Source organism: Bacillus cereus group sp. MYBKT111-2, from assembly GCF_051915205.1.
GTDB lineage: Bacteria > Bacillota > Bacilli > Bacillales > Bacillaceae_G > Bacillus_A > Bacillus_A paranthracis.
This window is the reverse complement of sequence record NZ_JBQAEG010000012.1, coordinates 56,477-113,445: the sequence shown is the minus strand read 5'-3', so window position 1 is coordinate 113,445 and position 56,969 is coordinate 56,477. Positions and strand designations below refer to the sequence as shown.

Sequence of the window (56,969 nt, the reverse complement as noted above, 5' to 3'; positions counted from 1 at the left end):
CTGGATTGATTTGCACGTTCATGCTTTTCCAGAGTTTGATCCGTATGGCGATGAGGTGGATGAAATTGGCGTTAAGCAAGGGGTAACGACAATTGTTGATGCGGGTAGCTGCGGAGCTGATCGTATTGCAGATTTAGTAAAAAGTAGAGAGCAGGCGAAAACGAATTTATTTGCCTTTTTAAATATTTCTCGCATCGGTTTGAAACGAATTGATGAATTATCCAATATGGAATGGATCGATAAAGAGAAAGTAATAGAAGCAGTAGAAAAGTATAAAGATGTAATCGTTGGGTTAAAGGCGAGAATGAGTAAAAGCGTCGTTTGTGATAGTGGAATTGAACCGCTGCATGTAGCGCGCTCTTTATCCCGTGAAACATCATTACCGATTATGGTACATATCGGTTCAGCGCCTCCTCGCATTGAGGAAGTTGTACCTCTTTTAGAAAAAGATGATGTTATTACACATTACTTAAACGGGAAAGAAAATAATTTGTTTGATGAAGAAGGTAAACCGTTACCTGTGTTACTAGATGCAGTGAATCGCGGCGTTCATTTAGATGTTGGGCATGGTAATGCTAGTTTTTCTTTTAAAGTAGCAGAGGCAGCAAAGCGTCACGATATTGCCTTTAATACAATTAGTACAGATATTTACCGGAAGAATCGCGTGCACGGTCCAGTGTATAGTATGGCTCATGTTCTTTCAAAATTCCTTTACTTAGGTTATCCGCTAGAAGAAGTGATTGATGCGGTGACGAAACATGCGGCAGAATGGCTTAAGAAACCTGAGCTTGGCCGTATTCAAGAAGGAGATATTGCAAATTTAACTTTATTTACGGTGAAAGATGAGAAGATTACGTTAATAGATTCAGAAGGGGATCAGCGCATTGCTGAAAGAAGAATTGATACGAAAGGGGTTGTAGTCAATGGGTTATTCATTGAATGCTAAGTACGGATTAAAAAGAGTAATAAATGCGAGTGGTAGAATGAGTATTTTAGGTGTATCCGCTCCGACAGATACAGTTATGGATGCAATGAAACATGGGGGACAAAATTATGTGGAAATTGCTGATTTAGTAGATAAAGCAGGAGATCATATTGCGAGAGTTCTAGATGCAGAGGCAGCGGTCGTTGTGAATTCAGCATCGAGTGGAATTGCGCTTTCTATCGCAGCAATTGTGACAGAAGGAAATCGCCGTAAAAGTGAAAGACTTCATCAAGAGGTCATCGCGAAAAACGAAGTGATTATGTTAAAAGGTCATAACGTTCAATACGGTGCTCCTGTTGAAACGATGATTTACTTAGGCGGAGGAAAACTTGTAGAAGTTGGCTACGCAAATGAAGGGAAAGCAGAGCATATTGAAGATGCAATTGGTGAAAATACAGCAGCAATTCTTTATGTAAAATCACATCATGCCGTGCAAAAAAATATGATTTCTGTTGAAGAAGCATGGGAAGTTGCGCAGCGAAATAATGTACCACTTATCGTCGATGCGGCAGCTGAAGAAGATATTCAAAAATATGTGAAGTATGCAGACCTTGCCATTTATAGCGGTTCAAAAGCAATTGAAGGACCTACTTCTGGTATTGTTGGCGGGAAACGAAAATATATTGAGTGGCTGAAAGTGCAATTACATTGTATCGGAAGAAGCATGAAAGTTGGGAAAGAAACAACTTTTGGTTTACTTCAAGCACTTGATGAGTACGGAGTAAAAGAAGATAAGAGTGAACAAGAAAAAGAGTTGTTACAAGTACTTATGCCGCTAAAAGAATTAAACGGTGTAAATGTAACGATCGTTCAAGATGAAGCGGGAAGAGCAATCTTTAGAGCCCGTATTCATATTAACGAAAAAGAGTTAAATAAATCGGCAAAAGACGTTGTGACAGCATTACGCGAAGGGGAAATCGCGATTTATACACGTGATTACGGAGTAAGACAAGGATTCTTTGATATTGATCCACGTCCACTTCAAGGTGATGACATACATGTGATTGAAGAAAAATTGAGAGAAATTGTAGGGGGAAACTAAAATGACAAACATTCAAAAACGTTTTTATAAAGGCCGCGTAGCATTAAATGTATTAGCGCACAATATCGAAAATGCGAAAGATATTTTTGAAGCAGCAGAAGGTTATGTAGTAGTGGGCGTATTATCAAAAGATTATTCAACAGTAGAAGAAGCTGTTACAGCGATGAAAGCATACGGAAAAGAAATTGATGATGCTGTATCGATCGGACTAGGAGCAGGAGATAATCGCCAAGCAGCAGTTGTAGCTGAAATTGCGAAACATTATCCAGGTAGCCATATTAACCAAGTATTCCCTTCAGTTGGAGCGACACGCGCAAATCTTGGCGGAAAAGATAGCTGGATTAATAGTTTAGTATCGCCAACAGGAAAAGTAGGGTACGTAAATATTTCTACTGGTCCAATTAGTGCAGCTGGAGAAGAAAAAGCAATCGTTCCAATTAAAACAGCGATCGCACTTGTACGTGATATGGGCGGAAATTCATTGAAATACTTCCCGATGAAAGGGCTAGCTCATGAAGAAGAATATCGCGCAGTTGCGAAAGCTTGTGCGGAAGAAGGATTCGCATTAGAGCCAACGGGCGGAATCGATAAAGAAAACTTTGAAACAATTGTACGTATTGCGCTTGAAGCAAACGTAGAGCAAGTGATCCCGCATGTGTACTCTTCTATTATTGATAAAGAAACTGGCAATACGAAAGTAGAAGATGTTCGTGAATTATTAGCAGTCGTGAAGAAGTTAGTTGATCAATATGCGTAAGAAAATTGCAGCATTCGGTGAAGTAATGATGCGCCTGCAAGTACCAGGATATGAATTGTTATCGCAAGCTAATACATTAAAATACTCATTTTCTGGTACAGGTGTGAACGTTGCTGCAGCACTTTCTCATCTCGGGCATGAAGGGCTTCTTATTTCTACTTTACCGGAAAACTCGGTTGGAGATGCTGCATTATCTTACATTCAGAAATTAGGCGTGCAAACCTCGCTTGTTTCAAGAGGCGGTAAATATGTCGGCATGTACTTTTTAGAAAATGGATTTGGCGCACGTGCAAGCCGCGTTACATATTCGAATCGATTAGAAAGTAGCTTCAATACGGCATGTGAAGAAATGTATCAATTTGAAGAAATCGCGAAGGAAATTGATATCGTTCATTTTTGCGGGATTACACTTGCGATGAATGATACGGTGCGTCATCATATGAAATCTTTAGCGAAAGCAGTTAAACAAAACGGAGGCACTGTCGTTTTTGATTGCAATTATCGTCCATCACTTTGGGGAAAAGATGGGTACGAGCAGGCGAAACCACATTATGAAGAAATGTTAGGGCTAGCTGATATTGTAATGATGAACGAAAAAGATGCAATGTTTGTTTTAGGAATGAAAACAGAAGAAACGGAGCGAGAGGCGCAACTTGTTGATCTTATTCCAAAGGTAGCTGAAACGTATAGTATCGCTACAATCGCTGGTACACATCGCTCTATTAATAGCGATAATACACATTCCCTTCGCGGATTTATATGTAAAGATGGTGCGTTCACTTTTGCAAAAACACTTACGTTTTCTGTATATGATAGAATAGGTGCTGGAGATGCTTATACGAGCGGGATTATTCATGGCGAGATAGAAGAGTTTGCACCAGAGAAAGCTGTTTCATTTGCGTCAGCAGCTGGAATGCTTGCACATACAATCGTCGGTGATACGCCAATGTCATCAGAGAAGGATATACTTCGGGCAATGACGGCATCAGTAGGTGATGTAGAAAGGTAGTGGGTGTAACGGTGAACGTAACGAGAAAAAAAGGACCATTATATTTACAAATAAAAAACATTATTCGTGATCGAATATTGCATGGTGTATATGCAATTCATACAAATATTCCTTCCGAACCGCAGTTAGAAGAAGAGTTCAAGGTGAGTAAAATTACAGTACGAAATGCGATTAAAGAACTCGCTCAAGAAGGGTATTTAGAAAAGAAAAGCGGTAAAGGAACGAAAGTCATCCGTAACACTTCTGCGACAAAACTGTCAAAGGGTAAGAAATTTACTGAAGTGTTAGTGGAAGAAGGATATAAAGTACAGAAAAAATTGCTAAAAGCAGAAATTGTTCAGAATGAAGAAGGAACAGTGCCATTTCGATTATTCGGTAAAGAGAGTTTTCGTATTGAACGTTTATATACGTTAAATGATGCACCGTACATTCATTATACGCACTATTTCTCAGCGAAAATGGCAAGTACAGATTTATCGGATTTTGATTTGCAATCGCTTTATGATTTAGTTGAAGACCGAGGCATTCATTTAGAAAACTTTAGAGATGAATTCGCTGTTGGACTTGCGCCTAGTTTCGTTGCAGAAGCGCTAGGTGAAAAAGAGGGCACAGCGCTATTAAAACGTATGCGTTACTCTTACGATGAAGTTGGCGAAGTAATTGAATATAGCGAAGGCTACTACAATACAGAAATGCAGCATTATGTAGTGAATTATGACGTATAAAAAAGAGGGTATTCGCCCTCTTTTTTTATAAAGTAAGGGGAATGAAAAATGGATATATACTTATTAATCGTCACGTTACTTGCAATTGCGATTGTTATTTTAGGGGTATCATGGTGGAAATGGCATGCATTTATTAGTTTAACAGTTGCGAGTTTATTTTTAGCGATTATGTCTGGACTGAACTTAACGAAGATAGTGACTGCCTATGAAACTGGTGTTGGTAGTGTACTAGGGCATTTAGTTGGTATTTTAGCTCTCGGAACAATTTTAGGGAAAATGATGTCCGATTCAGGGGCCGGCATGCAAGTGGCAGATTTCTTTATTCGATTTTTCGGTGTAAAGAAACTACCGTGGGCTATGTTATTTGCAGGGTTTGTTATAGGGATTCCCGTCTTTTTTGAAGTAGGGATTGTCATTTTATTACCACTTGTTATTTCAATTCGAAAAACAACGAAACAAAACATATTATTAATTGCTTTACCTGTTATTGCTGGGTTATCTATTGTTCACGGGCTCGTGCCACCACATCCAGGGGCGATGACAGCAATCGGTATTTATAACGCGAACTTAGGAAAGGTACTTTTATATTCATTACTTATCGCGTTACCAACAGCCATTATCGCAGGACCGATATTTGCAAAGTGGGTACATAAAAGGGTTATACCTGAAAATGAACCAGAGCTTATTCGAGTTACGACTGTCTCAACTGATTTACCGAGTCGTAAAGTTTCATTCTTTATTATTTTATTACCAGTTGTATTGATGATTTTATCGGTCGTTGCACCATATATTTCATTACCGAAAAAGATGACTGAATTTTTTGTGTTTATTGGAAGTCCAGTAATCGCTTTACTTATTTCATGTTTCGCAGCATTTTATTTACTTGGAATAAGACAAGGAATTAATAAAAAGATGATTAAAAAATTAACAGACGAAAGTTTATTACCGGTCGGTTCCATTATTTTAATAATCGGTGCAGGCGGTGGATTTAAACAAATATTAATTGAAAGCGGCGTTGGAACGGCGATTGCGCAAATGGCAGAACATATATCGTTATCACCAATTGTGTTAGCTTTCATGGTAGCTGGATTAATTCGAATCGCAACAGGTTCAGCGACAGTAGCATTAACGACAGCAGCAGGAATTGTTTCACCAGTTATTCAGCACATGTCTGGTGTGAATTTAGAGTTGCTTGTTATTGCAACCGGAGCAGGTTCATTAATGTTTTCTCACGTAAATGATGCAGGGTTCTGGCTTGTAAAAGAGTATTTAGGTTTGACGGTGAAGGAAACATTTAAAACGTGGACGGTACTGGAGACATTGTTATCATTTATCGCATTTGGTTTTGCGCTTTTATTGAATATGTTTATTTAGGAGATACCTTAACAGGTATCTTTTTTTGATCAAGCCCAATTCCTAAAACAAGCCCGTTTTTAAGTAAGCCAAGCTTCCTATTCGCCCTGAAAACATAATATAAATGGAATCCCCTCATTTAGAGCAAGGTGAACTTGTTATGAATGATACTAAAGGAGGAATAGAGTAATGAGCGAAAAGTGTGAACACAGACATGATGATTGTAACCGCAGACATGGGTGCGGAGGCGGTTTTGCGCTTCTAATCGTATTGTTTATTTTATTAATTATCATCGGTGCTAGCTGCTTCGGTGGCGGAGGCGGTTGTGGTTATGGCGGTTACGGCGGCTACGGATATGGTGGCTACGGCGGATATTGCTGCTAATTAAAAACTATTGAAAATGGCCTTGTGCAATACGCACAAGGCCATTTTATTCATATTTTTATGTGTTGCGATAATTTATTAATGTACAGAGATCGGATTAAGAAGAAGAAAATAATCTCGATAATCCCAAAGAAAGTGAGTACAATTAATAGCTCTTTTAGTAAAGAAAAAGCGAGCATGCTTTGTAAAAACTTAACCGCAAATAATGTATGAACACCAGCAACAATGTAAGGGACGAAAAATAAAATTCCTAATTGAATCGTTGCGGAGCGAAACATTTCTGACTCAGTTAATCCGAGCTTTGTAATCGTAATATATTTTTGTTTTTCATTCGTTAAGTCGTTATACATACGGAAGTATAAAACACTAGCTGCACCGATAAAGAAAATAAAGCCGAGAAATGCCCAAATAAAGAATTGAGCAACTGCATTTCCTTTACTATGAACCAGTTCATCCGTAGCTGTATAAATATGAAATGGTTTAATGAAATCTTCTTCACCCTTATGTGCTTCATACAAAGTTTCTTCATCATGATTTAAGCTTTTTAATATATTTTTTGTTGGGACAATTGCATTTTCCCAATTCTCCACGAAGTAGTTATAAACTGTAATTGTTTCAATATGAGGAACCATATTTTCAATTACTTCATCTCGCATCACTATTAAGTGAGGTAATGCAAAGGGGGGCTCAATTCCTCTATTAATAAAACCTTTAATTTGAAATTCCTTTTTATTAGAGCCAAGTGTAATCGTGCCCTGCTTCGCAAATGGGTTAGATACGAGATTTAATAACGCTGGTGAATAGCGAGAAATATTATAAACTTGTGAAGATTCGAGAGTGATTTCTGGCCTGTTTAATTGCTTTGCTATTGCGTTATAATCACTCATTTTCATAATGGCAATTGATTCTTTTGAAGCTGTATCTTTTAAAACGGTAAATTTATATTTGTCATATTGAAAATTAGCATTTGTAAGTTCAGTTTCAATCGTAGTAATATGCTTTTGTTCAAATACATTAATACCTTCTGATGTATAGGTGAATGGTATAGGATATCGTTCTAGTATGGGTGCTTTCGTATGATTGTTTGCAGCAAATAACCCGATAATAATCGTAAATGCAAGTGCAGATAGCATAGAAACGATAAAGAGTACATTAATATTACTGCGGGTACGAGAAACTAAATCTGAAATCCATAACATATTTATTTGTTTCAAATAAAACTTTCTTCGTTTCTTTAAAATATAGATAAAGAGAAGAAATGTTTGTGAAAAAAATAAATACGTCCCAATTACTACAAGCGGTAAAATAGATAACATAATTAAGAATACAGATCCATTTTGGGCATTTTTTTCTGTTATGTAGCCTTGCGGATAACCGGCAATATAATAACATAGTCCTAGACAAGTTAAAGCAAATAGTGAAATGAGTATAGATGGTCTTTTTTCGCTCTTCTCTTTGTTAACTCCCTTAATAAGCTGCGTTGTTTTTCGAGTACGAATAAACATTGGTGTAAACGTAGATACGATGAAAAATAAAATAATAAAAGTTACGGTTGTAACGATAATAGCTTCTGTTGGCCAATATAAATAGAGGCCTTTTGCACTTGTTAATTTAGAAGTAACGAGTAAGAAAAAGTTAGAGAAAACAAGACCGCCTTGAATACCTGCAAAGATAGCAAGCATTCCAATGATCATATTTTCAGTAAACAAAAGACGTTTTAATTGTTTTTGAGATATACCGAGAACAGTTAAAACGCCAAATTGCTGCTTCCGTACATTTAAAAATGTTCCAATTGAATATAAGAGAAAGAAGAACGAGAACATAACGATAACCAACTGCGCTGTACTAGCTAAGTTCATTAGAGGATCACGTTCTTGGAAACTTTGTACACTTTGTAACCGCGGATGATACGCGTATACAGTAAATGAAAAGAAAACCATGATAGAAAACGCACTACTTACAAAGTAGGCGAAATATGCTTTTGAATTACGGGAGACATTTTTAAATGCGAATTGCCAAAATGTCATCCACGTCTTCCTCCTAGTAATGCTAAAACATCTAATATTTCTTGATAAAATTTCTCACGGTACAATCCGCGGTGTAGTTCATTGTAAAGTTCGCCATCTTTAATGAAAATGACGCGGTTACAATAACTTGCTGCGAATGGATCGTGCGTAACCATTAAAATTGTTGCATCTTCTTCTTTGTTCAATTTCGTAAATAGTTCCATCACGTCAATTGCCGCTTTTGAATCTAAATTTCCTGTCGGTTCATCGGCAAGTAAAAGTGAAGGATGATGAATAACAGCACGTGCTACTGCGGTACGCTGTGCTTGTCCTCCTGACACTTCAAAGATACGCTTGTCTAAAATATGATCAATTCCAAGTTTCTTTGAAATGTTATCAAGCTTTTCATCCATTTCTTTTAAAGGAACATTATCTAATGTTAAAGGTAGTACGATATTTTCACCGATTGTTAGTGTATCTAGTAGGTTAAAGTTTTGGAAAACAAATCCTAGCTCTTGGCGGCGGAAAATAGCTAACTTCTCTCTACGAAATGTGTGCGGTTTTTTTCCATTAATCACGACATCACCAGCAGTCGGAGAATCAATGGTAGAAATAACGTTTAAAAATGTAGATTTACCGCTACCAGATGGTCCCATAATCGCAACGAATTCACCTTGATCTACATGTAAATTTATATTTTTTAAAGCTGTATGAGGGACCTTTCCTTCATACACTTTTGAGACATTTTTAATGTGTAATACTTCTTCCATAATAATCACCTTTCTATCCTTTAAAACTTAATATGGTGTGATAATTTTTGCATATAGAAGGAACGAATTAAAAGGAAAAATAAAATTTCAACTGTTCCAAAAATCATCAGTACGACTGTAATCTCGGCGAAGAACGAGAGATGTAAAACTTCTTGCAGCATCTTTGTAGCAAACATCGTATGAATTGATGCCATAATGTACGGGACAAAGAATAGAATCGCAAGTTGAATTGTAGCAGATCGTTTCATTTCGGCTTCTGTTAAACCAATTTTTGTAATCGTTACATACTTTTCTTGTTCATTTGTTAAATCTGTATGCATCCTGAAGTAAAGAACACTGCCAGCACCAATAAAGAAAATAACACCTAAGAAAGTACCAATTAAGAAGAACGAAGCGACATTTTGTTTTGTTGTGTATAGAGAATCGCTCGCTTCACTTGCATGGAAAGGCGGGTGCTCTGCTTGAATGTTGTTCCCGTCGGTATTAATTTTGTTTATGAATACCGCGCCGATGTTATTAGCTTTTTCCCAGTCCTTAACTTTAAAGCTATATACACTCATCTGTTTTGAAACAGTGGATAATGCTTCTACATTTTCATCAGATAGTATGAGCAATTGGTATATTAAGCGATTTGGGAATGGATTATAACTTTTATATTCTTTCACTTGTAGTTGTAAATTGTTTTGCGTAAGTGTAAGAGTATTTTTCTTGTCTTTATTGTGAAGCGTTCCAATAACTTGATCATCTAAGTCTTTCATAAGAATATAAGATTCATTCTTATTTACCGTGAGTGTCTCCCAATTTAAAGCTTTAGCAAGTACATTATAGTCACTTTGCTTAATGGCATAATAGAGCTGCGTGTTATTTTCAGCTGAAGATACTTCATATATATCCGTTTTAAATTTTGTATAAGTAAAGTGCTCTTCATTAAATTTTTGTTCTAACCAGTTTAAATGTTCATCCGCCAACGTATTTTCAGTATGTGATAAATATGTAAAAGGAAAAGGGTTTTCTCTTACTGTATCGAACTTCATAAATTTACCAAATCCATATAAGAATGTAATCATAGTAAAAGCAAGTGTTGATAGCATCGCTACAATAAAGAGCATGTTAATGTTTGTCCGAATGCGCGCTGCCAAATCAGAAATCCAAAGCATATTAATTCGCTTCATATAAAATGTTCTTCGCGTTTTTAATATACGAATGAGTAAAAAACTAATTTGTGAAAAGAAAAAGTATGTTCCAGCTGTAACAAGTGACGGAATGAGAAATATACTGGTGGTGGCGTACAAAAGCCCAACTACGTCGCCGAGCGACATGAAATATAGCGGATTGGCTGCTAGTACGTATCCAGATATTAAACATATCGCACCAAATAGAGAGATGAGCACAGATGCTTTTCTTTCTTTTTGTTTTGTTCCTTCTTTTAAAAGACGTACAGCCTTTCTCGTCCGAATGAGCATTGGCGTAAACGATGAGACGAGAATGAAGAGTCCTAGAAAAATGATCATAGTTAAAATAATGGCAGCTGTTGGCCAATATAAATATAAACCAGGAACATGTGTAATCTTGGCGGTAACTAATAAAAAGAACTGCGAGAAAACAAGTCCAAGTTGAATGCCGAAAAAGATGGAAAGAACACCAATTAGCATGTTTTCTAGAAATACGAGTCTCTTTAATTGTTTTTGGGATATGCCAAGTACTGTTAAAATCCCAAATTGCTTCTTTCGCACTTTTAAGAAAGTACCGATTGAATATAGTAAAAAGAAAAATGAAAAGAATACGATGACAATTTCTGAAATTGTCATTAATATGTTCAGAGCAGCATTCACGCCTGTCATATGCAATTTAGGATGAAATAAATAAACTGCAAACGAGAAAAAAATTGCAATGGAAAATGCACTGCTTACAAAATAGGCGAAATAAGCTCTGGCGTTCCTTGTGACGTTTTTAAATGCAAACTGCCAAAATGTCATTCACCTAAACCTCCTAATATAATGGGCATGAAAAAGGAGGGAAGAGATCCCACCTTTTTCATGTAATAACCTTTTTAATGTGTATCAGTATATTGTGATAACTTCTGCATATAAAGTGAGCGAATGAATAAGAAAAATACAATTTCAACGAATCCAAAAATAATAAGAACGGCTGAAACTTCTTTGAACAAAGATAAGCCAATTACATCTTGTAGCATTTTCGTTGCGAACATTGTATGAATGGATGCCATAATGTACGGAACGAAAAATAAAATACTAAGTTGTATGGTTGCAGATCGTTTCATCTCTGCACCTGTTACACCGATTTTAGAAATCGTTATGTATTTCTCTTGTTCGTTCGTCAAATCTGTATACATTCTAAAGTAAAGAACGCTACCGGCTCCAATGAAGAAAATAACTCCTAAAAATGTTCCAATTAGGAAGTATGCAGCACTACCAGATGTTATTCTGTATAACGATCCTGCTGACTCAAAGGAGCGAATAAGAGGTCCTTCATACTGAAATTTATTTTGATCTTTTTGTACTTTTTCTATAAAATTATCAGCAATTTCATATGTCTGTTCCCAGTTTTGAATTTTGTAATTATATGCTGATATATGCTTTACCGTGTTAGGTAAGTTGTTCACGACAATATCAGGCAAAACTATCGTTTGATATGAAAAATTAGATGGAATTGCATGGATCTGTTCATAGCCTTTTACTTTTAATTTCGTATTTGTACTAGAGAGTGTAATGTAATCTCTTTTGTAGCTTTGCTCAAACTCATTGAATATGGTGATATAAGATGTTCCTGTTAAAACATATGCCTCGTTATCATTTATAAATAGTTGTTTCATTCGTAAAGAATTCGCAAGTTTTTTATAGTCACTTTGCTTAATTGCGTATACGTCATTATAAATAGCTATACCTTTATCTTCTTCTAGCGGTGTTTTATATATATCAGCTGTTATTTTCTCATAAGGAAAATGCTCTTTTTGTAATTGTTGCTCAAGCCAATTTAAATGCTCTGTAACAAAAGGATTCGCATCATAAGAAAAATAAGAAATTGGGAAAGGCGAAGTTCGATTAACGTCTAGCTTAATAAATTTTCCGAACCCATATAGGAACGTAATCATTGTGAAAGCGATAGTAGATAGCATTGCTACAATAAAAAGCATATTAATATTCGTTCGAATACGGTTTGCTAAATCAGAAATCCAAAGCATATTAATCTGTTTCATATAAAACTTTCTTCTTTTCTTTAAAATATAAATAAGTAAGAAACTAATTTGTGAAAAGAAGAAATATGTACCGATTGTAACGAGCGTTGGAATGACGAAAATACTTGAAACCATATATATAACACCTATTTGTGGGCTTACTGATACGAAATATTTAGGATTTCCAGCTAACGCATAGCCACCAAATAAACAAATCGCACCAAATAAAGAAACGAGTATGGATGGTTTTTTTTCTTTTTGTTTTCCGTTCTTTGTTTTTAACAGGTGTACCGCTTTTTTTGTACGAATGAGCATCGGTGTCAACGTAGATACAACGATAAAAAGACTAAGGAAGACGATTGTCGTTAAAATAAACGCGTTAATAGGCAAGTATAAATATATGCCCGGTACGTGCGTAATTTTTGCTGTGACTAATAAGAAAAATTGCGAGAAGACAAGTCCAAACTGCATGCCGAAAAAGATAGATAAAATACCGATTAACATATTTTCCATGAAGACGAGACGGTGTAATTGTTTTCTAGATATTCCTAAAACGGTCAAAACACCGAATTGTTTTTTTCTAACTTTTAAAAAAGTACCAATGGAATATAGTAAAAAGAAGAAAGAGAAAAATACGATTACTACTTCTGAAAATATCATTAATCCTGAAATTTCAGAGACCATGCCAAAGTTTTGTAATTTCGGATGGAATAAGTAAACAGCAAACGAAAAGAAAACAGCAATCGAAAAAGAACTGCTTACGAAATAAGCAAAATAAGCTCTGGAATTACGTGTTACATTTTTAAAGGCAAACTGCCAAAATGTCATAATACGTACCTCCCGCTAGAAGACAAATATGTAGTTTTATTGCAAAAAATGTATGAGAGTGAGTTCTCATACATTTTGCTTGCATATGTCACGATCATGCTTCGGTCACCTTCTCCGTATGTTCTGATTGATTATTTGCAGCGTTGTGGAAGATGATTTTAATCGTCGTTCCTTTTCCAACTTCAGAATCTAGTTTGACAGAGTGACCTAAATAATCACAAATTTTACTTACGATATAAAGTCCCATACCAGTAGATTCTCCGAATGTACGACCATTTTTCCCAGTGTAAAACGGTTCGAATACTCGTCGAATATCTTCTTGCGGAATACCAACACCTTCATCACGAACTTCTAAAATAATATCTTTTCCGTTTCGATAAGCGGATAAGAATACTTTCTTTCCGCGCTCACCAGAGTAACGAACGGCATTTGTCATTAACTGATAGATGATAAATTTTAGCCATTTCGCATCAGAAGCAACCTGTAAATCAGAATGAACTTCTAAAACAGGGAAGACTCCGTTTCGGATAAATAGTTCTTTTAATCCATTAATGTTTTTCGTTACCGTATCTTTTAATGAAATCGTCTCAACATGGAAGTCTTCATGGAAGTTATTTAACCTTGCCATGTATAAAGCCATATCAAGCCCTTGGTTTAGACGTTCTAATTCTTTTTTGAATTTCGGAATTAAATGTTCATCTTCCATTTCGAGTACCATAAGTTGCATAACAGAAACGGGTGTTTTCATTTGATGCACCCAGTGGTTAATGAATAATTGATGTTCTTGTTGTTTTACTTCGTACGATTGTAGTTCTTTTTGGAATAGACGATACTGCGTGCGCACGAGTTCATTTACACCGTGAGGCATCGGAGCAGTTGCTCTTTCAATAAATGCATCTTCCATTTTTTCTGGTTGTTCACTTAATCTATGGTACATTCTACGATTACGAACGTAACGGTAAGCGAGGAAACAAATAAATAAGTATAAGCTTAAAACGACGAAGTAAAATTTATTATTTTGAAATCCATCTACTGCATCATAAAGAACGAAGATGATACCGAAGTTTAATACGTACAGTAGAAAAAATGCAAAATGATCACGTAAAAATAGCTTCATGCTTATTCACTCCAAGTTGCGTTAAAACGATACCCAAGTCCGCGCACTGTTTCAATAGCATTTTCAATACCAAGCTCATTGAACTTTTTACGAAGACGCGTAATGTTTACGTTTAATGTGTTTTCTTCAACGAAGCTCTCGTCATCCCAAAGCGCAGCTAACAAATCTTCACGGCTCGCTGTACGAGGGAATTTAGATAATAACATTTCTGCTAAAATAGCTTCTTTCTTCGTTAAAAGAACTTGTTCAGATCCGAAGTGAATTTCAGGACGTTCAGGGAATAGTTTTAATCCTTCTACTTCAACGATACGTTCAGAAATGTTTGGTGCATAATCACCGTAAATACGGCGTAATTGACCTTTAATTTTCGCCATTACAACGTCGTAGTGGAACGGTTTTGTAATATAATCATCCGCACCGCTTTCAATCGCCATAATTTGTTCCATCTCACCAGCACGCGCTGAAATGAAAATAATTGGACAAGTAGATTCATGACGAATTTGGCGGCACCAGTAGAACCCATCGAATTTTGGTAAGTTTACATCAAGTAAAACAAGATGTGGTTTCACAGCGTTAAACGATTCCATAATATCATCGAAATTCTCTGCAACAACAGCTTCATAGCCATATTTTTGAATGTGAGATTGTAGTAATGATGAAATATTTGGATCGTCTTCAACGATTAAAATTTTATACATATGTATATTCCTCCTAAAAAAACAATTGTAGATATAGTGTATCATGTGTTTCAAGTCTTTTCATTATGTTGAAAGATAAGCTAATAAACAGTATAGGGAAAAAGCGTAAAAAGTAAAAAGGACGCTGGATATAATTGATAAATGATAGTAATTGTTTTAACATTTAGATAAATATCTAAATGTCTAATTAGTGAAAGGAAGAAAGACATTGAATCAAGCATTCAAAGCATTAGCAGATCCAACAAGGCGAAAAATTTTAGACTTATTAAAAGAAGGTGATCTAACCGCTGGTGAGATTGCTGAACATTTCAATATGACAAAACCAAGTATTTCACACCACTTAAACGCACTTAAAAATGCTGAACTTATTCAAGATGAGAAGAAAGGTCAATTCGTTATGTACTCTTTAAACACAACTGTCTTTCAAGATTTGTTAACTTGGGTGTTTACGTTTACGAATAAGGGGGAAGAGGGGAAATGAGGAAGCATATATTTCCGTTATTATTAATTGCTGTAACGATTATTGCATGGTGCGTCGCGTGGCCTTATTTACCAGGAGAGGTTCCGAGCCATATAAATGTCTCGGGTGAAGTAGATGGACATATGTCGAAGATGGGCATGATGATTTTGGATGTTGCAGTTATGTTATTTATATATATTTTAGCAATTGTTTTGCCTAAATTAGATCCGAGATATGCGAATTACGGTAAGTTTTCGAAAGCATATATGATGATGAATGGAGCTATTTTATTATTCTTATTTGCTAATAACATGATGGCACTCGCAAATGCTTTAGGATACAACATTCCAATTGCAATTGTTGTGAACATAATGCTCGGTATACTCTTTATTGTACTCGGCAATTATATGCAACAATGTAAACCAAATTTCTTCATAGGTATTAAAACGCCGTGGACGTTAAGTAATGAAGAAGTATGGAGAAAAACACATAGGTTAGGGGCAAAGATTATGATGATTGGCGGTATTGTAATCATATTTTCCGCGTTTCTTCCGGGAATGTGGAAAGTGATTAGTTTGTTAAGTGTTGTTGCTGTATTGGTTGTTGGTACGATGGTGTATTCCTATGTCGCTTATAAAAAAGAACTAAAAATGTAAAATAAAGCTGCTTTTCCTTAAAAGGAAAAGCAGCTTTATTTTTTATTTCCTCAAAACCGGTATCCAAATTTCACTTTTAAAGTTTGGAGAAGATATATCTTTCTGTTCATTCCACAATATTTCCGGTCCTTCCGCTAGTTCATAGTTTGAGGAAGGAAACCATTCGGAATAAATGCGTCCCCATACATTTTGTAGTGCATCCGGAAATGGACCGACAGCTTCAAATATAGCCCACGTTGAAGCTGCAACTTCAAGTTGCGCAAATTGCTCTGGGCAATCTTTCATTGTGGCTACGCCAATATAGTGATCAAGTTCTCCTTTTTCCTCCATTCTTCCTTCAGAAAAGTTAGTAGAAGCACTAATAATTCCAGTAGGTTCCATATTTGAAAGTGACTTTAAAGTTTGAATGACATCTGGATTTAAACTTTTCCACATAGAAGCAATTTCTTCATTTACACCGTTAAATACAATCGGTACGCGTTTTGTAATACCTATAATTCGAAATGGTTCTTTTTCTTCAATTCGATAATTCATTTCATTTCCTCCTTGGATGGATAATTGGAAGGTCATTGGTGAATAGGCTTTTAGGGAATGACTACTATTTCGGGCCTCTGAAGGTGTTATGCCGTGCAAGTTCTGAAAGGCACGCGCAAAAGAATCTGGTGAGTTGTACCCATATTTGATAGCGACATCAATGACTTTTGCATCGCTATTTTTTAGTTCAAAAGCAGCGAGAGTAAGACGTCTACAACGAATATATTCTGATAGTGATATGCCAGCTAGAAAAGAAAACATTCTTTTGAAATGATATTCCGAGCAGTAAGCTAGCTTCGCAACTTCTTTAAAATTAATTTCATTTGTTAGGTTGTTTTCAATATAGTGCATTGCAGCATTCATATTTTTAAGTGAATCCATATGATGACCTCCTCTGTACATAGAATAGCAGGAACGAAATAGCTTCATCCGACATTTCGTGCACAACTTTGTAGGGTACATTTTGTACCTTACAAAATTGTAATGTTCCTGTAAGGAGAATGAATGGATGGCATGATATCCCAATGTTATAGTAACAAAGTACTTTGATTCATTAGGTTAAATTTTGATTTCTTTGCTTACTGGTCTTACATAACTGTCATGTTTGTGTAAGAAACATCGATAGTGGAAAAAGTAGAGAATGTATATAGTGAAAATAGAGAATAGATGAAATGAGGGATGTCGAGATGAAAACAGTGTTAGAAGCAAAAAATATTGAAAAAGTATATGACACGGGTGGTAATAAATTTGCAGCGTTAAAAGGTATTAACTTACAAGTAAAAGAAGGTGAGTTCGTTGGAATTATGGGACCTTCTGGTTCTGGTAAGACGACTTTACTAAACGTTCTTTCTACAATTGATAATGCGACGAACGGTGAAATTTTAATTGATGGAAAAGATATTGTGAAAATGAATGATGATAAGTTAGCATTATTCCGCCGCGATCATTTAGGTTTCATTTTCCAAGATTATAACTTATTAGATACGTTAACTGTAAAAGAGAATATTGCGTTACCTCTTGCGTTATCAAAGGTGAAAGCGAGTGAGATTGATCGCCGCGTTCTTGAAATCTCAAAGAAATTCGGTATTGATCATATTTTAAGTCAGTTCCCATATCAAGTATCTGGTGGACAGAAGCAAAGATGTGCGGCATCACGTGCAATCGTTACAAATCCAAGTATGATTTTCGGGGACGAGCCAACGGGAGCACTTGATTCGAAATCAGCGACAGATTTACTTGAAAGTATGAAGTCGCTAAATGAATATGATAACTCTACAATTTTAATGGTAACGCACGATGCGTTTGCGGCGAGTTACTGTAAACGAGTTATTTTCATTAAAGATGGTGAGTTATATAAAGAATTGCACCGCGGCGAGTTAACGCGTAAACAGTTCTTCCAACAAGTCGTTGATGTAATGTCTTCTATTTCCGGAGGTATGGCTGATGACCTTATCTAGCATTGCCCTCCGCAACATACAGCGGAACTTTAAAGACTACTTTGTATATTTTGCATCTATGATTTTTAGTATTGTTATTTACTTTACATTTAAAGCACTGCAATATAATTCACAAATGGAAAAAGCAGCGGAAGCTTCTAAAAAAATTAGCGGGGCATTCCAAGTTTCCAGTGTGATGCTTATTATTTTCGTAGCGGTGTTTATTATATATTCGAACGGTTTCTTTACAAGAAAACGTAAAAAAGAAGTTGGACTCTATTCCTTATTAGGTATTCGTAAAAGACAAATTGGTAAAATGCTCTTTTATGAAAATATGTTAATGGGGTTAATGTCTTTAATTATCGGAATTGCGATTGGTAGTGTCCTTTCAAAATTATTCCTTGAGTTATTAGTAAATATGATGGGATTAAATTTAAATGTTCATTTTGAAGTACCGATGGCTGCCATTATTGATACAGCAATTATTTTCTTTGTGATTATTTTGTATACATCACTTCAAGGATATCGTTTAATTTATCGCTTTAAGCTAATTGAACTTTTCCGCGCAGAACGTGAAGGAGAAGCAATGCCAAAAGGATCTGTTATTATGGCATTCATTTCAGTTGTCTTAATCGGTTCAGGTTATTTCTTAGCGCTAATGTACATGAAAGCAGTTATGTATGCAGACTTTATGGTCGTTGCATTATACATTTTATTAGCGACAGTAGCAGGAACTTATTTATTGTTCATGTTCTTCACAGTATTTATATTGAAACGTGCGAGAAATAATAAATCAGCGTTTTATAACGGTATGAATATGGTAACGACATCACAGTTACTCTATCGTATTAAAGGAAATGCGAAATCACTGGCGACAATTGCGATTTTAAGTGCAGTTACATTAACAGCGGTTGGTACGTCAGTTACGATGTATTACAACACATTTACACAATCAAAAGTTGCTGCGCCGTATAGTTATTCCTATGAGAAAAAAGATACAGCATTAGATAAAAAAGTAAATGAAATACTTGCTGGAGAGAAGAAGAATCATCCAGTGACATATGAAGCAGAAGTTGAAATGATTCCTGTGAAAGGAACATTTAAAGGTGAAAGAGCGGATCAAGTTCTGAACACACACTATAATGTGACGAAGCAGTACCAGCTTATTTCTCAATCAAACTTTAATACAATCGCGAAACATTTAGATATAGAACCTGTAAATTTAAGTGCGAATGAAGCTTTTGTATATGATAGCTTATATATTGAAACACTTGATTTTGGTCCCCTTTACACAGGAAATACAGCTGTATTCCCTGTTGGAAATGAATCGAAAGAGTTAAAGATTAAAGGTGTAAATAGTAGAAGTGTTACAAACTTAAATGAACTATTTGTAATCGTTCCAGATCAAACATATGAGCAGGCGAAACAAGTAAACGAAACGCGCACTGTAAAAAATATTGATGTAAAAGGTGAGCGAAATAGTAAAGAGTTAACAGCAAAATTAGCAAGCATTATGCCAGCTGGTGAATCAGAAGTTTTAAAACCATTTAACGATTTCTATACAGGATTCCAAATGGGGCTTGAAACGACAGGCTTAATGATGTTTATTGGGTTATTCTTAGGATTAGTCTTCCTATTAGCGACAGGCTCAATCATTTACTTTAAACAATTAACAGAAGCAAGTGCTGACCGTGATCGTTACATTGTCCTTCATAAAGTTGGTGTAACGAAGCAAGAAATGAAGAAAGCTATCGCAAAACAAGTAAGCTTTATCTTTGCGATTCCGTTAGTAATCGGTATTTTACACAGCTTATTTGCACTAAAAGGTTTATCAAATATATTACCATTTGAAATTATGATTCCGCTTCTAATTAGTATCGGAGTATATGGTGTTATTTATATTGGATATTACTTCATAACAGTTCGTTCTTATTATAAGATTGTAAGTACGAAATAATAAGTGTAGCTGCGAGAAAATAAAAAAGCCATTCACCTCATTTTTTATGAGGTGAATGGCTTTTTTTACAATCTAATTATAATGAAGAGATAATTAACGTGCATCGATTATGTCTATGAAACTAAAAGTATGTTTTCGATCAAAGGCATCTATGCAAATTAAAGAACGTTTCAAAGGATTTAATTCAATTACAGTCATATAGTTTGTAGGGAAATAACCATCTTTATAACAAGTAATCAATATTTCTTTTTCTGAAATGAATGAACGTAATAAAGTATCTTCAATTCTTTCTCTACCATCGTATGGTGATACTTTTCGTGATTCTTTCATGTCAGCAGATTGCTTAGACATAATAGTCATTTGATCCGAATTTGATATATTTGTACTACTCATGCTTTCTATTCTCCTAACAATATATTTTCTATATAGAAAGGTTAATCACTATGGAAGTAGCTGTTACTTATAATTGAGTAAGCAACTTATGTATAGAACGAAATAATGGTGGGTGATTTTGAGCTGAATTTGCTTAATACTAAAAAATTATCAAATTCATTCACTTATTTATAGTAATTTATTTGTCATTTTTGTACTTTTTTGAAGAGGATTAAAACTTTATTTTGGATGAAGGAGAGGAAATCAAATGGAGGAAGGTGAGCAAGTATGACAACTATCTCACCTTCTATTAAGAAAGCGTTTTTATATGACAGTATGATTTTCACGATATTGTCTAGGAGTCATGTTAGTAATTTTTTTGAAGACTCTCGTGAAATAGCTTTGATCATTAAAGTTGAGCCAGGCACAAATATCTGATAGTGGGTAGGTCGTTAATGTTAATAACTTTTTGGCTTCTTCTACTCGTTCCCTCTGGATGTATTCACTTAAAGGAATTCCCACTTCTTTTTTAAATAGCTTTGATAAATAAGTAGGGGAAATATGTAAAAGGTTAGCAAGGTCATTAAGAGTTATTTCATCGTAAATATGTTTGTGAATATGATTTAGGCATGTAGTAATGGCATTAGAATATGCTTGATTATTATATTCTTTTACACGTTCTGCAAACGTACATAATGCATCTTCAATTAATCTATTTACGGAATACATGTTGTCTAGTTTTTCAATGGTTTGAATATATAAAGTACCGAGTGAAAAAGCAATATGTGATGGAAGATTACCATCTATCGCATATCGAATAGCTAGCGTAATGGCGATAATGCCATTATTTTTTTGGTTTCTTAGTTGATCTCCTTTAGATGAAATTGCTGAATCTTCTTGCGGGAAGGAATATGCATATTGTATGACTTTTTCTTTATTGCCTTCTTTAATTGCAGAAAAAAATTTACGTTCCAATGATATGTCATAATGTTGCGGATCATGCCGAAGACGTTTTGAAATGTATAGATCAGGATTTACGATTTTATAAGAAACATCTTCGAGCAATTTATTTTTTTTCCAAACAATATCGCGATCTAATTTTTCATTAAAAATGACGTAATGTAACCAAATACTTATATCAATTAGTGTGCTTTTTTTAATCTCAGGTAGAAATTGATAGTAGTCTATTCCTTGTTGCGTTTTATCATTACAGTTGAAATATTTCATAAGTTTAATCGCCATTTCATCTGATACTTTTGGGTAAGTGGTAGGGCCGATTATAATCGTTCCTTTTATATGTTCATGATTTGTTATATGAATGCTAATAAAATTCTCAAGATATTTATTCCCTTTGAAAATTGGAAAATTACAAGGAGCATTTTCTTGATAAATTTCATTCAGATGTTCTTCTTTAGAAGTATAAAAAGGACTACCAATCGTATGAGAAGTAGATTCATATACAATTTTTTTATTAGTAGCTAAAAATTGAACAGGTACATGAAAAGTACTATGTACAAGGTCGCATAAGTGCTGTATGTCGATATAATTATTCATAATCTTCTCCTGTTAAATCGTTTTGAAATATATTTGAACCTATATTCGTTTCTACAAAATATAAATTTCTTATTATTTGAATTTCTTTGCTCATACAAAATAATTACATATGTTGGATAATAATGAAAGATAATTGACAGATTTATTTCTACAGATGTTGTATGAAAATAGACGTAGTGATGGTACCTTCCATAAAGTTCTTTTTATATCCATTATACCAAATTAATAAATATAAGAGAGGTATTTATATTTGGAACTCAAAAAATTTCGTGTGTAAGAATGAATGATACATTCTTCATAAAATCTTAAGAAATCTCCTCAATTTTTGTTAAGAAACGATAGTTATACTTAGAAACAAGTTAAAAACTATCGAACGAATGGAGAGAGGGTTACATGCAGCTCATAACATTCTTACATGAATTTATAAAACATCCGAAACATACTGGTGCAATTACGCCAAGTTCAAAAATATTAGCAAAGAAAATGGTAGATGTAATTGATTTTAATAAGGCGAAGTGCATCATAGAGTTAGGGCCTGGTACAGGGGTTTTTACGAAAGAGATTATGAAAAGAAAGAAGAAGGAGACAATATTTCTTCTTATTGAAATTAATGAAGTGTTTTGCAAAGAGTTAACAAGAAAGTTTAAAGATGAACAGAACGTCATTGTTGTACATGGTTCAGCTGAAAATATAAAGAAGTATATGGAAGAGTTCCATATAGAATACGTGGATTACGTCTTATCGGGATTACCTTTTACCTCTTTACCAGAAGAAGTTTCAAAACGCATTTTAAATAATGCAATGGAAGCGATACATGAGAATGGTGAATTTATTACATTTCAATATTCACTTGTGAAAAAAGGATTTATACAGCATTTCTTCCCCGAAATTACACTAGAAAAAGTGTGGCTCAATTTCCCGCCAGCCTACGTCTTTAGTTGTAAAAAAGAACTAAGAAGAGCGTATGCATAATGGAATTACATGAATTATTATCTTATATTGAACAATACGGTTATTGGGCTTTATTTTTCTGTTTATGGTTAGGGATTATCGGTATGCCAATTCCAGATGAAATGATCGTTATGAGTGGTGGTTTCGTATCATCAATAGGGATATTAAGTATCATTCCTGCATTTTTATTAACGTATTTAGGAGTTGTATCCGGACTTTCTTTAGGTTATATACTAGGGAAAATATTTGGTACAAAAGTACTTCATAAACTAATGAAAAAGAAAAAGGCAAAATATCTTTTGAAATCTCAACAAATGGTAGAGAAATATGGTCATTATGCGTTAGTTACAAGTTACTTCATACCAGTTGTAAGACATATTGTACCGTATGTAGTTGGAATGAATAACATGTCATTTCGGATATATGCTTTGTATTCCTATACGACAGGATTTGTTTGGACGCTCATTTATTTTGTGCTCGGTTCTTTATTCGGACAACATATTGAAAGAATTGTAGCAGTTGCGATAGAGTATGGTGTGTATTTTGGCGTAATTGTCGTTTTAATTGGCAGTTTGTTTTATGTAAAAAGAAGTGCAGTAGTGAGTAAGTAGCGGAGGCTGTTCCAAAATACATTTTGGAACAGCCTTTTTTGTTGTTTCTACTGTCAGTTTTTGTCGGTAAGTCGATATTCCTTGTCGAAACGTCGATATATTCGAAAAATCGTCGATATATTTTGAGTCGTGTTCGACATATTCGAAAAATCGTCGATATATTTTGAGTTGTGTTCGATATATTTGAAAAATCGTCGATATATTTTGAGTTGTGTTCGATATATTTGAAAAATCGTCGATATAATTTCATGTACCTAGATGTAACGCCACATTTCTTCTACATTAAGAAAAAGTTAAGAAACAGTACGAGTTTTTATTAAGAAATGCGCTCTATACTTAGAAATGTTCTCAAGAAAACATAATAAAAGGCGGAATATAAATGAAAAGATTTATTTTTGGATCATTACTTGTTATCGTCGCAGGAGCGACATATTTATTAAGTGGAAGTGCTACAGTAGATTCCATGAACCCGTTTCTTAAATTAGAATATCGTTATGCCGTAATTGATAACGATGGAAAAGATTTAGGTGGAAATAAAGGCCGTGCATACACAGTGAACACATATGATAAGGATGGAAACGAAAAAGAGATAACAATTGATGGAGTGGATACATTGCAAAAAGGTTCATACTGGCATGTAATTACGAGAGGAAAGTCTGTGCACGATAAGGTACAAATAGAAGAAGAAATAATTCCTGACGGTGCAAAGGCAAAGTTAGGATTGTAAATATAAACCCGATTCTCGATGAGAGAATCGGGTTTGTTATTTTATGGTAAAATTTAAAGGGGAGGAGTGAGAGGAATGCTACTCGTTGTTAGTCTTATATTAATTGGGATTATGTGTAGTATGAGGGTAGTATCTTTACATATGATAGAACGACAAAAGATAGAAGAACGATACGTATATTGTCCAAAATGTGATGCGAAAATTAGAAAAGGGAATTCTGCTCCTTTTTGTTCGAAATGTAATGTAATCTTTTAAAGAAGGTAAAAGGCCACAACGAACATGTTTCAGTTCGTTGTGGCCTTTTTTGAATGAAGAGTAATAACAACTTTCTATGTTCCACTCATAATTTCTACGGTTATCTCCGCAAAAATAGGTGTTTTTTATAAAATCATTTTTAATCATTTTATTTTGGAGCTACAGACGTTGAAACATAAAATTGTTACTTATTAGTATCTATAACACTTTAAAGTGCGTACTTTTTATTGTGTTGTAGATAAGACATAATTACATACGTGAGAGGGAAATGAGTAGTATAGAACTAAAAAGCATATACGTTATTTTTCATAACTATCGTGCTTTAATCGGTCAGCCCTTGTCACATTAATTGATATTCATTAAACATTTTTAAATAGATTTTAGGAGGAGATTTTAAATGAAAGATTTATTAAAAGGTACACTTGGTTTTGGTACGGCACCACTAGGTAATATGTACCGTAATATTCCAGAGGAAGAAGCAATCGCAACAGTGGATGCTGCTTGGGATAATGGTGTTCGTTACTTTGATACAGCTCCACTGTATGGATCTGGTTTAGCAGAGATTCGTCTTGGTGAAGCACTATCGAAAAGAAATCGTGATGAGTACTTCTTAAGTACAAAAGTAGGTCGAATTATTTCAGATGAATTGGAAGATCCATCTACACGTGATTTAGGTGAAAAAGGCGGACTTTTCGAATTTGGTCGTAAAAATAAAATTATCAACGACTATAGTGCGGACGCAACTCTTCGTTCTATTGAAGATAGTTTAAAACGTTTAAAAACAGATCGTCTAGATTTTGTTTATATTCATGACGTAGCACAAGATTTTTATGGAGATGAGTGGATTTCACAATTTGAGATTGCTCGAACAGGGGCATTCCGTGCACTTACTCAATTGCGTGATGAAGGTGTAATTAAAGGCTGGGGCCTTGGAGTAAATAAAGTAGAAGCTATTGAACTTATGCTGGACTTAGAAGAAGCAAAACCAAATGTATCTTTATTAGCTGGTCGCTATTCATTATTAGACCACGAGCGTGCGTTAGAACGCGTAATGCCTGCGGCTGTAAAAAACAATATGGACATTGTTGTTGGTGGACCATATAGCTCAGGTGTTCTTGCTGGAGGTGCTCACTTCGAATACCAAAAAGCGTCACCAGAAATCATTGAAAAAGTTAATAAAATGAAAAACCTTGCAGATCGTCATGGAATTAGTATTAAAGCTGCTGCTTTACAGTTTTCACTGGCTAACCCAGCGGTTGCTGCTGTTATTCCAGGTGCAAGTAAACCGGAACGAATTGCAGAAGACCAAGCTGCATTGAAAACAATGATTCCAGCAGCGTTCTGGGAAGAAATGCGTGAACAAAAATTAGTTGCAGTTAATGCACCACTACCAATTAACGTTAAATAAAAAGGAGAGTAATGAAAATGGCAAATACTATTACATCTATTGAAATTCCAGCTTCACCTGCCCAAGTATGGCAATTAATCGGAGGTTTTGATGCACTTCCAGATTGGTTACCATATATCCCTAGCAGTAAAGTAACGGAAGGTGGACGTGTACGTCATTTAGCTAATCCTGATGGCGATGCAATCGTAGAGCGTTTAGAAGCATTTAATGAGAAAGAACGTTACTACACATATTCAATTATGCAAGCACCATTCCCTGTGACGAATTATTTATCTACAATCCATGTTAAAGAAGGTAAAGATGCTAACACATCATTAGTTGAATGGTCTGGTAGCTTCACTCCTGTAGAGGTTACTGATGAAGAGGTAATTAATCTATTCCATGGCATTTATAAAGATGGTTTAGAGGCGTTACAACAAGCATATTTAGCTTAATCAACTTATTAAACATTTGAAAGTCTGCAGTGTAACAACGTCAGGCTTAATGATGTTTAGTGGTATGTTCTTAGGACTTGTATTTTTACTCGCAACAGGGTCTATCATTTACTTCAAGCAATTAACAGAAGCACATGCAGATCGTGAGCGTTACATCGTTCTTCGAAAACTAGGTGTCACGAAAAAAGAAATGAAAAGGGCAATCGCAAAACAAATGAGATTTATTTTCTTCATTCCTTTAGTAGTTGGCATATTACACACTTTATTTGCATTAACAGGATTAGCGACAGTACTTCCGTATGAAATTGCAGTTCCGTTGTTAATTAGCATCGGCGTGTATAGTGTTATTTATATTGGTTATTATTTGTTGACGGTTCGTGCTTATTTTGGGATCGTTAGTAAATAGAAAAGAAAGAAAGAGAGCATAGTGAAAATTATGCTCTCTTTCGCTTTTTATCATTATTTATTTTCTAAAATTCGTTCAACATCATGTACACTTAATTTACTTGCCTTAGCAATCGTCTCAAGTGGTATACCAAGATCATACATACTTTTAATCATTTGGATTTTTCCCTGTTGAACTCCTTCTTTTCGACCTTTTTCTATACCTTGTTCTAAGCCTTTTTCCATACCTTTTTCCATACCTTTTTCCATACCTTTTTCCATGCCCTTTTCCATGCCTCTTTTCATACCTTCTGTCTCTGCGTGGGCGAATTTTGCTGCTTCATCCATTAAAACTTTCTCCCTTGCGTCATAGGCTTGTCGGAAAGAGGAATCTTGACTCATACGTTCCCACTTGTTTATTGCTTTTTGTAAAATAGGGTCTTGGTTCATAGCAATATCCTCCAATAGTTTAGTTAAGTGCTCATCCTCATTTGCTGAAAGCAATAAAAGCCAACGAGCAAATGGGTCTTTCCACGGATTTACTTTTTCTTCATGCCACTGTTCTGTTAACTTTGGAATTTCTACAATGTGAATTTCTATGTCATCACTCAAGAGTTTCTGGTGTTGTGTATTCCACAATGTGCCCTTTGTATGAAATTCTTTGTGATCTAAAAACATTATGAAGTTCAATAAATTAATGGTGATGGTTTTACGAAGTGCACTGTAGGGCATACCTTTTTGTAACTGGGATGTGTATAATTTTCCCCAATAATATAAACTGCGTTTCATCATATCGTGATTATTATTAAGCTGTATTTCTACATTTACTTTTGTCCCTGTGTCTAATGTTGCTGAAATGTCTAGAATTGATAATTTATCATTTGCGTGTTCTCGGTGTAAATGTGGATCTTCTAATTGTAGAGAAGTAATAGGTGACTCTAAAGACTCTTGTAACATCGCGTTTAAAAAGGCAATGAGAATATCTTCACTACCATTCGTACCAAACAATTGTTTAAATGCAAAATCAATGCGTAAATTCACTAATTGTTGGTTGAACAAAGGTTGTCCTCTCCCTTATATGAAGGTGCTTCTTTTCTTAATTGTATCTAAAAATAACTAGAGGATGCAAATAGTCCATTCTGCTATTTTTAAGTAGAATTATTATAATGTCAGAGGTAAGTATAGCTATGTTATACTCTAGTAAATTTGAAAAGTTTATATAGAGGTGAAGATGCTACAGATGCAAAAAGATATTTTGAAACTATTAGATAAAAAGCAAAGTAACTATGAATTTCCTGCCTTTGATAATGAATATATGGATATTTCACAAGTGAAATTCTCTCTTTTCTTTAAAGATAATAAAGATTGGTTAATGGTATTTCAAGTTGTCGGTGTAGGATCATTAGGTGTATGTAATGATATTCAAGTATACGGTGATAGAATAAATCATTCAATTGGTGATGATGGTATTTTACAATTAAATGATGGAGAATATGAGTTGTTTGATGATGAAGGTGAATTTATACCAAATATTTATAATGACAGTGTGAAAATTCGTGATCATCATTTTGAGTATGAATTTACAGAAGAGGATTATGTGAATCATGGAATAGAAGTAAAAACGAAAGATTCTTATCCAACATACTTCATGCGTATGCTTGCTACTAATAATGAAGCACGAAATTTATTGTGGTGGAGTAAAGAAGAGATTTTAGAAGAGTTTGATTTAGAAGGCGACTGGGAAGTAGCGTATGAAACGGAAGAATGGAAACATGTTGAAGATGAAAAAGTAAGTGAAAATGAATTCTTCCAATCAGTAGCCGCTGCAATAGAGAAGAAAGATCTAAGTGTTATTGTGAATAAGAACGCTAATACACATTGGAAAAATTGGGTGGAGTTTGATTATGAAAACTCATATTAAAAATGAAAGCGTAGATTAAAATATCCTTCTAATAAAAAAGACGAGCTAAAATGTTAACACTTTAGCTCGTCTTTTAGTATTACACAACCGCAGGATTATAAATCATCGTAAAGTGCCCTTGTAATACTTCAATATGACAAGGTGTATGAAGCGAACTTTCTCCATCTGTATCTACTTCTTTTTCTTCTTCTGTTTCAATATGAATGGATTTCGCTTTTACGTGGAAGATGTCATTTTCGTTTGAGTCTTCAAATAGTTTCTTTCCGATGTAATCTTTAAATGCTTGAATACCTGTTGATTTGACTACGAAAATATCAAGTGTTCCGTCGTCGCATTTTACGTTCGGAATAAAGGACGGGATGCCGCCAAGATATTCACCGTTTCCAACCATAACAAGGACAGCTTCATCTTCATATACTTGTCCGTCATAAGTGATTTTAACTGGGAATGTTTCAGCATTTTTGACAGTTCGAATTGTGCTTAAGTAGTAGCCTATTTTTCCGAGCTTTGCTTTTTCTTCTGCATCGATATTGTTTGATACTTCAGATACGAGTCCAATGCCCCAGAAGTTTAGGAAATGTTGTCCGTTTGCTTTTGCAACGTCAACTGGTTTTACGTGTTCCTTAGTGATAAGTTTTGCTGCTTCTGCAATGTTTTGCGGAACGCCGAGTGTGCGAGAGAAGTCATTGCAAGTTCCACCTGGAATGATTGCAAGTGTAGGTCTAGTTTCAAGAGGTGCTAAGCCGTTTGTGCATTCAAATACTGTTCCGTCACCACCAAAGACGATAATTAAATCTACTTTACTAGCAAACTCTTGGCAATATTTTGTTGCATCACCTTGCTTTTTCGTATGAAGGATATGTAAGTCAGGAAAAGCTGCGGCAAGAGGTGGTACGATTTTTGTTAAATTTGTATGTAAGTCGCCTTGTCCAGCTTTTGGATTTACGATGAGGAGTACTTTTTCAAATTTTGTCTTTGTCATTTTTCATCTCTCCCTGTTTTTTTGTAATGGAAAGAAGGAGCTGTTCCGATGTATTTCAGAACAGCTTCTTCCTATTAATAGCGTGCTAAGATTGTCGGTTATTGTCGGTAAGTCGATATATTGAAAAAATCGCCGATATAATTTGAGTTACAGTCGATATATTTGAAAAATCGCCGATATAATTTAAGATACGGTCGATATATTTTGAAAATCGCCGATATAAATTTCATGTACTATCGATTTTTTAAGTTATACGATTATTCCGTTACAACCGAAGCAATAAATGGTAAGTTACGATATTTTTCTGCGCAGTCGATGCCGTAGCCAACGATAAATTCGTCTGGAATTTGGAAGCCAACATATTCAGCTTTTAAGTCCACTTTACGACGCTCAGGTTTATCAAGTAGCGTACAGAATTTTAACGCTTTTGGTTTATGCATAAAGAAGTGGTCTTTTAAGAAGTGAAGTGTTAAGCCAGAATCGATAATGTCTTCTACGACAATTACGTTTTTGCCAGTAATGTTTACATCGATATCTTTTAATAGTTTTACTTTGCCAGTTGTTTCTGTTTGATTTCCGTAGCTAGATGCAGAAATAAAGTCGATTGTTACATCGTTTTTAATGTGACGAATTAAATCAGCAGCAAATACGAAAGATCCTTTTAATACAGCGATTACTACAATTTCTTCTCCTTCAAAATCACGTTCGATTTGAAGTGCTAGTTCTTTTACTTTTTCTTGTAATTGTTCTTCAGAAATTAAAGTGTCTTTTATTTCAATATTCATTGGAGTCCTCCTACAGTGTAAAACTTGTGAACATTTCGACTGTAAAGGATAGAAAGGAAAAAGTCAAAGGAGATAGTAATTTTTTACAAAATACCGACAAAATCATCTGATGATATGATATACTAATTATATTAAGAAAACGCTTCCATAAAGGGTGATGATAATGAAGAAGAAACAGTACACAACTGTAACATTTATAAAAGCATTACTATTAACAATTGTTCTTGGATTGTTGGCTTATATAATTGATGTACCAGCGATTCGGATTTCACTAATTGGAATGACTTTAGTATTAGGCGCAATTTCTCATGGTATGATGTCGCAGCTACAAGAAGCTGGACTTGATGATATGAAAGATCATATAGATAAGAAATAAGAGACCTTCACATAGGCATAGTGAAGGTTTTTTTGTTTCTTACAAAAATGTAAGGTAGTTGTAAGGGAAATCGATAGTTGCATAGTAGTGTTTTGGATAAACTATGGGTGTAAGGTAAAAGGCAAGCATATTTTAGGTAAATTAAGTTTTAGGCACTCTATATGTGAAAAAGGAGTAGGAGGGCATGGAGAAACGTTGGACGACCTTTTCTTTTTTAGCAACTAGCAACACCGTAATGCTAGCTGGCGAGATGGATTTTTTGCACTTGTTTGATCGAGAAGACGATCATTCTTCTTCTAAATTTACAATGAAATGGAATAAATGGAGCGAGAGTTGTAGGTTGGAAGAAGAGGCCCCTAACGAAGAGCAAAAAATTATTTTGACAAACCCTATTAAAGCGTGGGTTGTTCAACGTCGTAAGTGTAACGTCAAAAATCACTTAAAGAAAACTGAGCCGAGACAATTAGTTATCGCTCCGGCCCATTCTACTTCTAAAGCACGCGAAAGTAACATGTAAATAATTGAGACACACACCCGAAAAGAGCATTGTATCATACAGTGCTCTTTTTCTTTTTTGCAAAAAAGTATTTTGTTTGAGGAAAAATTTGCTATGATTATGGAGGAATCTTACATTTTACATTTAGTATGAAAGTATAATCGTAATAAAATTCGAAAAGGTGTGTGTATGATGAAAAAATATAGTGTAATTGCAGTAGCGAGTTTGTTAGCGACAAATCTATTAACCTTTCCTTCTAGTTCGCTAGCGGAAATTGAAAATAAAACGAGAAATAGTATAGAAGTTTTCTCCTATATACAGAGCAATGAGAAAAGCGAACTGCAACAACAATTAGAAGCTGTAAAAGAACGACAAATAGAATTAGAAAAAAGAGAAGAAATTTTAAAACAGCAGAAAGAATTATTTGTTAAGGTAGATGAATTAAAACAGAAAAAAGACGAGTTACTGAAACAAGATGGTGAACATAAAGTACAACTGGAAGAAGTACAGCAGGAATTAGATGAGTTGAAAAAGCAGCAAGCAGAACTTGAAGGGAAGAACCCGTTACAAGTGAAGGATAATAATGAAGAGAAAAAAGCTGCTGAATTAAAAAAACAAGAAGAACTTGAAGAGAAGAATGCATTAGAAATAAAAGAAAATAATAGCCAAGAAGAAAAAAAACTTGAAGAATTAGAAGAACAAAAAAAGAAAGAAGAGCTAAAGAAGCAACAAGAGGAATTACGAAAACAGCAGGAAGAATTGAAGAAGCAACAGCTAGAATTGGAGCAGAAAACGAAACAAGAGCTTGAGTTAACACAGAAAGAAGAGCAGGCAAAACAAGAACTTGAATTAAAACAAAAAGAGGAACAAGCAAAACAAGAACTTGAATTAAAACAAAAAGAAGAACAGGCAAAACAAGAACTTGAATTAAAACAAAAAGAAGAACAGGCAAAACAAGAATTTGAATTAAAACAAAAAGAGGAACAAACAAAACAAGAATTTGAATGGAAGCAAAAAGAAGAACAAGAAAAGAGAGAGACAGAATTAAAACAAGCTACCATTACAATGCAAGTAGCGCCGCAATCATTTCCTGACGTTCCAGGATGGGCACAAGAGTCTGTTTATTATTTAGTTCATAAAAAAGTTATTTCTGGGATGCCAGATGGAACATTTTCACCAAGTAAAGTATTAAGCAGAGCTGAAGCAGCAACAATTATGGCGAAAATTTTAGAATTAGAAGTTAAAGAGGGGGAGAAACCAACTTTTACAGACTCTCAAGATCATTGGGCAACGCCTTATATTGCTGCTGTGGAAAAGGCAGGAGTCATTAAAGGGGAAGGAAATGGGAAATTTAATCCGAATGGTCAAATGACAAGAGCTGCTATGGCAACGATGTTAGTACAAGCCTATCAACTAGAGAAAAAGGTTCATGAAGAATTATCAACATTATTTCCTGATGTAAAAGATCATTGGGGTGAGAAATTCATTAATATTTTAGTAAGCATGGGTATTTCAAGTGGTGTTGATGGAGGACGTTGGCAGCCAGATAGATCCATTACACGTGCAGAGGCAGCACAGCTCGTCGCAGTTACAGATAAGTCTAAAGACAATGAATTGAAGATGAAGAAGATAAGCATTTCGAAAAAATTCTTTACGTATAATGGACCATCTTTATCATCTGGAATTTCAAAGGAATATGGCCCTAGGGAAGTAACAGTGTATGAAGAGCGAGATGGTGGCTGGATTAGAATTCATACGGATACTGGTTTTAAGTGGGTTTGTTTAGTTGAAAAGAAAGTGAATATGAATAAAAACTTTTTGACATATAATGAGGCATCCTTATCTTCAGGGATTTCAGGTGAGTATGCTCCGCAAAGTGTAACGGTTATTGAAGAAAGAGAAGGAAATTGGATTAAAGTTTATACGGCCTTAGGCTATAAGTGGGTCTGCTTAATAGACAAAAAAGTTCAGATTGATAGAGACTTTACTACTTATGATGCTCCTTTCAGGTCTGCGAATATACTAGATTATTATGGGCCTCAAGCAGTAACGGTTGTAGAGGAAAGAGGAACTTGGCTTCGTATACGTACATATGCAGGCTATCAATGGTTGGATACGAAAAAAGAAGCGAAGTATTTATCTAAAGTGTTCTTTGCTTATGATAGTCCAAGTTTTGTATCTCGTGTATCAGGAAGGTATGCACCACAGACAGTCGAGGTTTATGGTGAGAGAGACGGTGGTTGGATTCAAATTCAAACTAGTAATGGGTTAAAGTGGGTTAATGAAGGAAATATTAATCGTAGTCAAGTTATATTAAACGTACCATCACTATATCAATTCCCAGAATTGCATAATGGCTGTGAAGTCGTTTCTTTACAAATGCTTGTAGAACATCAAATTGGTCGCTCGTTAAATAAAGTAGCATTTGCTTTTGAAATGCCTTTTGATCAAACGAAATTAAAGAACTATAAAACATCATCACAAATTTGGGGAGATCCAGATGTAGGGTTTGTAGGTGATGTGACAGGAAATACGCCAGGATATTCTATTAATCCCGAACCACTAAAACGTTTGTTAGATAAATATGCAAGAGGAACGAATTTAACTGGAAATGATCTTTCTGTTTTAGAAGACTATGTAAGAAATGGAAAACCAGTAGTAACGTGGGTGACTGTCGCTTTAAATAATCCAAGACCAATTACAACGTGGAAAACACCAGGTGGAAAGACAATTTCTGCAAGAATGAATACGCATGCGGTTGTTTTAACAGGAGTGGATGATAATTACGTATACTATAATGATCCTTTCTATGGAACGAAAAATGTAAAAGTGAGTAAGAGCCGGTTTGCAAGTATTTATAATCAAATGGGCAAGAAGGCCTTAAGTGTAGATTAATTTTAAAAGGTTATCCGAAGATGATTTCGGATAACCTTTTTTACAATGAAATCTTTAAATGAAATATATTTCATCTGCATTTTATATTTATATCTCTTGTTTATTCTAGTGATACATCCGATGCGAAGTGATGTAAAACGTATAAAAGGAGAGAAATGAAATGAAAAAGAAACTATTATCAATCTGTACAATGGCACTTTTAACAGTAGGACATTCTTCAGTAGCAAGCGCGGATACTGGAACAGTAACGAAGGAAGAAGAGGCGCAACTGCAGCAAGATAAAGCTAAAAAAGAAGAAGCGATTAAGATACAGCAAAAGAGTGATGCGGAGAAAAAGCAAGCGGCACAAGTACAAGAAAAAAATGATATGGCTAAAAAAGAGGAAGCAATTAAGGAACAGCAAAAAAATGATGTAGCAAAAAAAGAAGTAGCAAAGCCAGTTGTAGAAGGTGAAAAATTACCAAACACAGCTTCTAATAATGTAGCAATGATGGCACTAAGCGCATGCTTTGTAGGGGTAGGGACATTATTTGGTTTGAATCGTCGCAATAAAGTTAAGGCGTAAATAAAATATTTTCCTATAAAGAATGGAATAATTTCATATATTAAAAATGGTAGGTTATTCCTACCATTTTTGGCATGGAGGGATGAAACATGAAGTTACTCAATTATATCGGTATCATATTGATGGCTATAGGACTATTTATGGGATCATATTACGCTATGGAATGGTATAAAGGAAAAAGCTCTGCTCAGCAACTGACAGAAGAAGAAATAAAGAGTCTTAACAATATACAACATAATCAACTTTCACATGAAACACCCGTAACTTCTCAAGTGCCTTCTTCTCAAACAGAGCATAAAGAAGGAGAAAAGGTAGCGATGTTACATATACCGAAAATAAAAAAGAAGTTTTCTATATATTGGGGAGCAGATGATGCAACGCTGAAAAAAGGGGTTGGAATGTTCGTTAGTGACGTAACGACAACACCATCTGGAGGGGGACATACTGTACTAAGTGGACATCGAGATACTGTCTTTACAGATTTAGGAGAGTTAAAAGAAAGAGACACTCTTATTTTAGAGTATGATAATAAAACTTACACATATAAAATTCAAAAAACATGGATTACCCATGCGGATGATCGTACTGTTATTATAAAAAAAGAAGAACCGATATTAACACTGACGACTTGCTATCCATTTAATTATATAGGGGATGCGCCAGATAGATATATTATCGAGGCGAAGTTAACTGCTAGTTATTCAAAATGAAATTGTAGTTTCTAAGAGCGAGAGGGGGATATAAGTTATGGCAAAAAACATTTTAATTGTAGAAGATGAAGATATTTTGCGTGAAATATTAAAAGATTATTTTTTAAGTGAGCAATATGTAGTGTTTGAAGCAAGGGATGGGAAAGAAGCTTTAGTTGTATTTGAAGAAGAAGAGGTTGATTTAGTTATTTTAGATATTATGTTGCCAGAACTTGATGGGTGGTCCGTTTGCCGAAGAATCCGTAAAACATCTGAGGTTCCTATCATTATGCTAACGGCACGTGTTGATGAAGATGATACGTTACTTGGCTTTGAACTTGGGGCGGATGACTATGTGACGAAGCCATATAGCCCACCAATTTTATTAGCAAGAGCAAAACGGTTGTTAGAGAGTAGAAAAGTGACAAAGCAGCTTTTAGAGAATGAAGATGAGATATTATCGATCCATGGTATTCATGTTCATTTTCCATCGCGTACTGTTACGGTAAATAAAACAGACATTAATTTAACACATACAGAATTTGAAATATTAGCGTATTTTATGAAAAATCCAGGAATTGTCTTAACGCGAGAGCAATTAATTTCAAGAATTTGGGGATATGAATTTGCAGGCGACGATCGAACGGTTAATAGTCATATTCGTAATTTGCGAAATAAATTAGGAGAGAAAGCAAAATACATTACAACTGTAGTACGAACCGGTTATAAATTTGAGGGGAATGTATGAGAAAAGGGATTGTACTAAAATTATTTACCCTCACCACAGCGTTATGTATGTTAATTTTAGCGACGATATTTATTGGACAAACGATATTTTTTAAACAATATTATGCGAATCGAAAAGTAGAAGATATTAAAGTGAATTTAAATTCCTTTGAGAAGAATTATTTGAATTACGCAGGAAGTACAGAAGGAATTCAGAAGCTGGAGCAAGACTTTTTTAGAGAAAATAACACGTGGATTACGACATTGGATCAGAATGGGAATTTAAAATATGCAGATGATTTTTATGTAGAGGTTATTTTAGATCGTAGGGCGGAAAAGGAGTTTGGAAAAAAGGTAATCAAGATGCCTTTGTACTATCTCATGAGTATAGATGAAATTGAAGGTGGGACACTACCTAAGTTGGAAGGGCGGTCAGTCTATTTTTATGGGTTAAAACGAGACGATAGTTTCATCACATGTTATGTACATATAGAAGATGTAAATTTGAGTTGGTTGAATAAATCGTTAGGCAAAAAAATAGCTGCAAAAGAAATTCAGATAAGTGATGAGAAGCCAAAAGTCGCTCAAGATGCTAGTGTGGAAAGAAAAAAGGTTGCTGGAATTATGAGTGCTGAGGAACAGAAGAGGGCGGCTCAAAATTCGGACTTTAATCTATCAGGGAAAATTACGAAAGTACAATTCCCTGATGTAACAGGACCCGTAAATCCAATTTATAAAAACACTTTATTTTTGGATAGTATAAAAGAATTTCAAACGGATGTAGTACTAAAAGAGAGTAATCAAATAGAGTATTCAACAAAGACAATGGACTATGAAAAAAATGATATAAAATATAAATTATTAATGAAACCGATAAAAGAAAAAGACGGATCGGTAACATATATATATGCGATGGCTTCTTTACAGCCTGTAGATGAAGCTGTACAAATGGTGCAAGATTACTACATTTACATCATTGCATTTGTAGTCGTTCTCATTTTTCTAGCTTCGTTCTATTATTCAAAACAAATTGCAAAGCCGCTATTAAAAATAAATGATACAACGAAGAAAATAGCGCATTTAGATTTTACAGAAAAAATACCGATTACTTCAAAAGATGAAATTGGGGATTTATCGAAAAATATTAATGTGCTATCGAATAAACTCAATTCGCATATTGGACAGTTAGAAGAAGATATTGAAAAGGAAAGAAAGTTAGAAAAAACGCGGAAAGAATTTATTTCTGGTGTTTCGCATGAACTAAAAACACCGCTGAGTATTATGAAAAGCTGTATTTCTATTTTAAAAGATGGAGTAGCTGAGCATAAAAAAGAGTATTATTTTCAAGCGATGGAACGAGAAGTAGATAAAATGGATACGTTAATTTTGGATATGCTTGAGTTAGCTAAATTTGAGTCAGGTACATATAAAATGAAAATGGATTCATTTTATATCGATACAGTAATGGAAGATATATGTGAACACCTTTCTGTAGAAATAGAGAAAAAAGAACTTCGTGTTCATAAAAATATAGGTCCATTTGAAGTAGTCGCAAATCAAGGCCGGATTGAACAAGTGATCGTGAATTTCCTTACGAATGCCATACGTTATACACCAAGTAAAGAAGATATTATTATTTCTACAATAGATGAAAGAAATCGTTTAAAAGTATGTATTGAAAATAAAGGTACTCACATTGAAGAAGAACAATTAGATAAAATTTGGGATCGTTTTTATCGCGTGGATGCAGCTCGTCAGCGTTCGCAAGGTGGAACAGGGCTCGGGCTTGCCATTTCAAAGAATATTTTAGAACTGCATGAAGTTGAATATGGAGTAAAGAATACAGAAGATGGTGTATTATTTTATTTCTACTTATTGAAAAAAGCGTAGACAATATGATCTATGCTTTTTTAATTAATTTTCATATTATCTTTACCTAATCTTTATTTTTAATCAGTATAATTTGTTTAGAAAATGAGGTTATGTAAGGAGTCGATGAACCGTGCATAGCAATTGGCTAAGTATAATGGTATTTATTTTCTTTTGTGCATTTATTGTATTTTTAATTGATATTTCGATATGAAAAAAGAGCGCTCATTAAGCGCCCTTTTTGTTTGCATTTATTTGATAAGCATTGATGCTCTTGAATAAGCGTGGTGAAGTGAGGAATAAAAATATAAGTAAAACGGTACATAAAATATAAGACCCAATCATTGTACTACCATTTACGATTAATGAATAAAGCACAGCTGATTGACCTTTCGGCGCATATTGTCCCCAGAAAATAATACCGGCAATAAAGTGACAGAAGTAGCGAGCAAAGCTACCGATAAATGTAGCAAGGATAATATAACCAAGAACCTTTTTTCCTTCGTTTTGTTTTGAAGAAGGTTTGTCTTTACGGCTACCTAAATTTGATTGTTCTAAGTTATTTTCATTAGACGTTAAAAGTGCTTTTTGAATTGGACGATAGAATAAGCCAGCAAATCCAATAAAAGCAAAGGCAATGAAGTACTCAATGAATGCTTGAACAGGTGTTAAAATGTAAGCATCTCCCACGACAATTTGTAATAGTCCCCAAACTAAACCACCTAAGAAAGCTGATTTAAAGCCCCAGCGATAAGCGATAATAAAAATAGGAATCATAGCAAATGAAATGGAACCGCCTGTTGGAAGTTTAATTGATAATGGTAAAATGTCGATGACCATGGCGAAGGCTGCAAGAATAGCAGATTCGATCATCGCTTGTAAATTGGTGTTACGCATGTTGTCTCCCCCTAAATCCAAGTTGTACAAAAAAGAATAGATATCATAGGAGGATACGAAATACGTAAACAAGAGGTATGTATTTCGGACGTTTGCACAATCCCTGCGTTAGCATTAACTAACAGGTTCGAAGGGTCGGAACGAAGTGTTCCCTCTCAGCGGCATGGCTCCCCCTGTGATAACGAGATTCTTTATTTGCTATTGTTTATTGTAAGCGAAATGGATGAGAATGGCAAACGAATCAATTATGACAATAATTGAAATAAAATTGTAGAGAAATGTTAATAAATATGAAGTCAAAGGGTATAGTGCTCAAGAAATAGAGTGTGCTATAATTCTTTTGAAAATAATTATCATTCTCTTCGGAGGGGGAAGGTTATGAGCTTAGTAGATATTAAAATCGGTGAGAAAGTGTTAGTGAAAAGTGTGCAGTCTTTAGATTATTTATTAAAGAGAAGACTGGCTGCTTTTGGTCTTTCTGAAGGAAGCGAACTTCGTATGAAGCAGAAAGCGATGTTCAAAGGTCCTTGTACATTGGAGTGTCGTGGACAGTTAATTAGTATTCGTCATTGTGACGCGAAAATGATAAAGGTGGAATTAGCGTGAATAAGGTAGCTTTGCTAGGGAATCCGAATACAGGGAAAACATCATTATTTAATGCGCTTACTGGTTCTTATGAATACGTAGGAAACTGGAGCGGTGTAACAGTAGAAAAGAAGGTTGATAAATTAAAAGATAAGCAAGGAACATTAATTGATTTACCAGGTGTGTATGATTTAAATCCAGTTTCGCGTGATGAAGGTGTTGTAACAAACTTTCTATTAACAGAAGAATTTCAGCATATGTTAAATATTGTGGATTCTTCGCAGTTTGAACGAAATATGCATTTAACGTTGCAATTACTTGAATTTGGTAAGCCCGTTTCAATTGGTTTAAATATGATTGATGTGGCGAAGCAAAGAGGAATTGTCATTGATGTAAAACGATTATCAGAACTATTAGGTGTAACAGTCGTTCCTGTCGTTGCAAGAAGTGGAAAAGGCTGTGAAGAATTACTTGCGACTCTTAAAGAAAATGACAAAAACGAGAAAAAGCCATTCATTATTTCATATGGTGTACGAATGGATGAAGGAATTGGAGAAGTAATTTCTCTTTTAGAGAAAGCGAATTATGAGCATCCGAGATGGTTAGCTCTTCAATTTTTAAGTAATAACGAAGTAGTAGAAAAAGAAATGAAAGCATTACCAATCTATAAGGAACTTGTAGCCATTCGATCTCGCTTAGAAGAAAAACTTGATTGTACGTTGGAAGAGCACATTTACAAAACTCGTGAAGCGTATATTGAAAAGTTAAAAACAAATGTTATGAAGCATGAGAAAGAAGGAGAAATTCCTTTTTCAGAAAAAATTGATAGATTAATTACACATAAAATTTTAGGACTTCCAATCTTTTTAGCAGTTATGTTTTTTATTTTTCAGGTTACGTTTACGTGGATTGGGACACCTTTATCGGATATGTTAGATGAGTTTTTTGCTGGACAGCTTACGGATTGGGTGACAGCTGGACTTACAAGTGTTGGGGCTTCTGATTTTATTCAAGCACTCGTTACAGAAGGTATTATTGCTGGTGTTGGTGCCGTATTAGTATTCGTTCCACAAATCTTTGCACTATTCTTTTTCATTTCATTATTAGAAGACTCAGGATATATGGCGCGAATTGCAGTTGTTATGGATAGAATTATGGAGTTCTTCGGTTTAAACGGAAAAGCGTTTATTCCGATGATTATCGGTTTTGGATGTAATGTTCCAGGTATTATGGCAGCGAGAACGATTGAACAAGAAAAAGAACGTTTACTTACAGTTCTTGTAACACCATTTATGTCTTGTTCGGCACGTTTACCTGTATATGCGTTATTTGCGGGAGTATTCTTCCCACATAGTCAGGCAACTGTTGTGTTCTCCCTATATGTTGCAGGGATTGTCCTTGCGTTATTAGTTACAAAGATTATGTCTCTTACCATTTTAAAAGCGGAAAAATCTATTTTCGTTATTGAACTACCGCCTTACCGCGTGCCGCAAGCGAAAACGTTATGGCTAAGTACGTGGGAGAAAGGGAAAGGATTTGTCCGTAAAGCAGGTACATTTATCTTCGGTGGTTCTGTTGTCATTTGGCTATTAAATTATGCAGGGCCATCAGGATTTGGTGTTGATATGGGAGACAGTTTCTTAGCAATGATTGGTGAATTTATCGCACCACTATTTGCACCGCTTGGTTTTGGAACGTGGCAAGCTGCAGCTTCCCTTTTAACAGGATTTTTAGCGAAGGAAGTTGTCGTTTCTACAATGGCCATTATTTATGCGGTGAAAGAAGATGTGCTTGGAAATGTAATGGGAGCACATTATACAGCATTATCAGCTTATGCATTTATGTTCTTTATTTTATTATATGTTCCGTGTTTAGCGACGGTAGCTGTTATTAAACGTGAAACAGGATCAGCGAAATGGACGATTTTCTCAGTCGTGTATCCACTCGTAGTTGCTTATGTATTAACGCTCATTATATACCAAGTTGGATCCCTACTCGGATTCTAGAAGGAGATGTATTGTGATGATGGTCAATATTATAATTGGAGCTATCATTTTTGGTTATGCAGCATACACGTTAGTTAATTTTGTAAAGAGAAGTAAAAAAGGGAAATGCGCGGCATGTTCTTTAAATAAGTCGTGTCAGTCGAATACTTGTAGTCCGGATATGGAGCAAATTGCTCATAAATAGAAAAAAGCTTTGCGAATGTCGCAAAGCTTTTTTTATTACTTTTTAATTTTTACAAGTTGTGATGATTCTACACCATTCTTTCCAGGGAATTCTTTACTTGGATCCTTATCAAATTTTAATACACCTACAGATTTTTCTTCACCTTTTACATTGCTGTAAGTTGCTTCATCAACAATCGCATACATATCTGTATATGCACGGCCACTTCCGATAATTGTGTTGCCTTCATATTTTAATTTTGCTCCATCAAGTGTAGCATTTTCTACTTTTTCTTTAGCAAATAATATACCTTGTTCTGCTGTTACAGCTGGTAATTTATCAAGTGGCTTCGTGTTGTCTTTTGCATCCACTTTGTTAAGTAATTCTTTCTTCACCAGTTCTTCACCAGTTTTCTTATCCATGACAAGAACTTTTTTACCTTCTAATGTTGTCATTTTCATTTTATAGAAGTCTTTTTCTTTCACTTCTTTTTTGTTTTTATCTGTAATTTGCTGAACTTGTTCTTCTGATCCATAAAGTACAAAACCGTTCGCTTTCTCTCCTAATAAAGAACAACCTGATAATGCTCCAAGTGAAATTGCTGCTGCTAACCCGATTCCTACTAATTTTTTCATGATGATTTCTCCTTTTATATGTTTTATAGTAAATACAATTTTTGTATTAGTTTTGAAATGATGAGAAGCTTGTTTGTTGCTTCTAGTATTAGTGTATAAGAAATAGGGAGACGCAACTATCGAGTTAGCTTACAGTAACATTACACTTATGTAATTTAGTGAAATTGCACAAAAGCAAGTTAATTTTAAAGAGGGATAATGAGAATATATTAGAAATACAATATTATATATAGAATGTCATATTATAATGGATGTATTTTGGAAATAACATGTAAGGACATATTAGTTTTGTTATAATAAACACATAGGCTGTAAAAATGAATATTCTTTACTGTAAAGGGAGATTTTTCAGTTTTCCAAGTAGTGAATTTGAAATATGAGGTATATCATAGGAGGAATTTAGATGTCTGTATTTAAACGATTAAGAGATTTAACTATGTCGAACGTATATTCATTAATTGAAAAAGCGGAAGATCCAGTTAAGATGACGGATCAATATTTACGCGATATGCAAGCGGATGTACAAGAAGCTGAGAAAAGTGTAGCCGCTCAAATTGCACTTGAGAAGAAATTCAAAATCTTATTTGAAGAGCAAGAAGCACTTGTGAAAAAACGTGAAGAGCAAGCTCATATGGCTGTTCAAGCTAACAACTTAGATCTTGCGCGCCGTGCATTAGAAGAAAAACAAAATGCAGAGCAAAAGATGAATGAGTATAAAGCAAGCTACGAGCAAAATAAAGTTGCTGCTGATAATCTGCGCCTGAAGCTAGAAGAAATGCGTAAGCAATTAACTGAGCTGAAAAATAAACGTGAGACACTTGTAGCACGTGTAAATGCGGCGAAAGCACAAAAGAATATTAATCAGGCGATGTCTGGATTTGATTCAAACTCAGCGAAAGCTGGTTTAAGCCGTATGGAAGAGAAAGCTCTTCAATTAGAGGCTGAAGCAGAAGCAAGCGGTGAAGTGTACAAAAAAGAAAAATCATTAGATGATGAATTCGCAAGCTTAAACAAAAATTCTGCTGTTGACGATGAATTAGCTCGTATTATGAAGCAGTATGAGAAATAATATAGAATAGAGACAAATGAACCGACATGTCTAAACAAATTCATGTCGGTTTTCTATTACTTTTTAGAGGAGGTTTTGCAATGACATGGACAAATGTATTAGCCATGCTTGTATGGACTGGAGCGAGTGCAGTACTTTTATTTGCAATTATGTGGGTTGATTCGATTTTTACAAAATACAATGATTTAAAAGAAATAAAAAATGGGAATACAGCTGTAACAACTCGTTTCGTTATGAAATTATTCGCGCAAGGGTACATTTTATCTCAATCGATAACGAAAGCAAATGACTTATGGCAAGCGCTACTTGCATCAGCAGTTTCTTTCGTTATTTTATTAGTGGTAGAAATGTTTATCGAATTTGTGTTAAAAAAAATGGCTGGTTTAGATTTAGAAGAAGGTACGAAAGAAGGCAGTGTTGCGCACGCGATGTTGGCCGGATCATTACATATTGTGGGTGCACTTATTTTAGGTGCTTGTTTATAAAGAGAGAAGGAGGGGTAGCTCATGAGTTTATTTAAACGAATTAAAAATATAATGAAAAGCCCAGAACCGCCGAAACCAGAGAAAAGTTTGTTAACGTTAGCTCCTGGCGATATGGTTGAAGTTTCATTAGTCATGTATGAATTAATTGGGAAAACGAGTATGCATTCTCGTAAAGAAATTGTTTTAACACTGCAAGACGGAAAAGATATTCGTTATTTAAAAATTGAAGACCGTGAAAATACGTATTACAAATTATATACACCAATTGATGGTCGTTTAGATTCGATTGATGAAATTCCGACGACAATTGAAATGGATGATACAGAGTACCATATGGAAGAGCAATATAACGGACGTGTTGTTGTGATGGGGAAAACACCATTCTCAGCTTCAGAAGAACAGTATGTATGGGAGTTCCAATCGGATAATCGAAAATTATTACGTATTGAATGGCAAAATGGTCGCACAATGATGTATGAGGGAGAAGCAATTATTCCTGCTGATGTACAAATTATAAGAGCAACGTAAGGGGGCGTAATCATGTCAAACCGATTGTTTACCATGATTAAATCGTTCGTGATCCCTATACTTGCTATCGTTACATTACTTGTTGTTGCTGGATATGCCTTATCAGGTTGTCAGGGCGGGCAGACAAAGTCGATTCAAGACCGTTATCCGCTTGAATCTGTCGCAAAGGAAGGTAAACAAGAATCTTACGTGTATAGGGCCGCCAATCGGTCAGTTCCTGAAGTCGCAAAGGAACTCATGAATGAAAGAGAACCGAAGCAAGCATCTAAAGAAGACGAAAATCAAATGTTCCTCGTTTATTCTGATAAGATTTATAATCTGCAAAAGGATAAAGAGAAGCCATCTGATACGTTAATTGAAATAAGTAATAAAGAGTTTGTCCGTCAAAATTACCAACCGTCCTTCCTGCAAGGATATATTATGGGTAGTATATTAAATGATATATTCGGTTCACGAAAATCATCGTACGGTGATTATCGAGGATATAATGACAGACAAAATCATAAACCAGTTATTCCAGAGAGACCGCCTACGAAAGAAGAAAAGAAAACCCCGCCTCCAATTACGAAGGAAGGGAAAGGGTCTATCATTAAGCGTGGCGATAATGTAGATTCGAAATCTTCTGTAGGAGATACAGGAAGTATTACGAAAAAAGGAAGCAGCACGCCTCCGCCTTCTACTGGAAGCAAAGGGAAAATAACGAAAACACCAGGTGGTTCGAGCGGATCAGATGTGAAGCCGAAATCATCTATTAAAACGCCGCCAAGGAATACATCTCCTCCGAAAACGAGGGTCGGTGGTTCAGGAAAGATTACGAAGAGAAGATAGTGTAGAGACCGAAAAGTGGAAGTGGCTTTTCGGTCTTTTTTTATTATGGAAATTAATTCCTTATAGCTGGTACAATGAAGTTATAAGGAGGAGATTATTATGACTATGTATAAAAGATTTAGTGTAATTATGTTCCTCGTATTATTCTTAAGTTTGTTTATTAGCACAACGATGAAATTTCACTTTGTAGTAGGTATTCTATGGATACTATGTACGTGTACTCTTTTTCTATATGTTCCGCTTCGTTTCCAACAAGAAGTGCCAGCCTTTCAAAAATACGTGGCATGGATTAAGAGCGGGGGAAGATGGGGGGAGTAAAAATATATCAACGATTATTGAAATATATCGACTTACTGACAAATAATAAGAAGAGGGTGTGCCAACATATTGGCACACCCTCTTCTTTCATAATGATTAATGAATATCACGTTTCTTAAAGTTACCGCCTTTTACTTCTGCTACGTCATAAACTGTAATAAAGGCATGTGGATCGATTTCATTAATAAGTTCTTTCATTTTACTTTCTTCTAAACGGTTAATTACACAAGAAATTTCTTTGAATTTCTCTCTAGAATAACCGCCGTATACTTCGTTATATGTTGCACTTCGGCCTAAACGATCACGAATTGTTTCTACCATCAATTCAGGCTCTTTCGTAATGATTTTAAATGCTTTCGAACCACTTAAACCAACTTCAACGATATGAATCACTTTCGAAGCAATAAAGTAAGCAATTGCCGAAAGGATAGCTCCTTGAAGACCGAATACGGTTGATACGAAAATAAATACGAACATGTTTAAGAATAAAATAAGGTCACTCGTTCCAAATGGTAACTTACGAGAAAGCAATACAGCTAGCATATCGATTCCATCTAATGCCCCGCCATTACGCAATGCTAGTCCCATACCAAAACCGATGATAATACCACCAACAACTGTAACTAATAATGTATCGCCTTCAATAATAGCTGGTATTCCGTGCATGACAACGGTACCTATTGCTAATGAAGCAATCCCGATAATGGAATAAATAGCGAAGCTTTTACCGATTTGCTTATATCCTAACCAAACGAAAGGAATGTTAATAACTGCGATTAGAGCTCCTAATGGTAATCCAAACAATCTTGAACTAACGATACTTAAACCAGTTACACCACCGTCTGATACGTTATTTGGAATTAATACTGCTTCTAATCCGTACGCTGTGATAAATGCCCCAATAATAATCATCAAAGCTTTAGAAGCAATTTTTAGCTTATTGGGCTTGTTTTTGATAATTTTCTCCATGTAATTTCCTCGTTTCAAACTAGTTTCTTATTTGTTACGTAATTCACACCTAAATTCCATTTTAACATTTAATTTGAAAAAATTCTCCTTTAATGGATGTATGCAGGGAATATTATCACCATATTATTATTTTAAATACAACTGTAGAAGGTTAGATGGTGGTCATAATGTTGATATAAAAAAGTAGAATGAATAATATGGACATATGCATTTTGGGCATTGATCATAGGGAGGGGATTCTGTGGGATACTGTACGAAATGTGGAAATGAAACAAATGAGGGCAACAAGTTTTGCGGGCAGTGCGGGGAGAGTCTTAGCTATAAAGCGATAGAGAGAAGTGTTTCAAATAGCGGGATAGAAGTTTTTTCTTTAGTTGGTTTTATCACTGGATTAATATCTTGGTTTATTAATTTATGGGGGCTTATTGGTAGTGTAGCTATCGTGTTTTCTATATTAGGTTTAAACAAAAAAGTGACAGGTACGAGTAAAACATTTGCTATTGTTGGATTGGTTTCTGGAATAATTAATGTGTTGTATGCTGTTATGTTACTTATTTAAATTTGATGGACTGAAAGATATAAAAAAGTCCCCTTTGTATAAAGCGTTTAGGGGACTTTTTATTGAATAGTTATTAAGAAACAATAAAACTAAGGACTGTTAGGAATAAAGCAAAACCTAAAATAGTTCCACATATTTTCATATGGCGCTTACGTCCCATCACAACGATTGCAACATACTCACGAATCATTGCATTAGGCCAATAATAAAAGGCTGTCTTTGATCCAATTCCTTGGCTATTAAGACCAGCTTGTCTTGCATATATACCAGCGCGGAAAAGGTGGAAATTATTCGTTGTAAAAATACTTTTATACTTACCGTCTGGTTTTAAAGAATCCATAATTTCTTTAGAGAACAACATATTTTGATATGTGTTTACAGAGCGATTTTCTTGCACTGTATGTTCAAGCGGAATTCCTTTTTCAACAGCGTACTTTTGCATCGCTTCTGCTTCAGGAAGGCCTTCATCTGGACCTTGTCCACCAGAGAAAATAATTGTTGGTGGCGTATTCACAGCGGCTTGTTTCCAGTAAAAGTCGATCGCTTTATGAATACGACTGGCAAGTAAAGGTGGTACTTTATCATTAATTAAGCCGCTACCGAGAACGATAATGAAATCTTGATTACGCCTTGGTCTGTTGAATTGATATAGAAAATAAGCGCTTAAGAAGTTAGATAAGTGTATAAAGAAATATACGGTTATAAGAGAAATACCAGCGAAAATAGGCTGGAAATGTGATGAGAAGAAACTTGCTGGACTTATGAAAAGGAATAATATACAGAATAAAATACCTAAAGCAGCAATAAGTGTTAAACAGTTAGTAAAACGTCGGCCTTCTCGTTTCATTAAAATTCTCGCATTCAGAAATAGTCCAAACATTAAAGCAACAATACCAAAAGGAATCATAACGATAAGTGCTAAAATAGGTAAGACTATTATGTAGCCTAGAATAGTATTACTTGAGTTCCAAGAGACAAGTATACAAAACAGAAGGAAAAAACAGATAAAAGTATTAAATAAAAACCCATTTATTATTTTTCGTGGATCTTTTAAATAGGAGATAAGAAAAATAATAAACAATATAAGAGGAATGATTCCGAAAGACATAAATATAGTACACCTCAACTTGTATAAGAATTTGACATACCTTTTATATTACATGATTTTATAATTGAAAATGAAAAAAAAAGGATTTTGAATTTTCTCAATAAAATATATGGATACATATGTTACAATGTATGTAAAGCGATATATTAAAAGTAAAATGGTTGAAGAGGCACTCTATGGAGTGTCTTTTCTTTTTCGTATGTAATTATGCATATTATATTTATTTTCAAGTGAAGAGGATTAAAATATAAGTGGTAGACATACTTTATAAAACAGAATGTAATACAAACATTTCCCTCTACTTTTTGTATCTAACAATCGTATAACAATAAATAATTCTGTTTTATAGTGTCTGTTTATGAAAGGCATCTTCTTTGAAGGCGCCTTTTTTGTTGTTTCATGTAGATGCTTTTCACTGTTGATATAGTGGAAAGTATCTATACTAAACATTAGCAATCTTCCGTATAAATATTATCAATTTACTATATATTCCAGTGGTGTTAACCTACATATGAAAGGCTTTCTTTTTCAAAATATTACCCCTAATAAATTTTTGAAGAAGTCAACTGTCTCCAAAATTGCCATTCATGCTTAGCAAAAAAGAATCCTGCAGGATTCTTTTTTGTGTTCGACAGAATATGACAAATTACATTTGAATAATTTGTTATATTGTTAAATGGTTATTATGGAAAGAGAAGGAGACTTAAGTATGAGATTTAAAAAATTAATTTTAACAGGTGCACTTGTTGCAACTACAGCATTTACTTCAATTGGAACAGCGGAGGCAAGCGCAGGTTTTAAAGATGTTCCAAACAATCATTGGTCTTATAAAGCAATTATGGATTTAGCAAATAAAAACGTTGTTGCTGGATACGGAAATGGGATTTTTGGATTTGGTGATGATGTAACGCGTGAGCAAGTTGCAGCTCTTATGTTCCGCCATTTAAAACCGACAGTAAAAGAACAGTATAACAATCCATATAAAGATATTACGGATCGTTCAACTATGTTTAAAAAAGAGATTCTTGCTTTAACAGAGATGGGTATATTTGTTGGAGATAACACAGGAAAATTTAGACCGAAAGATTCGTTAACTCGTGAAGAAATGGCACAAATTTTGACAAGAGGATTCCAATTGCAAATTAGAGGGGATCATAATTTCCCGGATGTAGATAGAAATGGATGGGCGAATCCTGCTATTACTGCAATTAAATCAAATTATATTACGGCTGGAACTGGTGATGGTACATTCGCACCTAAAATGCATGTAAGTCGTGAGCAATACGTTCAGTTCTTATATAATGCAACGTTACCATTTGAAGAAAGACCAGGAGCAAAACAACCACAGCCACAACCGAAACCAGAAGTAAAACCAGATCCGAAACGTTTTGCTAACTGTAAAGAAGCAAACGATGCGGGATATTATGATATTACAAGAGATAGTCCATATTACGGTAAGCATTTAGACCGTGATGGCGATGGAATTGCTTGTGAGAAAAAGAAAAAAGGTAAATAAGAAAAAGCACTCAATTTGAGTGCTTTTTCTTATGGAGACATGCTATTTTTTTAGGCACTTTTCATAAAATGAAAGTAAGGAAATGAAAGTAGGTGACAAAATGCCGTCAGTTGTGGAAGGCGTTATTATTGAAAACTGCAATGGAACGATTAATTTAGGAGATAAATATAACGTGCAGCCGATTGAAAAAACGAAAGCTTATAATGGATCGGGATCATCGAATACAGGGATTAAAGTACAAACATTTAGCGGGGTTAGTACAGCGGATGTAGGAGATAGCGATGTGAATGATCAGGGAATGCAGTTTACTTTATAGAGAAATATGCAAAATTGCATCAAATGATGGACTTACCCTGTGCTACAATCTAGCTGTGAGCTGTTAATGATTCTTCTGTATTATAGTTGTTAGATTAGAAATATAACATCTTATCGAAAATCATACGTATAAAAAAGACACTTCAAACGAAGTGTCTTTTTTCATTTTAGTGATACCCTTTAGCAGAGTCTTTATGAATTTTATTTTTAAAGATACTGTAACTCCAAAGTTGATATCCAATAACAATTGGTACCATAACCATTGCAACGAAGAACATAATTTTTAAGTTTAATTGACTACCAGCTGCGTTGTATAACGTTGTACTATAAGCATCATTAATACGAGATGGTAACATTCTTGGGAACATACCCGCAAAGCCAGTTGTCATAAACATTGCGATTGTTAAGCAAACGAATGTGAATGCAAGACCGATTTTATGTTTGTACACCATAATAAGTGCGAGTACACTCATTAACATTGCAAGTACTGGAAGAATGAATAGTACCGGGTACTCTGTGAAGTTTTGGAATAAATTTGTACGATTTGCAGTTGCTACATAGAAAATAGCTAAAATGATAGCAGCTGCCATTGAAAATGGTCTTGCGATTTTATAAGCACGGTCAGATACTTCACCAGTCGTTTTAATCATAACCCAAAGGGCACCAGATACGACGAATATAGCAGTGAAGAACAGCCCTCCTAAAATACCGTAATGATTTAGTAAGCTAAGTAAATTTCCTTCATAGCCATTTTTTCCAATTTGTAGTCCGTAATAAAGATTAGCAAATGTAACACCGAATAGGAAAGCAATTAAGAAACTACCAATTGCAAATGCCCATTTACAAGTTTTTTGCCAAATTGGTGAATCATCTTTATGCATGAACTCAAGTCCAGCAGCACGAGCAAATAGTGCAAGTAATACTAAGAATAACGGTGTATATAAATAACTAAACATATTTGCATATGTGACTGGGAAGGCAGCAAATGTTGCGCCACCAGCTGTAATTAACCACACTTCATTACCGCCCCAAAACGGGCCAATTGCTTCTTGTAATTGATTTCGTTCTTGTCGGTCTTTCGTAACGAAAGGAAAAATCATTCCGTTACCAAGTGCATATCCATCAAGAATAAAGTAAACTGTCCAAATCACGCCCCATAAACCAAACCAGATAATCGCAAGCATATCATGAGACATGAGCCACGCCCCCCTCAGTAGCAGGTTCCTCTAATGCTGCTGGTCCTTTTTTGGCGAACTTCAGCATTAAGTATACGTCTGCGATTAAAAGTAAAGTGTAGAACAAGATTAAACTAATTAATGAGAACCAAATTTGCGGGACAGATATAGGTGATACAGATTCTGCGGTACGCATGAGTTTATATACTGTCCATGGTTGACGACCTACTTCGGCAACAATCCAACCAGCATTAATTGCGATATATGGTAGTAAAACAGACCATATTGTAATTTTTAAGTAACGTTTTGAGTTTTCTAGTTTTCCTTTTCGGTTTAAGTAGAAACCGTACCAAGTTAATGCCATAAAGAACATGCCAAGTGCAACCATTAAGCGGAAGCTATAGTACACGAGGTTAACATTTGGACGATCTTCTTTCGGAATATCTTTTAAACCAACAATTTCCCCATCAAATGAATTTGTATAGAAGAAGCTTCCTAACTTTGGAATCGTTAGGAATTCAAAGTTCTTTTCGTTTTTTACATCAGGAATTTGAACAATCGAGAAGCCTTGTCCTTTTCCAGTTTCCCAAACAGCTTCCATTGCAGCACCTTTAGCAGGTTGATATTTAGCTGCGGATACACCAGATTGATGTCCCATAAACGGTGTAATTGTTGCGGCAAATAAGCCTAACATTAAGCCAAACTTAAATGATTTTTTGAAGAATTCAACTTCATTTTTACGTAATAAGTGATAGGCACTAATTGCCATGACGAAGAAAGCACCAACAATATAACAACCAACTACAGTATGGAAGAACATATTCCAAGCGTATGGATTCGTAACGAGTGCCCAGAAATCATTTAATTCAGCGCGGCCGTTACGTACGACGTAGCCAACTGGGTTTTGCATAAAGCCGTTTGCTGTAATAATCCAAAGGGCGGAAATATTTGTGCCAAGTGCAACCATCCACATACAGAAGGCACGGAACTTTGGTGAAATTTTATCTTTACCGAATAACCATATTCCCATGAAAGTAGATTCTAAGAAGAAGGCAACGAGTGCTTCAATTGCGAGAGGTGATCCGAAAATATCTCCCATATATTTGGAGTACTCAGACCAGTTTGTTCCAAATTGGAATTCCATCGTAATCCCGGTTATAATCCCCATTACGAAGTTAATTGTAAATAATTTACCCCAGAAATTTGCCATTTTGCGGTATGTTGGGTTCAATGTGCGGGCGTATTGCGTTTCCATACATGCTACTAAAATGACAAGTCCGATTGTCAAAGGTACAAATAAAAAGTGATAAAAAATAGTAATTGCAAATTGAAAACGACTCAGTAACAGAACGTCGGACATAATAAATATTCACTCCTTTTTTACATTATCTACAATCAGTTTATAGTGAAAATGCGTTTAAAGTATGTGAGACTTGTTACAAAGCTGTGTGTATATTTTGAAAGAATTATGTCGATTATCTGAAAATATCTTATTTTTACTATAAAGCGATATCCTTTTTGAGTTTTTCATATTTTGGTACACTAATTATGTAGTGTAAACGAGAGAAAAGAGGGCCTTTTACTATGAAGTCATTAGAAGAGATTTTGCAATACAATGAGAAATTTGTGGAAGAGAAAAAGTATGAAGAGTTTGTGGCGGGGAAATTTCCAAATAAAAAGATGGTCATTATTTCTTGTATGGATACAAGACTTGTTGAACTATTGCCGAAAGCGATGAATATGCGTAACGGCGATGTGAAAATTATTAAAGTAGCAGGCGCTGTTATTTCACATCCATTTGGAAGTATTATGCGTAGTATTTTAGTCGCTGTATACGAACTTGGCGCTGATGAAGTATGTGTAGTTGGTCACCATGATTGTGGTATGGCAAAAATTCAAGCAAGCAGTACGATTGAGAAAATGAAAGAACGCGGTATAACAGAAGAGAAATTAGATATGCTTCGTTATTCTGGAATCGATTTAGAACAATTCTTGCGCGGCTTCTCTAGTGTGGAAGAAAGTGTAGAACATAGCGTATCAGTACTTCGCAACCACCCATTACTTCCGGAAGAAGTACCTGTTCACGGTCTTGTTATCGATCCTGATACAGGAAAATTAGATTTAGTTGTGAATGGTTACGACAATTAAGAATTTACTTTGTCATCCTTTTTATCTGGGACAGGATCAAATCCTCCTGGGTGGAAAGGGTGACATTTTAATATACGCTTACAAGTAAGCCAAAAGCCTTTGAGTGCACCATGCTTTTGAAACGCCTCTAATCCGTAATGAGAACAAGTTGGATAAAAGCGGCAAGTGGGTGGTGTCATCGGAGAAATGAACTTTTGATAAAAGCGTATAATCCCAATAAAAATCTGTTTCATAACGATCTCCTTTTCAGCATATTCTTAAAGTATTATAGCACGACTGTACATAATACTTTACTAATGTGCATTTCCGTTATATCATATTGGATATAACGGAATTAAATTAAAAGCGGGAGAGATGTTGTATGCCATCAGTAGAAAGCTTTGAATTAGATCATACGATTGTAAAGGCACCTTATGTAAGACATTGCGGAGTTCACAATGTAGGTAGTGACGGTATTGTAAATAAATTTGATATTCGTTTTTGCCAACCGAATAAACAAGCAATGAAACCAGATGTTATTCATACGTTAGAACATTTATTAGCATTTAATTTACGTAAATATATTGATCGTTATCCGCATTTCGATATTATCGATATTTCACCAATGGGCTGCCAAACAGGATACTACCTTGTAGTAAGCGGAACACCGACAGTTCGAGAAATTATTGATTTATTAGAATTAACATTAAAAGATGCGGTTCAAATTACAGAAATTCCAGCTGCAAATGAAACGCAATGTGGTCAAGCGAAGCTTCACGATTTAGAAGGAGCAAAACGTTTAATGAACTTCTGGTTAAGCCAAGATAAAGATGAACTTGAGAAAGTATTTGGATAGAAAGAAAACTGCCTGTAAAAGGGCAGTTTTTTTTGTCATGATAATAAATAAAATTATATCGACGATTTTTCGAATATATCGACCGTAACTTGAAATATATCAACGATTTTTTTTATATATCGACGTTTCGACATGGAATATCGACTTACCGACAAAAACTGACAAAAAAATCATCCCTATTTTATTACGTGCTTGTAAATGCGAAATTGCTCAAGATTTCATTCTATACGTAGCGAAGGTAGTTTGATATGAGAACGAAGAGCGTAAGAATAGAAACGAAAAAAAACGGAATGCTCATTGATTTTCGTCCGAATATAAATTCGTTAATTCCGACAAGAATAAAGAAACAACTGAGAATAAATTGTACGTATGGGAGAAGTGAGAAATGATCGGTAATCTGGATATAAGTGCAAAGAAAGAGTATGAGAAGCGTGAAAAGTCCTAAAGCAATCCGTAACCCAATTAGCATGTAATTCCCCCTTAAATAGATTATTTACCGGAATATTTCTGAGAAGCTAAGAAATAAAGCACCAGCTCCAGCTATGAAAGCAAATATACCACTAGATTTTCTGTCTTGTTTTATTTCTCCTAGTCCTATAGTGAAAGCCATCAATCCTAAGAAAATGAACATATAAGGCATTATTTCTCTATTACCAGTAAAATATCCATAGATTACTATACATAATGCAATGAGTGCAAAAGTAATCTGTAATCCTTTTAGCATATATATCCCCCCCTGTTATTTTATATAGCTAATGATGAGGAAAATCTAAATAAATCCGGTTCCTGAATCTTTTTTCTTTATTTGTCCAAGGATAATGAGGAATAGTAAAGTTCCTAATAGAAATTGTGAAAGTGATAGGAAGTTATGTTGACCTGCTAGTAAACGAATACTGGATATGATGTGGCCTAAAATAAGTAGTAGTATACGAAGCGTATTATGAATTCTTCTTGCTGTTTTTTGTATACGGGTTATCTTCTAGTTTATCGACAGAATGTTTATAAGCATACCCTTTATTAATCGTCATGACGGAGAGTACTAATATGACTAGGACGATGATAATACCGATAATTAATATTTTAAACATGGAATCCCTCCTTTTCTTTATTTTACATAATTTTGTAATTGATGAAAACAATAGAAATAAAAAGGATGAAAGAAGGGTGTTACATGGAGCAGAAAAAAACATATTATATATCAATAGCAAACGGTCAAATTTCACAAGTGAAGACAGCGGATACGTATAATTTTGAGATTTCCGCAAATGATGAGGAAATTACGGAGTTAAGAGAGTACTTCGATCAAGCATATGTAGAGGATTTAGGGTCATTTGTACGCTCCCACGTTCCATTTGTTGAGTATCATCATGATTCAAATAATGACCGATATGATGAACAACTACAAAAAGCATATAAAATGATTTACGATTTAGGAAATCATGAGACGAAAGAATTAGTCGCGCAAATGGGAATAATCAATGGATTATAATTGGATAATATTATGCAGAAAAGCGAGAATATGCTACAATTTGTGGTAGGAAAAACTTGTAACCATCAATAGGGGAGTAATGGCATGTACAAATTTAAAGATTATTACCACAACACTGTACAATTATCGTTTGAACGTTATCCATTTTCTCCTGAGCCAAAGCATGTTTGGGTTGTATGCCGGTACGGGGATCAATGGTTATTAACGCATCATTTACGTCGCGGTCTTGAATTTCCAGGTGGAAAAGTAGAACTAGGGGAAACACCGGAAGAAGCGGCAGTTCGAGAGGTTCATGAAGAAACCGGCGGCATAGTTTCTGATTTAACTTACTTAGGACAATATAAAGTATCTGGAAAAGACAAAATAATCATTAAAAACATTTATTTTGCAACAATTAGTGCGGTAGAACAACATACGCATTACGAAGAAACGAAGGGATCTGTTTTATTAACAGACATTCCTGACAACATTAAAACGGATAGAAAATTTAGCTTTATAATGCGCGACGATGTATTGGCGCGTACGATGAAACATATAGAAGAAATCGGCTGTTTTACGAAGTAAAGTGGCCGATTTCTTTTTTTATAAGATCAAATGTAAATATATCTTTACATTATTTTGGATATATTATACAATTTTGTAAAGATATATTTACATTTTAGGAGGGGAAAGATGAATAAAGGGAAAGAAATGACTGTTACTGTTTCGATGGTTAAGTTAAATATCTATTCATTACTTATAATATTTGCGTTGGCGTTTGGAATTGGTTATTTGCATATATTTCTTTCAGGCGGGGTTCAATTTGAATTTACATTGCCCGTTATGTTTCTTTTGATTATTGGAATGATTGTTTTCGTTTGTATTCATGAGGCAATACATTTAATTGGATTTCGTTATATCGGAGGTGTTCCGTGGAGTGAACTAACATGGGGCGTCAATTGGAAATTAGGTGCTGCATACGCTCATTCTAAAAAAGAAATTACAGTAAAGCAAATGAAGAAAGTGTTAATGCTGCCGTTTTTACCGACTGGAATTTTGCCAATTGTATTGGGATTAGTTATGAATCTGGAGCCACTCTCATTTTTAGGAATTCTACTAACAGCAGGTTGCATGGGTGACATTGCCTTATATCAAAAAGTTTCAAAGTTTCCAGATGATGCGCTAGTTAAAGATCATCCGAGTAAACCGCAGTTTACAGTATATGAATTATAAAGGAAGCAGAGGCGTTTTTAAACGACGGCTTCTTTTTTGTTTGTCAGTTTTTGTCGGTAAGTCGATATATTGTGAAAATCGCCGATATAATTTGAGTTACAGTCGATATATTTCAAAAATCGCTGATATATTTCAAGTTGTGTTCGATATATTCGAAAAATCGCTGATATAATTTTTTAGAATAGGACTGCCCGAATCATAGAAAACTTCCTTACA

Annotated in this window: 62 protein-coding genes, 1 pseudogene and 1 riboswitch (1 of these 64 cut by a window edge); of the genes and pseudogenes, 42 read left to right on the top strand and 21 right to left on the bottom strand. The window is 34.9% G+C overall.

Annotated elements, in window-relative coordinates; genetic code table 11:
* The 7 genes from ACTFNE_RS24710 to ACTFNE_RS24680 form a co-directional block, all read left to right on the top strand.
* Window positions 1-946 carry the 3' portion of an amidohydrolase/deacetylase family metallohydrolase gene (locus tag ACTFNE_RS24710; protein WP_046199479.1) on the top strand. Its footprint begins 155 nt before the window's first position, so 946 of the gene's 1,101 nt are visible here — the last part of the coding sequence; its start codon lies off the left edge, out of view; it ends in the stop codon at window positions 944-946.
* Window positions 924-2,027: a DgaE family pyridoxal phosphate-dependent ammonia lyase gene (locus ACTFNE_RS24705; protein WP_046199478.1), complete on the top strand. Its 1,104-nt coding sequence runs from the start codon at window positions 924-926 to the stop codon at window positions 2,025-2,027. The genes ACTFNE_RS24710 and ACTFNE_RS24705 overlap by 23 nt, the downstream gene beginning before the upstream one ends.
* A gap of 1 nt (window position 2,028) precedes the next feature.
* Window positions 2,029-2,784, top strand: a complete 756-nt coding sequence (gene dagF, locus ACTFNE_RS24700) for a 2-dehydro-3-deoxy-phosphogluconate aldolase (protein ID WP_046199477.1) — start codon at window positions 2,029-2,031, stop codon at window positions 2,782-2,784.
* Window positions 2,777-3,793, top strand: coding sequence for a sugar kinase (locus tag ACTFNE_RS24695; protein WP_046199476.1), 1,017 nt, complete (start codon window positions 2,777-2,779; stop codon window positions 3,791-3,793). The genes dagF and ACTFNE_RS24695 overlap by 8 nt, the downstream gene beginning before the upstream one ends.
* Window positions 3,793-4,518 (top strand): GntR family transcriptional regulator, encoded by a 726-nt coding sequence (locus ACTFNE_RS24690; protein ID WP_000539282.1) that lies wholly within the window; start codon window positions 3,793-3,795, stop codon window positions 4,516-4,518. The genes ACTFNE_RS24695 and ACTFNE_RS24690 overlap by 1 nt, the downstream gene beginning before the upstream one ends.
* A gap of 48 nt (window positions 4,519-4,566) precedes the next feature.
* On the top strand, window positions 4,567-5,892 hold the full coding sequence (gene gntP / locus ACTFNE_RS24685; protein ID WP_000356177.1) for a gluconate permease GntP: 1,326 nt from the start codon (window positions 4,567-4,569) through the stop codon (window positions 5,890-5,892).
* Between the two features lie 168 nt (window positions 5,893-6,060).
* Window positions 6,061-6,255, top strand: coding sequence for a YjcZ family sporulation protein (locus ACTFNE_RS24680; protein ID WP_001290395.1), 195 nt, complete (start codon window positions 6,061-6,063; stop codon window positions 6,253-6,255).
* Between the two features lie 50 nt (window positions 6,256-6,305).
* Here ACTFNE_RS24680 and ACTFNE_RS24675 read toward each other — a convergent pair whose 3' ends face one another.
* From ACTFNE_RS24675 to ACTFNE_RS24650, 6 genes are all read right to left on the bottom strand, one after another.
* The gene (locus tag ACTFNE_RS24675) at window positions 6,306-8,282 is read right to left on the bottom strand and encodes an FtsX-like permease family protein (protein ID WP_000144965.1); all 1,977 of its coding nucleotides are present in this window, start codon (window positions 8,280-8,282) and stop codon (window positions 6,306-6,308) included.
* The gene (locus ACTFNE_RS24670) at window positions 8,279-9,031 is read right to left on the bottom strand and encodes an ABC transporter ATP-binding protein (RefSeq protein ID WP_270705650.1); all 753 of its coding nucleotides are present in this window, start codon (window positions 9,029-9,031) and stop codon (window positions 8,279-8,281) included. The genes ACTFNE_RS24675 and ACTFNE_RS24670 overlap by 4 nt, the downstream gene beginning before the upstream one ends.
* 20 nt (window positions 9,032-9,051) lie before the next feature.
* The gene (locus ACTFNE_RS24665; RefSeq protein WP_270705652.1) at window positions 9,052-11,007 is read right to left on the bottom strand and encodes an ABC transporter permease; all 1,956 of its coding nucleotides are present in this window, start codon (window positions 11,005-11,007) and stop codon (window positions 9,052-9,054) included.
* Window positions 11,008-11,081: 74 nt separating this feature from the next.
* Entirely contained in the window at window positions 11,082-13,055 is a 1,974-nt protein-coding gene (locus tag ACTFNE_RS24660; protein WP_270705654.1) for an ABC transporter permease, read from the bottom strand.
* A gap of 94 nt (window positions 13,056-13,149) precedes the next feature.
* Window positions 13,150-14,172 carry a sensor histidine kinase gene (locus tag ACTFNE_RS24655; RefSeq protein ID WP_000765352.1) on the bottom strand — a complete coding sequence of 341 codons (1,023 nt, stop codon included), beginning with the start codon at window positions 14,170-14,172 and terminating at the stop codon, window positions 13,150-13,152.
* Between the two features lie 2 nt (window positions 14,173-14,174).
* A complete protein-coding gene (locus ACTFNE_RS24650; protein WP_000276737.1) occupies window positions 14,175-14,870 on the bottom strand; it encodes a response regulator transcription factor in 696 nt (231 codons plus the stop codon).
* Between the two features lie 208 nt (window positions 14,871-15,078).
* On the opposite strand from ACTFNE_RS24650, the gene ACTFNE_RS24645 reads away from it, so the two are divergent.
* Window positions 15,079-15,351 carry an autorepressor SdpR family transcription factor gene (locus ACTFNE_RS24645; RefSeq protein WP_001070523.1) on the top strand — a complete coding sequence of 91 codons (273 nt, stop codon included), beginning with the start codon at window positions 15,079-15,081 and terminating at the stop codon, window positions 15,349-15,351.
* A complete protein-coding gene (locus ACTFNE_RS24640) occupies window positions 15,348-15,986 on the top strand; it encodes an SdpI family protein (protein WP_270705655.1) in 639 nt (212 codons plus the stop codon). Before ACTFNE_RS24645 ends, ACTFNE_RS24640 begins: the two co-directional genes overlap by 4 nt.
* Window positions 15,987-16,028: 42 nt before the next feature.
* On the opposite strand, the gene ACTFNE_RS24635 is transcribed toward ACTFNE_RS24640, so the two are convergent.
* Window positions 16,029-16,901 (bottom strand): AraC family transcriptional regulator, encoded by an 873-nt coding sequence (locus ACTFNE_RS24635; protein ID WP_000377684.1) that lies wholly within the window; start codon window positions 16,899-16,901, stop codon window positions 16,029-16,031.
* A 305-nt stretch (window positions 16,902-17,206) separates the two neighbouring features.
* Here ACTFNE_RS24635 and ACTFNE_RS24630 point away from each other — a divergent pair, with 305 nt between their 5' ends.
* Together ACTFNE_RS24630 and ACTFNE_RS24625 are read left to right on the top strand one after the other, a co-directional pair.
* Complete coding sequence (locus ACTFNE_RS24630; protein WP_000859654.1) at window positions 17,207-17,977, top strand: ABC transporter ATP-binding protein; 771 nt, start codon at window positions 17,207-17,209, stop codon at window positions 17,975-17,977.
* A complete protein-coding gene (locus ACTFNE_RS24625; protein ID WP_046199469.1) occupies window positions 17,964-19,913 on the top strand; it encodes an ABC transporter permease in 1,950 nt (649 codons plus the stop codon). The genes ACTFNE_RS24630 and ACTFNE_RS24625 overlap by 14 nt, the downstream gene beginning before the upstream one ends.
* A gap of 93 nt (window positions 19,914-20,006) precedes the next feature.
* On the opposite strand, the gene ACTFNE_RS24620 is transcribed toward ACTFNE_RS24625, so the two are convergent.
* Window positions 20,007-20,306: a YolD-like family protein gene (locus ACTFNE_RS24620; RefSeq protein WP_046199468.1), complete on the bottom strand. Its 300-nt coding sequence runs from the start codon at window positions 20,304-20,306 to the stop codon at window positions 20,007-20,009.
* A 303-nt stretch (window positions 20,307-20,609) separates the two neighbouring features.
* Window positions 20,610-21,839, bottom strand: a complete 1,230-nt coding sequence (locus ACTFNE_RS24615) for a helix-turn-helix domain-containing protein (RefSeq protein WP_270705657.1) — start codon at window positions 21,837-21,839, stop codon at window positions 20,610-20,612.
* Between the two features lie 393 nt (window positions 21,840-22,232).
* Here ACTFNE_RS24615 and ACTFNE_RS24610 point away from each other — a divergent pair, with 393 nt between their 5' ends.
* The 7 genes and pseudogenes from ACTFNE_RS24610 to ACTFNE_RS24580 form a co-directional block, all read left to right on the top strand.
* A complete protein-coding gene (locus tag ACTFNE_RS24610; protein WP_046199466.1) occupies window positions 22,233-22,811 on the top strand; it encodes a class I SAM-dependent methyltransferase in 579 nt (192 codons plus the stop codon).
* Window positions 22,811-23,401, top strand: a complete 591-nt coding sequence (locus ACTFNE_RS24605) for a DedA family protein (protein WP_270705658.1) — start codon at window positions 22,811-22,813, stop codon at window positions 23,399-23,401. The genes ACTFNE_RS24610 and ACTFNE_RS24605 overlap by 1 nt, the downstream gene beginning before the upstream one ends.
* A gap of 379 nt (window positions 23,402-23,780) precedes the next feature.
* Window positions 23,781-24,128, top strand: a complete 348-nt coding sequence (locus ACTFNE_RS24600) for a YxeA family protein (protein ID WP_046199465.1) — start codon at window positions 23,781-23,783, stop codon at window positions 24,126-24,128.
* Window positions 24,129-24,203: 75 nt separating this feature from the next.
* A complete protein-coding gene (locus tag ACTFNE_RS24595; protein WP_000928044.1) occupies window positions 24,204-24,383 on the top strand; it encodes a hypothetical protein in 180 nt (59 codons plus the stop codon).
* Window positions 24,384-24,780: 397 nt separating this feature from the next.
* Complete coding sequence (locus tag ACTFNE_RS24590) at window positions 24,781-25,791, top strand: aldo/keto reductase (RefSeq protein ID WP_046199464.1); 1,011 nt, start codon at window positions 24,781-24,783, stop codon at window positions 25,789-25,791.
* A gap of 17 nt (window positions 25,792-25,808) precedes the next feature.
* Complete coding sequence (locus ACTFNE_RS24585; protein ID WP_046199463.1) at window positions 25,809-26,225, top strand: SRPBCC family protein; 417 nt, start codon at window positions 25,809-25,811, stop codon at window positions 26,223-26,225.
* A 31-nt stretch (window positions 26,226-26,256) separates the two neighbouring features.
* A pseudogene (locus ACTFNE_RS24580) lies at window positions 26,257-26,631 on the top strand (FtsX-like permease family protein); the annotation flags it as partial.
* A 53-nt stretch (window positions 26,632-26,684) separates the two neighbouring features.
* Here the strand turns inward: ACTFNE_RS24580 and ACTFNE_RS24575 are convergent.
* Complete coding sequence (locus ACTFNE_RS24575) at window positions 26,685-27,668, bottom strand: Rpn family recombination-promoting nuclease/putative transposase (protein ID WP_270705660.1); 984 nt, start codon at window positions 27,666-27,668, stop codon at window positions 26,685-26,687.
* Window positions 27,669-27,849: 181 nt separating this feature from the next.
* On the opposite strand from ACTFNE_RS24575, the gene ACTFNE_RS24570 reads away from it, so the two are divergent.
* Window positions 27,850-28,530: a DUF7003 family protein gene (locus tag ACTFNE_RS24570; RefSeq protein WP_270705710.1), complete on the top strand. Its 681-nt coding sequence runs from the start codon at window positions 27,850-27,852 to the stop codon at window positions 28,528-28,530.
* Between the two features lie 79 nt (window positions 28,531-28,609).
* Here ACTFNE_RS24570 and ACTFNE_RS24565 read toward each other — a convergent pair whose 3' ends face one another.
* Window positions 28,610-29,512, bottom strand: coding sequence for a diacylglycerol/lipid kinase family protein (locus ACTFNE_RS24565; RefSeq protein WP_000167906.1), 903 nt, complete (start codon window positions 29,510-29,512; stop codon window positions 28,610-28,612).
* 257 nt (window positions 29,513-29,769) lie between these two features.
* Complete coding sequence (gene hpt / locus ACTFNE_RS24560) at window positions 29,770-30,297, bottom strand: hypoxanthine phosphoribosyltransferase (protein ID WP_001019304.1); 528 nt, start codon at window positions 30,295-30,297, stop codon at window positions 29,770-29,772.
* A 160-nt stretch (window positions 30,298-30,457) separates the two neighbouring features.
* Here hpt and ACTFNE_RS24555 point away from each other — a divergent pair, with 160 nt between their 5' ends.
* The 7 genes from ACTFNE_RS24555 (at window position 30,458) to ACTFNE_RS24525 (ending at window position 37,934) form a co-directional block, all read left to right on the top strand.
* Window positions 30,458-30,673 carry a hypothetical protein gene (locus ACTFNE_RS24555; protein WP_002156638.1) on the top strand — a complete coding sequence of 72 codons (216 nt, stop codon included), beginning with the start codon at window positions 30,458-30,460 and terminating at the stop codon, window positions 30,671-30,673.
* Window positions 30,674-30,857: 184 nt separating this feature from the next.
* Entirely contained in the window at window positions 30,858-31,190 is a 333-nt protein-coding gene (locus tag ACTFNE_RS24550; RefSeq protein WP_270705661.1) for a hypothetical protein, read from the top strand.
* 168 nt (window positions 31,191-31,358) lie between these two features.
* Window positions 31,359-34,064, top strand: coding sequence for an S-layer homology domain-containing protein (locus tag ACTFNE_RS24545; RefSeq protein WP_270705662.1), 2,706 nt, complete (start codon window positions 31,359-31,361; stop codon window positions 34,062-34,064).
* 160 nt (window positions 34,065-34,224) lie between these two features.
* Window positions 34,225-34,629 carry an LPXTG cell wall anchor domain-containing protein gene (locus tag ACTFNE_RS24540; protein ID WP_270705663.1) on the top strand — a complete coding sequence of 135 codons (405 nt, stop codon included), beginning with the start codon at window positions 34,225-34,227 and terminating at the stop codon, window positions 34,627-34,629.
* Between the two features lie 89 nt (window positions 34,630-34,718).
* On the top strand, window positions 34,719-35,339 hold the full coding sequence (locus ACTFNE_RS24535; RefSeq protein WP_270705664.1) for a class D sortase: 621 nt from the start codon (window positions 34,719-34,721) through the stop codon (window positions 35,337-35,339).
* 37 nt (window positions 35,340-35,376) lie between these two features.
* A complete protein-coding gene (locus tag ACTFNE_RS24530) occupies window positions 35,377-36,066 on the top strand; it encodes a response regulator transcription factor (RefSeq protein ID WP_046198257.1) in 690 nt (229 codons plus the stop codon).
* Window positions 36,063-37,934 carry a sensor histidine kinase gene (locus ACTFNE_RS24525; protein WP_046198256.1) on the top strand — a complete coding sequence of 624 codons (1,872 nt, stop codon included), beginning with the start codon at window positions 36,063-36,065 and terminating at the stop codon, window positions 37,932-37,934. The genes ACTFNE_RS24530 and ACTFNE_RS24525 overlap by 4 nt, the downstream gene beginning before the upstream one ends.
* A gap of 207 nt (window positions 37,935-38,141) precedes the next feature.
* On the opposite strand, the gene thiT is transcribed toward ACTFNE_RS24525, so the two are convergent.
* Window positions 38,142-38,810 carry an energy-coupled thiamine transporter ThiT gene (gene thiT, locus ACTFNE_RS24520; RefSeq protein ID WP_046198255.1) on the bottom strand — a complete coding sequence of 223 codons (669 nt, stop codon included), beginning with the start codon at window positions 38,808-38,810 and terminating at the stop codon, window positions 38,142-38,144.
* 82 nt (window positions 38,811-38,892) lie between these two features.
* Window positions 38,893-38,994: riboswitch (TPP riboswitch) on the bottom strand.
* 194 nt (window positions 38,995-39,188) lie between these two features.
* Between thiT and ACTFNE_RS24515 the strand changes: the two genes are divergently transcribed.
* From ACTFNE_RS24515 to ACTFNE_RS24505, 3 genes are read left to right on the top strand one after another with little or no spacing between them, the layout of a single operon-like run.
* Window positions 39,189-39,416 (top strand): FeoA family protein, encoded by a 228-nt coding sequence (locus tag ACTFNE_RS24515; RefSeq protein WP_000060521.1) that lies wholly within the window; start codon window positions 39,189-39,191, stop codon window positions 39,414-39,416.
* Window positions 39,413-41,401: a ferrous iron transport protein B gene (feoB, locus tag ACTFNE_RS24510; RefSeq protein WP_270705666.1), complete on the top strand. Its 1,989-nt coding sequence runs from the start codon at window positions 39,413-39,415 to the stop codon at window positions 41,399-41,401. Before ACTFNE_RS24515 ends, feoB begins: the two co-directional genes overlap by 4 nt.
* A gap of 16 nt (window positions 41,402-41,417) precedes the next feature.
* Window positions 41,418-41,585, top strand: coding sequence for a FeoB-associated Cys-rich membrane protein (locus tag ACTFNE_RS24505; RefSeq protein WP_000989595.1), 168 nt, complete (start codon window positions 41,418-41,420; stop codon window positions 41,583-41,585).
* Window positions 41,586-41,620: 35 nt separating this feature from the next.
* On the opposite strand, the gene ACTFNE_RS24500 is transcribed toward ACTFNE_RS24505, so the two are convergent.
* Complete coding sequence (locus ACTFNE_RS24500) at window positions 41,621-42,199, bottom strand: lipoprotein BA_5634 family protein (RefSeq protein ID WP_270705667.1); 579 nt, start codon at window positions 42,197-42,199, stop codon at window positions 41,621-41,623.
* Between the two features lie 403 nt (window positions 42,200-42,602).
* Here ACTFNE_RS24500 and ACTFNE_RS24495 point away from each other — a divergent pair, with 403 nt between their 5' ends.
* From ACTFNE_RS24495 to ACTFNE_RS24475, 5 genes are all read left to right on the top strand, one after another.
* Complete coding sequence (locus ACTFNE_RS24495; protein ID WP_000110282.1) at window positions 42,603-43,268, top strand: PspA/IM30 family protein; 666 nt, start codon at window positions 42,603-42,605, stop codon at window positions 43,266-43,268.
* Between the two features lie 80 nt (window positions 43,269-43,348).
* Window positions 43,349-43,753 carry a DUF350 domain-containing protein gene (locus ACTFNE_RS24490; RefSeq protein ID WP_000220322.1) on the top strand — a complete coding sequence of 135 codons (405 nt, stop codon included), beginning with the start codon at window positions 43,349-43,351 and terminating at the stop codon, window positions 43,751-43,753.
* A 21-nt stretch (window positions 43,754-43,774) separates the two neighbouring features.
* Window positions 43,775-44,281: a DUF4178 domain-containing protein gene (locus tag ACTFNE_RS24485; protein ID WP_000051759.1), complete on the top strand. Its 507-nt coding sequence runs from the start codon at window positions 43,775-43,777 to the stop codon at window positions 44,279-44,281.
* Window positions 44,282-44,293: 12 nt separating this feature from the next.
* Window positions 44,294-45,109, top strand: coding sequence for a DUF4247 domain-containing protein (locus tag ACTFNE_RS24480; RefSeq protein WP_000071211.1), 816 nt, complete (start codon window positions 44,294-44,296; stop codon window positions 45,107-45,109).
* Between the two features lie 99 nt (window positions 45,110-45,208).
* Window positions 45,209-45,427: a hypothetical protein gene (locus tag ACTFNE_RS24475; protein ID WP_000180098.1), complete on the top strand. Its 219-nt coding sequence runs from the start codon at window positions 45,209-45,211 to the stop codon at window positions 45,425-45,427.
* A 96-nt stretch (window positions 45,428-45,523) separates the two neighbouring features.
* Here ACTFNE_RS24475 and ACTFNE_RS24470 read toward each other — a convergent pair whose 3' ends face one another.
* Window positions 45,524-46,396 carry a YitT family protein gene (locus tag ACTFNE_RS24470; RefSeq protein ID WP_000411240.1) on the bottom strand — a complete coding sequence of 291 codons (873 nt, stop codon included), beginning with the start codon at window positions 46,394-46,396 and terminating at the stop codon, window positions 45,524-45,526.
* A 241-nt stretch (window positions 46,397-46,637) separates the two neighbouring features.
* Between ACTFNE_RS24470 and ACTFNE_RS24465 the strand changes: the two genes are divergently transcribed.
* Window positions 46,638-46,955, top strand: coding sequence for a zinc ribbon domain-containing protein (locus ACTFNE_RS24465; protein WP_000540174.1), 318 nt, complete (start codon window positions 46,638-46,640; stop codon window positions 46,953-46,955).
* A gap of 73 nt (window positions 46,956-47,028) precedes the next feature.
* Here the strand turns inward: ACTFNE_RS24465 and ACTFNE_RS24460 are convergent, their stop codons facing one another.
* On the bottom strand, window positions 47,029-48,063 hold the full coding sequence (locus ACTFNE_RS24460) for a YdcF family protein (protein ID WP_046198252.1): 1,035 nt from the start codon (window positions 48,061-48,063) through the stop codon (window positions 47,029-47,031).
* A 709-nt stretch (window positions 48,064-48,772) separates the two neighbouring features.
* Between ACTFNE_RS24460 and ACTFNE_RS24455 the strand changes: the two genes are divergently transcribed.
* Window positions 48,773-49,579 (top strand): S-layer homology domain-containing protein, encoded by an 807-nt coding sequence (locus ACTFNE_RS24455; protein ID WP_046198251.1) that lies wholly within the window; start codon window positions 48,773-48,775, stop codon window positions 49,577-49,579.
* 82 nt (window positions 49,580-49,661) lie between these two features.
* On the top strand, window positions 49,662-49,895 hold the full coding sequence (locus ACTFNE_RS24450; protein WP_002028687.1) for a spore germination protein: 234 nt from the start codon (window positions 49,662-49,664) through the stop codon (window positions 49,893-49,895).
* Between the two features lie 166 nt (window positions 49,896-50,061).
* Here ACTFNE_RS24450 and cydB read toward each other — a convergent pair whose 3' ends face one another.
* Window positions 50,062-51,090: a cytochrome d ubiquinol oxidase subunit II gene (cydB, locus tag ACTFNE_RS24445; RefSeq protein WP_000017662.1), complete on the bottom strand. Its 1,029-nt coding sequence runs from the start codon at window positions 51,088-51,090 to the stop codon at window positions 50,062-50,064.
* Window positions 51,080-52,429 carry a cytochrome ubiquinol oxidase subunit I gene (gene cydA / locus ACTFNE_RS24440; protein ID WP_046198250.1) on the bottom strand — a complete coding sequence of 450 codons (1,350 nt, stop codon included), beginning with the start codon at window positions 52,427-52,429 and terminating at the stop codon, window positions 51,080-51,082. Before cydA ends, cydB begins: the two co-directional genes overlap by 11 nt.
* A gap of 224 nt (window positions 52,430-52,653) precedes the next feature.
* On the opposite strand from cydA, the gene ACTFNE_RS24435 reads away from it, so the two are divergent.
* On the top strand, window positions 52,654-53,217 hold the full coding sequence (locus tag ACTFNE_RS24435) for a beta-class carbonic anhydrase (RefSeq protein ID WP_000838159.1): 564 nt from the start codon (window positions 52,654-52,656) through the stop codon (window positions 53,215-53,217).
* Here the strand turns inward: ACTFNE_RS24435 and yidD are convergent.
* Window positions 53,214-53,450, bottom strand: a complete 237-nt coding sequence (gene yidD, locus ACTFNE_RS24430; RefSeq protein ID WP_000809334.1) for a membrane protein insertion efficiency factor YidD — start codon at window positions 53,448-53,450, stop codon at window positions 53,214-53,216. The two genes, ACTFNE_RS24435 and yidD, sit on opposite strands and share 4 nt — an antisense overlap.
* Window positions 53,451-53,578: 128 nt before the next feature.
* Here yidD and luxS point away from each other — a divergent pair, with 128 nt between their 5' ends.
* Complete coding sequence (gene luxS / locus ACTFNE_RS24425; RefSeq protein ID WP_001141369.1) at window positions 53,579-54,052, top strand: S-ribosylhomocysteine lyase LuxS; 474 nt, start codon at window positions 53,579-53,581, stop codon at window positions 54,050-54,052.
* A 493-nt stretch (window positions 54,053-54,545) separates the two neighbouring features.
* Here luxS and ACTFNE_RS24420 read toward each other — a convergent pair whose 3' ends face one another.
* Both ACTFNE_RS24420 and ytzI read right to left on the bottom strand, forming a co-directional pair.
* A complete protein-coding gene (locus tag ACTFNE_RS24420) occupies window positions 54,546-54,776 on the bottom strand; it encodes a YczI family protein (RefSeq protein WP_000911968.1) in 231 nt (76 codons plus the stop codon).
* Between the two features lie 214 nt (window positions 54,777-54,990).
* The gene (ytzI, locus tag ACTFNE_RS24415; protein WP_046198249.1) at window positions 54,991-55,140 is read right to left on the bottom strand and encodes a YtzI protein; all 150 of its coding nucleotides are present in this window, start codon (window positions 55,138-55,140) and stop codon (window positions 54,991-54,993) included.
* Between the two features lie 83 nt (window positions 55,141-55,223).
* On the opposite strand from ytzI, the gene ACTFNE_RS24410 reads away from it, so the two are divergent.
* The 3 genes from ACTFNE_RS24410 to ACTFNE_RS24400 all read left to right on the top strand — a co-directional run bounded on the left by ACTFNE_RS24410 (window position 55,224) and on the right by ACTFNE_RS24400 (window position 56,753).
* Window positions 55,224-55,541 carry a hypothetical protein gene (locus ACTFNE_RS24410; RefSeq protein ID WP_000435818.1) on the top strand — a complete coding sequence of 106 codons (318 nt, stop codon included), beginning with the start codon at window positions 55,224-55,226 and terminating at the stop codon, window positions 55,539-55,541.
* An 84-nt stretch (window positions 55,542-55,625) separates the two neighbouring features.
* Complete coding sequence (gene mutTA, locus ACTFNE_RS24405; protein WP_000276389.1) at window positions 55,626-56,105, top strand: antimutator 8-oxo-(dGTP/GTP)ase; 480 nt, start codon at window positions 55,626-55,628, stop codon at window positions 56,103-56,105.
* Between the two features lie 108 nt (window positions 56,106-56,213).
* Entirely contained in the window at window positions 56,214-56,753 is a 540-nt protein-coding gene (locus tag ACTFNE_RS24400) for a DUF3267 domain-containing protein (protein ID WP_046198248.1), read from the top strand.
* Window positions 56,754-56,969 lie beyond the last annotated feature (216 nt).

Coding starts and splice junctions, on each gene's coding strand:
- ACTFNE_RS24655 (WP_000765352.1), bottom strand. CDS start 14,172: ATGAAGCTATTTTTACGTGATCATTTTGCATTTTTTCTACTGTACGTA.
- ACTFNE_RS24670 (WP_270705650.1), bottom strand. CDS start 9,031: ATGGAAGAAGTATTACACATTAAAAATGTCTCAAAAGTGTATGAAGGA.
- ACTFNE_RS24420 (WP_000911968.1), bottom strand. CDS start 54,776: ATGCTAAAAGGATTACAGATTACTTTTGCACTCATTGCATTATGTATA.
- ACTFNE_RS24660 (WP_270705654.1), bottom strand. CDS start 13,055: ATGACATTTTGGCAGTTTGCCTTTAAAAATGTAACACGTAATTCCAGA.
- ACTFNE_RS24450 (WP_002028687.1), top strand. CDS start 49,662: ATGAAAGTAGGTGACAAAATGCCGTCAGTTGTGGAAGGCGTTATTATT.
- ACTFNE_RS24565 (WP_000167906.1), bottom strand. CDS start 29,512: ATGACAAAGACAAAATTTGAAAAAGTACTCCTCATCGTAAATCCAAAA.
- ACTFNE_RS24460 (WP_046198252.1), bottom strand. CDS start 48,063: ATGTCTTTCGGAATCATTCCTCTTATATTGTTTATTATTTTTCTTATC.
- ACTFNE_RS24620 (WP_046199468.1), bottom strand. CDS start 20,306: ATGAGTAGTACAAATATATCAAATTCGGATCAAATGACTATTATGTCT.
- ACTFNE_RS24435 (WP_000838159.1), top strand. CDS start 52,654: ATGAAGTCATTAGAAGAGATTTTGCAATACAATGAGAAATTTGTGGAA.
- ACTFNE_RS24410 (WP_000435818.1), top strand. CDS start 55,224: ATGGAGCAGAAAAAAACATATTATATATCAATAGCAAACGGTCAAATT.
- ACTFNE_RS24480 (WP_000071211.1), top strand. CDS start 44,294: ATGTCAAACCGATTGTTTACCATGATTAAATCGTTCGTGATCCCTATA.
- ACTFNE_RS24625 (WP_046199469.1), top strand. CDS start 17,964: ATGACCTTATCTAGCATTGCCCTCCGCAACATACAGCGGAACTTTAAA.
- ACTFNE_RS24595 (WP_000928044.1), top strand. CDS start 24,204: ATGCTACTCGTTGTTAGTCTTATATTAATTGGGATTATGTGTAGTATG.
- ACTFNE_RS24600 (WP_046199465.1), top strand. CDS start 23,781: ATGAAAAGATTTATTTTTGGATCATTACTTGTTATCGTCGCAGGAGCG.
- ACTFNE_RS24400 (WP_046198248.1), top strand. CDS start 56,214: ATGAATAAAGGGAAAGAAATGACTGTTACTGTTTCGATGGTTAAGTTA.
- ACTFNE_RS24675 (WP_000144965.1), bottom strand. CDS start 8,282: ATGACATTTTGGCAATTCGCATTTAAAAATGTCTCCCGTAATTCAAAA.
- ACTFNE_RS24665 (WP_270705652.1), bottom strand. CDS start 11,007: ATGACATTTTGGCAGTTTGCATTTAAAAACGTCACAAGGAACGCCAGA.
- ACTFNE_RS24640 (WP_270705655.1), top strand. CDS start 15,348: ATGAGGAAGCATATATTTCCGTTATTATTAATTGCTGTAACGATTATT.
- cydA (WP_046198250.1), bottom strand. CDS start 52,429: ATGTCCGACGTTCTGTTACTGAGTCGTTTTCAATTTGCAATTACTATT.
- ACTFNE_RS24585 (WP_046199463.1), top strand. CDS start 25,809: ATGGCAAATACTATTACATCTATTGAAATTCCAGCTTCACCTGCCCAA.
- ACTFNE_RS24545 (WP_270705662.1), top strand. CDS start 31,359: ATGATGAAAAAATATAGTGTAATTGCAGTAGCGAGTTTGTTAGCGACA.
- ytzI (WP_046198249.1), bottom strand. CDS start 55,140: ATGTTTAAAATATTAATTATCGGTATTATCATCGTCCTAGTCATATTA.
- yidD (WP_000809334.1), bottom strand. CDS start 53,450: ATGAAACAGATTTTTATTGGGATTATACGCTTTTATCAAAAGTTCATT.
- ACTFNE_RS24615 (WP_270705657.1), bottom strand. CDS start 21,839: ATGAATAATTATATCGACATACAGCACTTATGCGACCTTGTACATAGT.
- ACTFNE_RS24475 (WP_000180098.1), top strand. CDS start 45,209: ATGACTATGTATAAAAGATTTAGTGTAATTATGTTCCTCGTATTATTC.
- ACTFNE_RS24605 (WP_270705658.1), top strand. CDS start 22,811: ATGGAATTACATGAATTATTATCTTATATTGAACAATACGGTTATTGG.
- ACTFNE_RS24550 (WP_270705661.1), top strand. CDS start 30,858: ATGGAGAAACGTTGGACGACCTTTTCTTTTTTAGCAACTAGCAACACC.
- ACTFNE_RS24535 (WP_270705664.1), top strand. CDS start 34,719: ATGAAGTTACTCAATTATATCGGTATCATATTGATGGCTATAGGACTA.
- ACTFNE_RS24705 (WP_046199478.1), top strand. CDS start 924: ATGGGTTATTCATTGAATGCTAAGTACGGATTAAAAAGAGTAATAAAT.
- ACTFNE_RS24495 (WP_000110282.1), top strand. CDS start 42,603: ATGTCTGTATTTAAACGATTAAGAGATTTAACTATGTCGAACGTATAT.
- ACTFNE_RS24455 (WP_046198251.1), top strand. CDS start 48,773: ATGAGATTTAAAAAATTAATTTTAACAGGTGCACTTGTTGCAACTACA.
- ACTFNE_RS24470 (WP_000411240.1), bottom strand. CDS start 46,396: ATGGAGAAAATTATCAAAAACAAGCCCAATAAGCTAAAAATTGCTTCT.
- ACTFNE_RS24490 (WP_000220322.1), top strand. CDS start 43,349: ATGACATGGACAAATGTATTAGCCATGCTTGTATGGACTGGAGCGAGT.
- ACTFNE_RS24505 (WP_000989595.1), top strand. CDS start 41,418: ATGATGGTCAATATTATAATTGGAGCTATCATTTTTGGTTATGCAGCA.
- ACTFNE_RS24515 (WP_000060521.1), top strand. CDS start 39,189: ATGAGCTTAGTAGATATTAAAATCGGTGAGAAAGTGTTAGTGAAAAGT.
- ACTFNE_RS24650 (WP_000276737.1), bottom strand. CDS start 14,870: ATGTATAAAATTTTAATCGTTGAAGACGATCCAAATATTTCATCATTA.
- hpt (WP_001019304.1), bottom strand. CDS start 30,297: ATGAATATTGAAATAAAAGACACTTTAATTTCTGAAGAACAATTACAA.
- gntP (WP_000356177.1), top strand. CDS start 4,567: ATGGATATATACTTATTAATCGTCACGTTACTTGCAATTGCGATTGTT.
- ACTFNE_RS24570 (WP_270705710.1), top strand. CDS start 27,850: ATGCAAAAAGATATTTTGAAACTATTAGATAAAAAGCAAAGTAACTAT.
- ACTFNE_RS24525 (WP_046198256.1), top strand. CDS start 36,063: ATGAGAAAAGGGATTGTACTAAAATTATTTACCCTCACCACAGCGTTA.
- thiT (WP_046198255.1), bottom strand. CDS start 38,810: ATGCGTAACACCAATTTACAAGCGATGATCGAATCTGCTATTCTTGCA.
- luxS (WP_001141369.1), top strand. CDS start 53,579: ATGCCATCAGTAGAAAGCTTTGAATTAGATCATACGATTGTAAAGGCA.
- ACTFNE_RS24635 (WP_000377684.1), bottom strand. CDS start 16,901: ATGGATTCACTTAAAAATATGAATGCTGCAATGCACTATATTGAAAAC.
- ACTFNE_RS24590 (WP_046199464.1), top strand. CDS start 24,781: ATGAAAGATTTATTAAAAGGTACACTTGGTTTTGGTACGGCACCACTA.
- ACTFNE_RS24485 (WP_000051759.1), top strand. CDS start 43,775: ATGAGTTTATTTAAACGAATTAAAAATATAATGAAAAGCCCAGAACCG.
- ACTFNE_RS24630 (WP_000859654.1), top strand. CDS start 17,207: ATGAAAACAGTGTTAGAAGCAAAAAATATTGAAAAAGTATATGACACG.
- ACTFNE_RS24680 (WP_001290395.1), top strand. CDS start 6,061: ATGAGCGAAAAGTGTGAACACAGACATGATGATTGTAACCGCAGACAT.
- ACTFNE_RS24500 (WP_270705667.1), bottom strand. CDS start 42,199: ATGAAAAAATTAGTAGGAATCGGGTTAGCAGCAGCAATTTCACTTGGA.
- ACTFNE_RS24540 (WP_270705663.1), top strand. CDS start 34,225: ATGAAAAAGAAACTATTATCAATCTGTACAATGGCACTTTTAACAGTA.
- mutTA (WP_000276389.1), top strand. CDS start 55,626: ATGTACAAATTTAAAGATTATTACCACAACACTGTACAATTATCGTTT.
- ACTFNE_RS24695 (WP_046199476.1), top strand. CDS start 2,777: ATGCGTAAGAAAATTGCAGCATTCGGTGAAGTAATGATGCGCCTGCAA.
- cydB (WP_000017662.1), bottom strand. CDS start 51,090: ATGTCTCATGATATGCTTGCGATTATCTGGTTTGGTTTATGGGGCGTG.
- ACTFNE_RS24610 (WP_046199466.1), top strand. CDS start 22,233: ATGCAGCTCATAACATTCTTACATGAATTTATAAAACATCCGAAACAT.
- ACTFNE_RS24530 (WP_046198257.1), top strand. CDS start 35,377: ATGGCAAAAAACATTTTAATTGTAGAAGATGAAGATATTTTGCGTGAA.
- dagF (WP_046199477.1), top strand. CDS start 2,029: ATGACAAACATTCAAAAACGTTTTTATAAAGGCCGCGTAGCATTAAAT.